This is a genomic window from Phascolarctobacterium sp., assembly GCF_045124115.1.
In the GTDB taxonomy this organism is placed as follows: domain Bacteria; phylum Bacillota; class Negativicutes; order Acidaminococcales; family Acidaminococcaceae; genus Phascolarctobacterium_A.
Genome location: NZ_JBGVLF010000014.1, coordinates 1 through 57671, shown reverse-complemented (window position 1 = coordinate 57671; position 57671 = coordinate 1). Strand labels below are relative to the sequence as shown.

53 protein-coding genes, 1 tRNA gene and 1 pseudogene (1 of these 55 running past the window's edge) are annotated in these 57671 nt (G+C 46.6%); 43 read left to right on the top strand and 12 right to left on the bottom strand.

Translation table 11 applies throughout. From position 1 onward, the window contains the following. The 8 genes from xerD to ACJMM4_RS01770 all read left to right on the top strand — a co-directional run. Nucleotides 1-367, top strand: partial view of a site-specific tyrosine recombinase XerD gene (gene xerD, locus ACJMM4_RS01805; protein ID WP_405382818.1) — the 3' portion only. The gene continues 527 nt to the left of window position 1, outside the view; the window shows 367 of its 894 coding nt (coding positions 528-894); its start codon lies beyond the left edge, outside the window; it ends in the stop codon at nucleotides 365-367. A gap of 30 nt (nucleotides 368-397) precedes the next feature. Continuing rightward, nucleotides 398-1663, top strand: a complete 1266-nt coding sequence (locus tag ACJMM4_RS01800) for a divergent polysaccharide deacetylase family protein (RefSeq protein ID WP_405382816.1) — start codon at nucleotides 398-400, stop codon at nucleotides 1661-1663. A 14-nt stretch (nucleotides 1664-1677) separates the two neighbouring features. Then, entirely contained in the window at nucleotides 1678-2919 is a 1242-nt protein-coding gene (locus ACJMM4_RS01795) for an aminotransferase class III-fold pyridoxal phosphate-dependent enzyme (protein WP_405382814.1), read from the top strand. 22 nt (nucleotides 2920-2941) lie between these two features. Further along, entirely contained in the window at nucleotides 2942-3376 is a 435-nt protein-coding gene (locus tag ACJMM4_RS01790; protein WP_405379536.1) for a type II toxin-antitoxin system RatA family toxin, read from the top strand. 54 nt (nucleotides 3377-3430) lie between these two features. Beyond that, the gene (gene htpX / locus ACJMM4_RS01785) at nucleotides 3431-4270 is read left to right on the top strand and encodes a zinc metalloprotease HtpX (RefSeq protein WP_405379535.1); all 840 of its coding nucleotides are present in this window, start codon (nucleotides 3431-3433) and stop codon (nucleotides 4268-4270) included. A 54-nt stretch (nucleotides 4271-4324) separates the two neighbouring features. Further along, nucleotides 4325-5389: a M42 family metallopeptidase gene (locus ACJMM4_RS01780; protein WP_405379585.1), complete on the top strand. Its 1065-nt coding sequence runs from the start codon at nucleotides 4325-4327 to the stop codon at nucleotides 5387-5389. 70 nt (nucleotides 5390-5459) lie between these two features. Further along, nucleotides 5460-5873, top strand: a complete 414-nt coding sequence (ndk, locus tag ACJMM4_RS01775) for a nucleoside-diphosphate kinase (RefSeq protein WP_405379584.1) — start codon at nucleotides 5460-5462, stop codon at nucleotides 5871-5873. A gap of 55 nt (nucleotides 5874-5928) precedes the next feature. Then, the gene (locus tag ACJMM4_RS01770; protein ID WP_405379534.1) at nucleotides 5929-6441 is read left to right on the top strand and encodes a cob(I)yrinic acid a,c-diamide adenosyltransferase; all 513 of its coding nucleotides are present in this window, start codon (nucleotides 5929-5931) and stop codon (nucleotides 6439-6441) included. Nucleotides 6442-6754: 313 nt separating this feature from the next. Here ACJMM4_RS01770 and ACJMM4_RS01765 read toward each other — a convergent pair whose 3' ends face one another. After that, entirely contained in the window at nucleotides 6755-7195 is a 441-nt protein-coding gene (locus ACJMM4_RS01765; protein ID WP_405379533.1) for a MerR family transcriptional regulator, read from the bottom strand. A gap of 128 nt (nucleotides 7196-7323) precedes the next feature. Between ACJMM4_RS01765 and ACJMM4_RS01760 the strand changes: the two genes are divergently transcribed. The 3 genes from ACJMM4_RS01760 to ACJMM4_RS01750 all read left to right on the top strand — a co-directional run bounded on the left by ACJMM4_RS01760 (nucleotide 7324) and on the right by ACJMM4_RS01750 (nucleotide 10198). Beyond that, nucleotides 7324-8052: a dihydrofolate reductase family protein gene (locus tag ACJMM4_RS01760; RefSeq protein WP_405379532.1), complete on the top strand. Its 729-nt coding sequence runs from the start codon at nucleotides 7324-7326 to the stop codon at nucleotides 8050-8052. A gap of 16 nt (nucleotides 8053-8068) precedes the next feature. Further along, nucleotides 8069-8935, top strand: a complete 867-nt coding sequence (locus tag ACJMM4_RS01755; protein ID WP_405379531.1) for an aldo/keto reductase — start codon at nucleotides 8069-8071, stop codon at nucleotides 8933-8935. 279 nt (nucleotides 8936-9214) lie between these two features. Then, on the top strand, nucleotides 9215-10198 hold the full coding sequence (locus ACJMM4_RS01750; protein ID WP_405379530.1) for a ComEC/Rec2 family competence protein: 984 nt from the start codon (nucleotides 9215-9217) through the stop codon (nucleotides 10196-10198). A 221-nt stretch (nucleotides 10199-10419) separates the two neighbouring features. Here ACJMM4_RS01750 and ACJMM4_RS01745 read toward each other — a convergent pair whose 3' ends face one another. Further along, a complete protein-coding gene (locus tag ACJMM4_RS01745; protein ID WP_405382812.1) occupies nucleotides 10420-11244 on the bottom strand; it encodes a transglycosylase domain-containing protein in 825 nt (274 codons plus the stop codon). A 183-nt stretch (nucleotides 11245-11427) separates the two neighbouring features. Between ACJMM4_RS01745 and ACJMM4_RS01740 the strand changes: the two genes are divergently transcribed. The 11 genes from ACJMM4_RS01740 to ACJMM4_RS01690 all read left to right on the top strand — a co-directional run bounded on the left by ACJMM4_RS01740 (nucleotide 11428) and on the right by ACJMM4_RS01690 (nucleotide 23550). Next, nucleotides 11428-12063 (top strand): hypothetical protein, encoded by a 636-nt coding sequence (locus ACJMM4_RS01740; RefSeq protein ID WP_405382810.1) that lies wholly within the window; start codon nucleotides 11428-11430, stop codon nucleotides 12061-12063. A 281-nt stretch (nucleotides 12064-12344) separates the two neighbouring features. Then, nucleotides 12345-13379: an N-acetyl-gamma-glutamyl-phosphate reductase gene (gene argC / locus ACJMM4_RS01735; RefSeq protein WP_405379527.1), complete on the top strand. Its 1035-nt coding sequence runs from the start codon at nucleotides 12345-12347 to the stop codon at nucleotides 13377-13379. A 21-nt stretch (nucleotides 13380-13400) separates the two neighbouring features. Continuing rightward, complete coding sequence (gene argJ, locus ACJMM4_RS01730; RefSeq protein ID WP_405379526.1) at nucleotides 13401-14606, top strand: bifunctional glutamate N-acetyltransferase/amino-acid acetyltransferase ArgJ; 1206 nt, start codon at nucleotides 13401-13403, stop codon at nucleotides 14604-14606. Nucleotides 14607-14712: 106 nt separating this feature from the next. After that, nucleotides 14713-15603, top strand: a complete 891-nt coding sequence (gene argB, locus ACJMM4_RS01725; RefSeq protein WP_405382808.1) for an acetylglutamate kinase — start codon at nucleotides 14713-14715, stop codon at nucleotides 15601-15603. A gap of 29 nt (nucleotides 15604-15632) precedes the next feature. Then, entirely contained in the window at nucleotides 15633-16823 is a 1191-nt protein-coding gene (locus tag ACJMM4_RS01720; protein WP_405379524.1) for an aspartate aminotransferase family protein, read from the top strand. A 20-nt stretch (nucleotides 16824-16843) separates the two neighbouring features. Next, nucleotides 16844-17785: an ornithine carbamoyltransferase gene (gene argF, locus ACJMM4_RS01715; RefSeq protein WP_405379523.1), complete on the top strand. Its 942-nt coding sequence runs from the start codon at nucleotides 16844-16846 to the stop codon at nucleotides 17783-17785. A gap of 123 nt (nucleotides 17786-17908) precedes the next feature. After that, nucleotides 17909-19129 carry an argininosuccinate synthase gene (locus tag ACJMM4_RS01710; protein ID WP_405379522.1) on the top strand — a complete coding sequence of 407 codons (1221 nt, stop codon included), beginning with the start codon at nucleotides 17909-17911 and terminating at the stop codon, nucleotides 19127-19129. Beyond that, entirely contained in the window at nucleotides 19129-20541 is a 1413-nt protein-coding gene (argH, locus tag ACJMM4_RS01705) for an argininosuccinate lyase (protein ID WP_405382806.1), read from the top strand. The genes ACJMM4_RS01710 and argH overlap by 1 nt, the downstream gene beginning before the upstream one ends. A gap of 167 nt (nucleotides 20542-20708) precedes the next feature. Then, entirely contained in the window at nucleotides 20709-21716 is a 1008-nt protein-coding gene (locus ACJMM4_RS01700; RefSeq protein WP_405382804.1) for an exo-alpha-sialidase, read from the top strand. A 29-nt stretch (nucleotides 21717-21745) separates the two neighbouring features. After that, nucleotides 21746-22714, top strand: coding sequence for a tripartite tricarboxylate transporter substrate binding protein (locus tag ACJMM4_RS01695; RefSeq protein ID WP_405379519.1), 969 nt, complete (start codon nucleotides 21746-21748; stop codon nucleotides 22712-22714). A gap of 161 nt (nucleotides 22715-22875) precedes the next feature. Beyond that, on the top strand, nucleotides 22876-23550 hold the full coding sequence (locus ACJMM4_RS01690) for a Crp/Fnr family transcriptional regulator (RefSeq protein WP_405379518.1): 675 nt from the start codon (nucleotides 22876-22878) through the stop codon (nucleotides 23548-23550). Between the two features lie 295 nt (nucleotides 23551-23845). Here the strand turns inward: ACJMM4_RS01690 and ACJMM4_RS01685 are convergent, their stop codons facing one another. Continuing rightward, nucleotides 23846-25408, bottom strand: coding sequence for a DUF4127 family protein (locus ACJMM4_RS01685; RefSeq protein WP_405382802.1), 1563 nt, complete (start codon nucleotides 25406-25408; stop codon nucleotides 23846-23848). A 500-nt stretch (nucleotides 25409-25908) separates the two neighbouring features. Between ACJMM4_RS01685 and thrS the strand changes: the two genes are divergently transcribed. Further along, nucleotides 25909-27699, top strand: a complete 1791-nt coding sequence (thrS, locus tag ACJMM4_RS01680) for a threonine--tRNA ligase (RefSeq protein ID WP_405379516.1) — start codon at nucleotides 25909-25911, stop codon at nucleotides 27697-27699. 274 nt (nucleotides 27700-27973) lie between these two features. Here the strand turns inward: thrS and ACJMM4_RS01675 are convergent. Next, nucleotides 27974-28050 (bottom strand) — tRNA-Pro (locus tag ACJMM4_RS01675). Between the two features lie 86 nt (nucleotides 28051-28136). Further along, nucleotides 28137-28472 (bottom strand): hypothetical protein, encoded by a 336-nt coding sequence (locus tag ACJMM4_RS01670; protein ID WP_405379515.1) that lies wholly within the window; start codon nucleotides 28470-28472, stop codon nucleotides 28137-28139. 162 nt (nucleotides 28473-28634) lie between these two features. Between ACJMM4_RS01670 and mscL the strand changes: the two genes are divergently transcribed. Continuing rightward, complete coding sequence (gene mscL / locus ACJMM4_RS01665; protein ID WP_405382800.1) at nucleotides 28635-29084, top strand: large conductance mechanosensitive channel protein MscL; 450 nt, start codon at nucleotides 28635-28637, stop codon at nucleotides 29082-29084. Nucleotides 29085-29427: 343 nt separating this feature from the next. On the opposite strand, the gene ACJMM4_RS01660 is transcribed toward mscL, so the two are convergent. Beyond that, nucleotides 29428-30099, bottom strand: coding sequence for a metal-dependent hydrolase (locus ACJMM4_RS01660; RefSeq protein ID WP_405379513.1), 672 nt, complete (start codon nucleotides 30097-30099; stop codon nucleotides 29428-29430). A 620-nt stretch (nucleotides 30100-30719) separates the two neighbouring features. Here ACJMM4_RS01660 and ACJMM4_RS01655 point away from each other — a divergent pair. The 11 genes from ACJMM4_RS01655 (at nucleotide 30720) to ACJMM4_RS01605 (ending at nucleotide 43967) form a co-directional block, all read left to right on the top strand. Continuing rightward, nucleotides 30720-34124, top strand: coding sequence for a DNA polymerase III subunit alpha (locus tag ACJMM4_RS01655; protein ID WP_405382798.1), 3405 nt, complete (start codon nucleotides 30720-30722; stop codon nucleotides 34122-34124). Between the two features lie 82 nt (nucleotides 34125-34206). Further along, nucleotides 34207-35001, top strand: coding sequence for an electron transfer flavoprotein subunit beta/FixA family protein (locus ACJMM4_RS01650; RefSeq protein ID WP_405381156.1), 795 nt, complete (start codon nucleotides 34207-34209; stop codon nucleotides 34999-35001). Between the two features lie 11 nt (nucleotides 35002-35012). Then, nucleotides 35013-36212: an FAD-binding protein gene (locus tag ACJMM4_RS01645; RefSeq protein WP_405382796.1), complete on the top strand. Its 1200-nt coding sequence runs from the start codon at nucleotides 35013-35015 to the stop codon at nucleotides 36210-36212. Nucleotides 36213-36291: 79 nt separating this feature from the next. Next, the gene (locus tag ACJMM4_RS01640) at nucleotides 36292-36486 is read left to right on the top strand and encodes a hypothetical protein (protein ID WP_405381152.1); all 195 of its coding nucleotides are present in this window, start codon (nucleotides 36292-36294) and stop codon (nucleotides 36484-36486) included. Between the two features lie 12 nt (nucleotides 36487-36498). Then, nucleotides 36499-38250, top strand: coding sequence for a pyruvate kinase (gene pyk / locus ACJMM4_RS01635; RefSeq protein ID WP_405382794.1), 1752 nt, complete (start codon nucleotides 36499-36501; stop codon nucleotides 38248-38250). A 4-nt stretch (nucleotides 38251-38254) separates the two neighbouring features. Then, entirely contained in the window at nucleotides 38255-39193 is a 939-nt protein-coding gene (locus tag ACJMM4_RS01630) for a hypothetical protein (protein WP_405382792.1), read from the top strand. A 134-nt stretch (nucleotides 39194-39327) separates the two neighbouring features. Beyond that, a complete protein-coding gene (rbsK, locus tag ACJMM4_RS01625) occupies nucleotides 39328-40209 on the top strand; it encodes a ribokinase (protein WP_405381146.1) in 882 nt (293 codons plus the stop codon). After that, on the top strand, nucleotides 40209-40607 hold the full coding sequence (gene rbsD / locus ACJMM4_RS01620) for a D-ribose pyranase (RefSeq protein WP_405381144.1): 399 nt from the start codon (nucleotides 40209-40211) through the stop codon (nucleotides 40605-40607). Before rbsK ends, rbsD begins: the two co-directional genes overlap by 1 nt. A 15-nt stretch (nucleotides 40608-40622) precedes the next feature. After that, on the top strand, nucleotides 40623-42104 hold the full coding sequence (locus tag ACJMM4_RS01615; protein WP_405381142.1) for a sugar ABC transporter ATP-binding protein: 1482 nt from the start codon (nucleotides 40623-40625) through the stop codon (nucleotides 42102-42104). 3 nt (nucleotides 42105-42107) lie between these two features. Further along, a complete protein-coding gene (locus ACJMM4_RS01610) occupies nucleotides 42108-43037 on the top strand; it encodes an ABC transporter permease (protein WP_405381140.1) in 930 nt (309 codons plus the stop codon). Between the two features lie 15 nt (nucleotides 43038-43052). Beyond that, on the top strand, nucleotides 43053-43967 hold the full coding sequence (locus tag ACJMM4_RS01605; protein WP_405381138.1) for a D-ribose ABC transporter substrate-binding protein: 915 nt from the start codon (nucleotides 43053-43055) through the stop codon (nucleotides 43965-43967). Between the two features lie 142 nt (nucleotides 43968-44109). On the opposite strand, the gene ACJMM4_RS01600 is transcribed toward ACJMM4_RS01605, so the two are convergent. Both ACJMM4_RS01600 and nadE read right to left on the bottom strand, forming a co-directional pair. Continuing rightward, on the bottom strand, nucleotides 44110-44952 hold the full coding sequence (locus ACJMM4_RS01600) for a hypothetical protein (RefSeq protein ID WP_405381136.1): 843 nt from the start codon (nucleotides 44950-44952) through the stop codon (nucleotides 44110-44112). A 440-nt stretch (nucleotides 44953-45392) separates the two neighbouring features. Continuing rightward, nucleotides 45393-47285, bottom strand: coding sequence for an NAD(+) synthase (nadE, locus tag ACJMM4_RS01595; RefSeq protein ID WP_405382790.1), 1893 nt, complete (start codon nucleotides 47283-47285; stop codon nucleotides 45393-45395). A gap of 328 nt (nucleotides 47286-47613) precedes the next feature. Between nadE and ACJMM4_RS01590 the strand changes: the two genes are divergently transcribed. From ACJMM4_RS01590 to ACJMM4_RS01555, 8 genes are all read left to right on the top strand, one after another. Further along, on the top strand, nucleotides 47614-48672 hold the full coding sequence (locus ACJMM4_RS01590; RefSeq protein ID WP_405382788.1) for a YhcG family protein: 1059 nt from the start codon (nucleotides 47614-47616) through the stop codon (nucleotides 48670-48672). A 65-nt stretch (nucleotides 48673-48737) separates the two neighbouring features. Next, a complete protein-coding gene (gene ybaK, locus ACJMM4_RS01585; RefSeq protein ID WP_405381118.1) occupies nucleotides 48738-49220 on the top strand; it encodes a Cys-tRNA(Pro) deacylase in 483 nt (160 codons plus the stop codon). 161 nt (nucleotides 49221-49381) lie between these two features. After that, on the top strand, nucleotides 49382-50872 hold the full coding sequence (thrC, locus tag ACJMM4_RS01580) for a threonine synthase (RefSeq protein ID WP_405382786.1): 1491 nt from the start codon (nucleotides 49382-49384) through the stop codon (nucleotides 50870-50872). A gap of 357 nt (nucleotides 50873-51229) precedes the next feature. Then, the gene (larB, locus tag ACJMM4_RS01575; RefSeq protein ID WP_405381114.1) at nucleotides 51230-51985 is read left to right on the top strand and encodes a nickel pincer cofactor biosynthesis protein LarB; all 756 of its coding nucleotides are present in this window, start codon (nucleotides 51230-51232) and stop codon (nucleotides 51983-51985) included. A 3-nt stretch (nucleotides 51986-51988) separates the two neighbouring features. Next, the gene (gene larE, locus ACJMM4_RS01570; RefSeq protein ID WP_405382784.1) at nucleotides 51989-52810 is read left to right on the top strand and encodes an ATP-dependent sacrificial sulfur transferase LarE; all 822 of its coding nucleotides are present in this window, start codon (nucleotides 51989-51991) and stop codon (nucleotides 52808-52810) included. After that, on the top strand, nucleotides 52807-54174 hold the full coding sequence (gene larC, locus ACJMM4_RS01565) for a nickel pincer cofactor biosynthesis protein LarC (protein WP_405382782.1): 1368 nt from the start codon (nucleotides 52807-52809) through the stop codon (nucleotides 54172-54174). The genes larE and larC overlap by 4 nt, the downstream gene beginning before the upstream one ends. Before the next feature lie 2 nt (nucleotides 54175-54176). Beyond that, entirely contained in the window at nucleotides 54177-55730 is a 1554-nt protein-coding gene (locus ACJMM4_RS01560; RefSeq protein ID WP_405382780.1) for a hypothetical protein, read from the top strand. Between the two features lie 14 nt (nucleotides 55731-55744). Continuing rightward, complete coding sequence (locus ACJMM4_RS01555) at nucleotides 55745-56158, top strand: hypothetical protein (protein ID WP_405381106.1); 414 nt, start codon at nucleotides 55745-55747, stop codon at nucleotides 56156-56158. A 67-nt stretch (nucleotides 56159-56225) separates the two neighbouring features. On the opposite strand, the gene ACJMM4_RS01550 is transcribed toward ACJMM4_RS01555, so the two are convergent. The 4 genes and pseudogenes from ACJMM4_RS01550 to ACJMM4_RS01535 all read right to left on the bottom strand — a co-directional run. Further along, complete coding sequence (locus ACJMM4_RS01550) at nucleotides 56226-56372, bottom strand: YvrJ family protein (protein WP_405379825.1); 147 nt, start codon at nucleotides 56370-56372, stop codon at nucleotides 56226-56228. 164 nt (nucleotides 56373-56536) lie between these two features. Beyond that, the gene (locus ACJMM4_RS01545) at nucleotides 56537-56755 is read right to left on the bottom strand and encodes a DUF2922 domain-containing protein (RefSeq protein ID WP_405379827.1); all 219 of its coding nucleotides are present in this window, start codon (nucleotides 56753-56755) and stop codon (nucleotides 56537-56539) included. 176 nt (nucleotides 56756-56931) lie between these two features. Continuing rightward, nucleotides 56932-57159, bottom strand: coding sequence for a DUF1659 domain-containing protein (locus ACJMM4_RS01540; protein WP_405381104.1), 228 nt, complete (start codon nucleotides 57157-57159; stop codon nucleotides 56932-56934). Nucleotides 57160-57337: 178 nt separating this feature from the next. Continuing rightward, a pseudogene (locus ACJMM4_RS01535) lies at nucleotides 57338-57671 on the bottom strand (hypothetical protein); the annotation flags it as partial.

The following is a 57671-nucleotide window of genomic DNA, read 5'->3' as shown; positions in this document are numbered from 1 at the left end:
GCTGCCTTTGGGTAGAACGGCACTGCGGTATTTGGAGCATTATCTGAATGTGGTACGTCCGCAGCTATTACATGGCAAGCCGGATTCTGCTAAGGAACTTTTTGTGACCGGTTGGGGTGGTGCTATGACGCGTCAACGTGTTAATGAAATTATTGATGCTTATGGCAAGTCTGCAGGCATTGCAAAAAAAATTACACCTCATATGCTGCGTCATTCCTTTGCTACCCATTTGCTTAATAATGGGACGGATTTGCGTGTGGTCCAGGAGCTTTTGGGGCACGCAGATATTTCTACAACCCAAATTTATACCCATTTGGATGTGGCGCGCTTGCGCGAAGTTTACGATAAAGCTCATCCTCGGGCGTGAGTTGCATTTTATGATGAATGAGGAGTTTGTATGGCAACACGAAGAAGAAGGAAAAAATCTTCAGGCAGTAAATATGCTGTCTTGGTTTTAATAGCAATTATTACTCTTTTGGCGGTGGCTTGCGGTATGTTTTATGCTAATGGCCGCAGTAAGAAGGACGTAGGGGACACCAAGGGGAGCACTCCTAAGGAAGTAAGTCTGTTGGATGAATCTATTGAGGCGCAACGCTTGGTGGATACCATCCTGTTGCAGAAGGATAATTGGCAGCTGATCGAAAACGACCACGGCAAGAAAAGCGTGGAAGTGGAAGAATCAGGAGCCAAGGTACAGATTAATCAACGTAATTTGGCAGTGGGCGTGCCTAATAGCACTAGCTTGACAGGTGCAGGCGCTTGGCTGCAGGAAAAAGTAGAAAAGGCCGGACTGGAATATATTTCCGGGGAAATGGGCAAATATAAAAAGTGGGATGCTTTTATTGCTAAGGTTGGCGTAAAGGTAAAAGCTGGCGATGGTAGCAAGGAATTTGTTACGGATACCATTACCTTCTTCCATAACGGCAATTTGAAAAAGGCAGATAAGGATGTAAAGGATTTGCCGGAAGAACCTGTGGCAGAGCCGGAGGTCAGGCAATACAAAGGCAAGATAGCAATCGTTATTGATGACTGCGGTGCAGATATGGCGTCCGTCCGTACCTTGTTGAATACAGGGCTGCCTTTTAGTTATGCAATTCTGCCGGACAAAGCGTTTAGCAGTGATGTGTTGGAAATGGTCAAAAGCAAGGGGCGCGTGCCCATGCTGCATCTGCCCATGGAGCCCTTGAGCAAGAGCGCTATGAGCGAAGGTTCCCGCACTGTTCTCGTGAGTCAAAGCGCAGCGCAAAAGCAGGCTATGGTGCGTAAGGCATTACAAGGACTGCCAGGTGTTGTAGGTGTCAATAATCATCAAGGTTCTCGTGCTACCGCAGATAAGGCGACCATGAAGGCGGTACTGCAGGTGCTGAAAAATGAGGGGTTATTCTTCGTAGATAGCAGAACCAATTCTGCATCTGTAGCTAGGGATATGGCCAAGGATATGGGCGTTAATACTGCACGCAATGATATTTTCCTCGATAACAGCACTAATGTGGAAGAAATTCGGCGTCAAATCTACAAAGCTTTTGCTTTGGCAGAGAAAAATGGCAGTGCTATTGCTATATGCCATGCCCGTACTAATACTGCCAAATGTTGGCAGCAGTACGCAGCAGAATTTAAGAAAACAGGCATTACCTTTGTTCCTGTAACAGATTTATTATACTAAGGGAGATTTTGCAGATGTACGTTGAAGAAACTATTAACAAATATGAAAAATACATCAATCCTGCTCAAGCAAAGTTATTCCGTTTCATGGGCTTGGACAGTGTAGAAGCGGAAGCTAGTGGCTGGATCATTAAGGACAGCAACGGTAAAGAGTTTATTGACTGCTTAGGCGGTTATGGTATGTTTGCTTTAGGCCATCGCCATCCTAAGGTTGTGGAGGCAGTGGAACAAGCACTGCACACTATGCCTATGTGCGGCAAGGTGCTGTTCAATCGGCAAATGGCAGATTTGGCAGAGGCTTTGGCAGACATTACTCCAGGTGCTTTGCAGTACAGTTTCTTCGTAAACAGTGGTACCGAGGCCGTAGAAGGCTGTCTCAAGGTAGCACGCTTAGCAACTAAGCGTACTAATTTTGTAGCTGCGAAGAACGCTTTCCATGGTAAAACCATGGGCAGCCTCACTGCTACCGGTCGTGATTTGTACCGCGATCCCTTTAAACCTTTGCTCAGCGGGTTTACCCATGTAGAATATGGTGATGCTGATGCTTTGGCTGCTGCTGTTGATGAAAACACTGCTGCCGTAATTTTGGAGCCCATTCAAGGCGAAGGCGGCATCATCGTGCCTCCTGCAGGCTACCTTGCTAAAGCAAAGGAAATCTGCCAAGCTAAGGGTGCACTGCTAATTGCAGACGAAGTGCAGACAGGTATGGGACGCACCGGCAAATGGTTTGGCGTTGACCACGAAGGCGTGGAGCCTGATTTGATGGCTTGCGCTAAAGCTTTGGGTGGTGGCGTAATGCCCATTGGCGCTATTATCGGTACTCCCGATGCTTGGAAGGGCTTGATTGAAGCTCCCTTCCTGCACACTTCTACTTTTGGCGGCAACCAATTGGCATGTGCAGCAGGTGTGGCTGCTATTAAAGTTATGAAGGAAGAAAACCTGCTGGAGCGTGGTAGCGAAGCAGGTGCTTACCTGAAGGCTGGCTTGGAAAAAATCGCTGCCGAATTCCCCAGCGTTATTACGGAAGTACGCGGTCGCGGCATGATGATTGGTATTGAGCTTACTAAGGAAGGCGCCGGTGGTATGCTTATGAGCTTAATGATTATGAAGAATATTATCGTTGCCTATACTTTGAACAATCCTAAGGTTATTCGTATGGAACCGCCTCTAATTATGCCCAAGGAAGTAATCGACCACGTATTGGAAGCATTCCGTGATGCAGTTGCGCAAACTGCGGATGTAATCGAAGATCTGTAATTGGAATAAAGGAGAATGTACCATGCCTTATGTAGAAAGTAAGATTAATATTAAAGGCCAAGGCCAAAAAATTTATGACATTATTAAAGATATGGCTGCTTACCCCAGCTTTATGAAAGATTTGGTAAGCGTGGAAATTTTGGAACGCGGCGACAACTATACTGTTTCCCACTGGGTAAGTAATGTAGATGGTCGGAAAATCGTATGGACTGAACGCGACACCTTCTATCCTGATGATTTGAAGATTACCTATGCTCAAACCGATGGCGATTTGAAAAAAATGGAAGGTCAGTGGATTATCCAACCTCAAGGCGAGGAGTGCGAAGTAAGCTTAGTAGTGGACTTTGAATTTGGTATTCCGATGATTGCAGGGTTGTTGAACCCCATTTTAAAGAAAAAAGTTCGTGAAAACAGTGAAAATATGTTGTCTGCCATAAAAGAGCAAATTGAAAAATAAGGTATCTCTTGATATAATTATAAGAGTTAGTTTTATTGAGGAGGATTTACTTTAATGAAGACAGCTTTGTTAATGGCTTTAATGACCATGCTGTTGATGGTTATCGGTGATTATTTCGGTGGCCTGCAAGGCATGACCATGATGCTTATTTTTGGTGTGGCTATGAACTTCTTCACCTATTGGAACAGTGACAAGATGGTTTTGGCACACTATAACGCTAAGCAAGTAGATAAACGTACTGCCCCTGAGCTTTACGGTATCGTGGAAGATTTGGCGAAGAAGGCGCAAATCCCCATGCCGAAAGTATATATCATTAACAGCCCTGTGCCTAATGCTTTTGCTACCGGTCGTAATCCGGAGCACGCTGCTGTTGCCGTAAACACTGCGTTGGCAGATATTTTGGATCGTGATGAGCTGGCAGGCGTACTTGCCCATGAATTAAGCCACGTTAAGCATCGCGATATCTTGATCAGCACCGTTGCTGCCTCTATGGCAGGTGCTATTTCCACCATTGCTCAATGGGGCATGTTCTTTGGCGGCGGTCGCGATGAAAACGGCGAAAGCCGTAATCCTATCGCTACTATTTTGGTGATGATTTTGGCGCCCATGGCTGCAGGCTTGATCCAAATGGCAGTTTCTCGTTCCCGCGAATTTATGGCGGATAAAAGCGGTGGCGAAATTTGCGGTAAGCCCGATGCTTTGGCAGATGCTTTACTGAAGATTGAAGCTTTTGCTAAACGCCGCGTTATGCCCGGTGCTACGGAAGCAACTGCCCATATGTTTATTATCAATCCCTTCTCCGGTGCTAATATGAAACAACTTTTCAGCACCCATCCGCCTACAGCGGAACGTGTACGTTTGCTCCGCGAGCAAGCTAAAGCAATGGGTAGATAATTATTGCAATAAGAGGAGATGATTCCCTTGAAAAAGAAAGAAAAGCTGGAAAAAATGGAATGGCTGCGCAGATTTTCTGAAACCTGCGGTGTATCCGGTTTTGAAGGCCGTATGAAAGAATTGATGAAAGAACGTCTGGCTAATTTTAAGGATGTATCCTATGATAAATTGGGTAGCGTTGTTTTCACTAAAAAAGCTGATGAGGCTGACGCACCTAAGATTATGTTGGCCAGCCACATGGATGAAATCGGTTTCTTGGTAAAATACATTACCAAAGAAGGTTTCCTGCGTTTCACCTGCTTAGGCGGTTGGTGGGAGCAAGTAATGCTCAGCCAACGTGTTATTGTGCATGGCTCCAAAGGCGATATCGTGGGCGTAATTGGCAGCAAGCCGCCTCACATCCTGCCTCCGGAAGAACGCACCAAAGTTGTGCAAAAGCGCGATATGTATATTGATATCGGTGCTACCAGCGCTGAAGATGCCCGTAAGCTGGGCGTATTTGAAGGCTGCCCCGTTACTCCTGACGTAAGGGTTGCAGCTATGGGCGATGGCAAAACCTTAGTTGGTAAAGCCTGGGATAACCGTATTGGCTGCGCAGTTATGGCCGATGTTATGGATAATGTCTTGGAAAGCGGCAGCCCCAACACTGTTTATGGCGTTGCTACCGTACAAGAGGAGGTTGGCCTCCGCGGTGCGCAAACCAGCGCTAACCTGCTGAATCCTGACATTGCTTTTGTTTTAGATACCTGCGTTGCCGGTGGTACTCCCGGCGTAGCAGATGATATTGCTCCTGCTGTAATTGGCAAAGGTATTGCTATTACCGTTTTTGACGCTAGCATGATTCCTAACACTGCTTTGCGTGATTTCGCTTTTGAAACTGCGAAAGAAATTGGTGTGCCTACCCAAATCAGCATTAGCGAAGGCGGCGGTACCGATGGCGGACGCATTCATCTGTCCGGCAGCGGTGTTCTGACCTTGACCTTCAGCGTACCCACCCGCTATATCCACAGCCATCAATCCGTAATCCACATGGACGACTATCTTGGTGCTGTAAAGCTGATTACCGCTATGGTACAAAAACTGGATAAGGCAAAATATATGGAACTGTTATCTAAATAGGGCTTCTTTAGAAGTTTCTATTATAGTATAAAATTATTTTATTAGATTTAAGGAGAGATTACCAATGGCAATTGAACAAACCCTCGTACTCGTAAAACCTGACGGAGTAAAGAAAAACCTGATCGGCGACATCATCGCTCGTTTCGAACACAAAGGCCTGCAAGTTGCAGCTCTGAAACTGGTTAAAGTTTCCGAAGCTCAAGCTAAATTCCACTATGCTGAACATGAAGGCAAACCCTTCTTCGGCGAACTGGTTGACTTCATCACCGGCGCTCCTCTGGTTTGCGCAGTAATCCGTGGCGAAAACGCTATTAAAGCTGTTCGTCAACTGAACGGCGCTACCAACCCGCTGGAAGCTGTTCCCGGCTCCATCCGTGGCGACTTCGCTCTGAGCATCGGCGAAAACATCGTTCATGGTTCCGATTCCCCGGAAGCTGCTGAACGCGAAATCAACAACTTCTTCTCCGCTGAAGAAATCTACTAATTTTTTAGTAAAACCACACTCTCACGTCCATCAATTTTTGAAAGGATGATGTAGAATGAAAAAAGCTGCTGTTTACACCCGTACCGGTGATAAAGGCACTACCGGTCTGTACACCGGTGAACGTGTTCCTAAACAATCCCTGCGTGTAGAAGCATACGGTACTGTGGATGAAATTACTTCCGCTTTGGGCCTGGCTCGTGCTAATGCTACTCGCGAAGACGTTAAGGAAACCATTTTCAACGTACAAAAACTGCTCATGTCCATTATGGCTGATGTTGCCAGCCTTAATCTGCCTGAGCCTTACATCAAGGAAGACCACGTAAAACTGTTTGAAAGCACCATTGACAAGTTCGATGCTATGCTGCAACCTTTGAACCACTTCATCATTCCCGGTGATACTGTGGCTTCTGCAGCTTTAGACATTGCCCGCACTACTACTCGTCGTGCAGAACGCTGCCTGCTGCGTTTGGCTGAAACTGAAGAAGTTAACCCCAACGTACTGGTATGCTTGAACCGTTTGTCTGATTTGTGCTTCATTTTAGGTCGTGTAGAATCCGAAGTAAAATAAGTCTCAGTTTGGACTACGCTAAAAATTAAGACGGCTGACCCGTTTGGGTCGGCCGTCTTTTATTAATGTGTCGGGAATGACATATTTCTTACTAGTGTAAGTCCAGTCACGGGTAGTTATAGCCACGTGCTATGTTTGAACAATGGCAAGCCTCAAAGTTTTAGGAATGAACACAGCTAGCCGACCAGGATTAGTCGACCCGCGGTAGCTTGTAAAGGATGAAATCCTAACAGTTTGCCGTATACGAGACTCATACGTATGGTGCAATGAGAGGTACGGAGAATTTAGGTTCTCTCATCTACTTTATTCCTGCTTATTCTTTATGTGCATTTTCATACGCTTCCCGTATGCCATCTGGCAAGCGGTCGGGAATCAACGCTCTTATTCTATCCTCATTGCCGTCCTGAATTGCATGTTCGTAGTACCAGCATTTGTATTTCAGCATATCCAGCGCTCGATTCAAGTGTGCGATTTCTGCTTCAACACTCTGCTTTTGCTGTTCAAGCAGCTCCTTGCGTTGAGTATAAGTAGCTACACCTTCCACACACCAATTCATAAAACGCTTGATGTCCTTGATTTCAAGTCCGGACTTTTTCAGGCACTCAATGACCCTGAGTGCTTCAATTTCTGTTTCGCTGAATTTACGAATTCCGGATTCCCGTACCATGCGGGGAAAAAGCCCCTGCTTATCGTAGTACCGAAGCGTAGAGATGGGCAAACCAAACATCTGCGATACTTGTCCTATTGTGTACATAAAAACCTCCTGAAAATTTTCAAAAAGCACTTGACCTAAAGTTAGGTTTACGTATTATGATGAGTATAGCAAAAAAGGAAAAACAATTCAAGATTAGTTTTTCAAAAACATCACTCGGAGGTATCACAATGAACAAACCATATATTGTCTGCCATATGTCTGTTTCTATTGACGGAAAAATCACAGGAGAATATGCAGATTCTTCCTTGACGGAAGGCGCATATAAAGATTACGAAATTATCAATCGCTTCTATGCTCCGCAAGCTTGGGTTAATGGGCGAATTACTGTCGATGAAAATTTCACTTTCTATAAAAAACCGAACCTGAAAGCACCTGCTGAACCGATCCTTTATACCGATTTTATCGCTGTACAAGACGCAGCGAACTATATCGTTGCGGTTGACCCGCATGGGAAATTAGGCTGGGAGAAAAACTATGTGGAGTATTCCGGTCGTCCTAAAGCTTTTGTGATAGAGGCGCTTACCCAAAAGGTATCAGAGGAATATCTGGCATTCTTAAGAGAAATGCAGATTTCCTATATTTTTGTCGGGAAAGATGAAGTTGACTGTAAGATTCTTGTTCAAAAGTTGAAAGAATTGTTCCATATCGAAACGCTGAAGGTATCAGGTGGAGGCATATTGAACTGGTCTTTCGCAGAGGCAGGGTTGATTGATGAAGTCAGTATTGTTATGGCACCTGTTGCTGATGGTAATTCCAATACTCCGACAATATTTGAAAGACTGGGCGCTCCGTTGAAGCAATGTGTTGGCTTTAAAGTAAAAAGTGCAGAAGTAACAGAAAACGGATGTGTATGGCTTCGCTTTGTTGCGGATACAAATGAAGATGACGATGAATAAGAACGGGGGAAACGTAATGTTAAATGAAACATATGTATTGAGCAACGGTGTTCATATTCCGAAACTCGGACTCGGAACTTGGTTTATTGCTAATGACAAGGTTGCAGATGCTGTAAAAAGCGCTGTAGCAATGGGTTATCGTCATATTGATACTGCACAAGCCTATGGCAATGAAGAAGGCATCGGCATCGGTATCAAAGAATGCGGTGTTCCAAGAGAGCAGCTTTTTATTACCAGTAAAGTTGCGGCAGAACACAAAACCTATGAAGCGGCTGCGAAGTCGATAGATGAAAGCCTTAGCAAAATGGGGCTTTCTTATTTGGATATGATGATTATTCATAGCCCACAGCCTTGGGTAGAAGTAAATCAGTCAGAAAACAGATATTTTGAGGAAAACCGTCAGGTCTGGAAAGTCCTTGAGGATGCGCTGCAAGCTGGAAAGGTTAGGGCGATTGGTGTATCAAATTTCTTACAACAGGACATTGACAGTCTTTTGGAAACAGCAACCGTAAACCCCATGCTAAATCAGGTGCTTTGCCACATTTCCAATACCCCTCTTTCGTTAATAGATTACTGTCAAAAACAGGGCATTGCAGTGGAAGCATATTCTCCGGTTGCACACGGAGAAGCTTTAAAAAATCCCCAAATTAAAGAGATTGCAGAAAAATATAGTGTGACGATTCCACAGCTTTGTATTCGATATGACATACAGCTCGGTACAATCGTGATTCCGAAAACTGCGAACCCGGAGCATATGCGTACAAATGCTGAATTAAATTTTGTTATCTCTGATGAGGATATGGAAATCTTGAAAGACATTCCTAAAATCAAGGATTATGGGGAATATAGTCATTTTCCTGTGTATGGTGGAAAAAAGAAATAAATCAAAACAACATTTGCTCTGAAAGATAAAAATTAAAAGAAAAATAGGAATGAAAACAGCGGGCCGACTAGCTTTAGTCGGCCCGCTAGCATACTGCCTTGGGTAGGTTGTAAAGTATAAACTGCTAACAATTCGCCGTCTACGAGACTCGTACGTACGGTGCAATGATAGGTACGAAGGACATTACGTTCTCCCGTCTACTCCATCGTTCGCAAAATATGTTATAATAGTAATAAAATATGGTAGTCTGGACTACGGAATCCTGCGGAGGCAGTATGTATGCGTAGAGTAAAACTTGTTTGTCAAATGCTGGTGGCTTTTTTAGTGGCCATGTTTGCGTACAATCTAATATATGAACCCCACCAAGAGCAGGTGCGGGCTGCCGTGCAGAGCAATCTGCCAAAAGTGCAGCAAATGGCAGGTCTGGAGGGTAAAAACAGCAATTCTGTGCCTGATGGCAAGCTGCGAATTACAGTTCTCGATGTAGGCCAGGGCGAATCCATACTGTTGCAGGATGGTAAGCGCAATGTGCTAGTAGATGTGGGTGACAACCACAAAGATGAATATGGTAAAGGCGGACGAGATGCCTACGTTGCTGCTTTAGAGCGTGCAGGCGTAACTACTAAAGACCGCATTCACACAGTCATCATTACCCACCACCACGGGGACCACCTGGGCAATATAAAATGGACTGCAGGCAAATATCGTGTCAATACTATGTACGATAATGGCTATGCCAATACTAAAAGTAACAATTCCCAATGGCTCAATACGGAACTGCGGGCAGGACATTATCATGGTCGTGCTTTAAAGGCAGGGGACAGAGTGGATTTGGGCAAAGGGTACTATCTGGAAGTGCTTTCTCCGGGATCTTTTATTCCCCAAAAGGCATTGAAAAATTTGAACAATACCAGTTTAGTGATGATGCTGCATTATGGTAATTTCAAAATGCTGCTGACAGGTGACGCGGAAGCTCCTGTGGAGGATGTGCTGCAGCAGCGTTACGGCGATGCTTTGAAAGCAGATGTGCTGAAGGCAGGTCATCATGGCAGCAAGACTTCTTCTATTTATAAATTTATTAGTAAAGTGCGTCCTAAGTATGCATTGATTAGCTGTGGCGATTTTAATATTTATCATCATCCTAGCAAGAATGTTGTTGGTAGTTTGCAGCATTTAGGTGCGAAGGTTTACACAACTTATGAGCATGGCAATTTAGTCGTTACTACGGACGGGAAGGACTTTAACGTTAAAACAGAGAGATAAATATACGGATATACAGAGCAACGCCTATATTTTGTGCTCACACGCGATTTCTTAACGCTTACTTCTTGCGGTATCACAACGAAGATTCGCGGCCAACCCTGTTCCCAAAACAAGGTACTGTCGGTTTTGCTTCACTTCGGTGATACTAAGCACTCGCAAGCTAAAATCGCAATGATTCGCACTAAAATATAGGCGTTGCTCATTCTTGTATACGTTGCTTTTTACATTACGCCGCCATTAGTTAGGTAAACGGGGGCGTTTTTTGCTTCTGCCAGTTGGGCTTGGTTAATCATGCCATATTTATGCATGGCGGCGAGGACTAGGAGCTGGCGCTTTTTACAGTCTTTAGGATTTTCTAAAGGGTTGAGGGCGCTGGGAGCGTAGGGCAGGGAGGCAATGACTGCTGCTTCTGCTAGGGTAAGGGCGGAAGGCGCTTTGCCGAAGTATTTGTTGCAGGCTGCTTTGATACCATTGGCACCGGCGCCGAAATAGGTGGTATTTAAATACAGCTCTAAAATTTCGTCCTTACTGTAGTTATCCTCTAACATTAGGGATAAAATAGCTTCCTCAATTTTGCGCTCCATACTTTGCTCGTGGGTGAGAAAAACATTTTTTACGAACTGCTGGGTAAGGGTGCTACCGCCTTGGACTACTTCGCCGGCACTAATGTTGACCAGCATAGCGCGAATAACGCCTTCGGCAGCAATGGCGCCATGGTTGTAGAAATCGTGATCCTCAATTGCTATTAGCGCTTTAGGGATGTCTTGGTTCATAGCTTTTAGCGGAGTCCAGTCAGGGTGTTGGCGGATGGGATCAATCACTTCGTCCATATTGAAAGCGATGTAGAATTTCTGCATGGGAGAAGGCCATTCTTCTCTAGGGGGTAAAAGGGCGGTAAAGATGGCCATAGCTGCAGATTTTTCATGTTTATTAATTTTTTGTTCCTGCTTTTGCTCAGGGCTTGTAGGCGTGGGTTTGTCATTCAAACTGTCATAGCCGACCATACCTGCAAAAATCAGTAGTGCCATTAGCAATGTTTTTATCATAAGCATACCTCGCTTGTATTTTCTTTTCTCTATTGTATCAAGAATAGCTTGTTTTGGCAAAGTAAAATGGTTGTTTAGCTAAACATGTTGTCAGGCTCATATATTATTGATATAATGAAAGAAAACAGTTAGTAGGTCCGCGGAGACTTACAAATATGATATTCTTTACGAGGATGGTGTAAAATGAGAAAGCTAGTATTATTTATTCTTACGATGTGCATGGTTTGCATAAGCGCTGTAGCCATGGCAGAAAAACCTTATAAACATCCCCAATATAATTTTACCAATGTGCGTCAAATTATTGTTACTGATATTGATAGTCGCGAGGGAAGAGTTACTAGAAAATTCTTTTCTGATGAAGCAGCAGAAGAAAAAATGATGGGTGCTATTTTTGATGCAGCAGGCCGCCAAAATCTGATTGTTGAGGATGCACGCAGTTATGGCAAACCCGATGCAGAAGGTGTTCCCAGACATTTTCCCACTAAGCTGGAAATGAAAGTAGTCATCAATAACTTTGGCTATTATAATGAAACTACTCCAGGCCATTATGAAACACGTTACAGAAACCAAACTGTTTATTATTATGATAATATGGGCGTGCGTCGCAGCAGAACCGAAAGCGTGCCTTATGAAGTTTGGATTGAACCGGAAACCTATAATGTGGCTAAGTTGAATGCTTCCTATAGCTTGTATGATATAGAAAGCGGGGAATTGGTTGCGTCCATGACCGCCAACCGCGATCGTAGCTACGAGTCCGATGCTACAGGTATGGCAAACCGTTCCGTTCGTGATTTCTTCCAAAAAGTTTTAAAAAAATAATATTTTATAATATGAAGAGGAACTGTTAGACGGTTCCTCTTTTTGTATGCTAAAACGTGGAGTGGGTTAACTGGTTATAGTTGTGAAACTATGATTACATCAGTTAAAAGTAACTGCTTTAGTGATTTAAAACAACGTGACAAACGAGGCGTAAAGTAGTACAATAAGTATAATAAAATGGTGAAGTGTTTCTTGCACTTTTTCTAGAAAAATTTCTAGAAAGACTTGAAACATTATGTATTATAGATGTATAATTATCAAATATATAAAGGAGGATGGATATGAAAGCAAGTGTTATCGGTGCTACCGGTTATGCGGGGGTGGAACTTCTACGTCTGTTAGACGGGCATCCTGAAGCGGAGATTGCCGCTATTACGTCCGAAAGCAGCACAGGCGAAGCCATTGCCGCTATGTATCCCCATTTGGCAGGCCGCATTGAAAAGAACCTGACTTCCATGCAGGATATTGAGGCTATTGCCGCAGACAGTGATGTTATTTTTATCGCCCTGCCCCACGGCCACGCCATGAAAATTGGCAAAAAATTGCGAGGCAGCAATACTAAGATTATTGATTTAGGCGGAGACTATAGATTTAAGGATTACCGTGTTTTTGAAGAATGGTATAAGGTGAAGCATGAAGATCCGGAAGCACAAGCTGTTTACGGTTTGACAGAGCTTTATCGTGACAAGGTGGCTGGTGCCAAATTGGTTGCTAACCCCGGCTGCTATACTACCTGCAGCATTTTGGCTATGGTGCCTCTCTTGAAGTACGATTTGATTGAACATCAAGGAATTATCGTTGATGCTAAAAGCGGTACTACGGGTGCAGGCCGCAGCTTGAAGGCAGGCAGCCTTTATTGCAGCGTTAATGAAAGCTTTAAAGCTTATGGTGTTGCTTCCCATCGCCATACTCCGGAAATCGAGCAGGTTTACAGCGAATTTGCCGGTGAGCCTGTCGTAATCCAATTTACACCGCACCTGTTGCCTGTGGACAGGGGCATTCTTGCTACCTGTTATGCACAGTTGAAGGAAGGCGTAACCGACGGGCAGATTGAAGAAGCTTACCAGGCTATGTATGGCAAAGAATTTTTCATCCGTCTGCGTGGCAAAGGCGGGTGTCCTGAGCTGAAGAATGTACGTGCATCCAACTATGTGGACTTAGGTTGGCAAACCGATAAACGTACAGGCCGCGTTATTGTTATGAATTGCATTGACAATTTGGTGAAGGGTGCTGCAGGTCAAGCTGTACAGAACATGAATGTCATGTTCGGCATAGACGAAACTGCGGGCTTACGTGCTCTGCCCATTGTTCCTTAATATCCTAGAGGGGGAATAATTATGAAGAAAATTGAAGGCTGGGTAACTGCTCCCCAAGGCTTCGTCGCTGCCGGTGTCAAAGCAGGCATCAAGGCTAGCGGCAACCATGACGTGGCAGTTATTTACAGCACTGCGCCTGCTGCTTGCGGCGCTGTATTTACCCAAAATAAAATGTGCGCTGCTCCCGTTTTGGTTAGCCGTGAAGTAAATACTCATGGCTACGCCCAAGCGATTGCTGTTAACAGCGGTTGCGCTAACGCCTGCACCGGTGAACAGGGCCTTGCAGACGCTAAAAAAATGCAGGCTCATACTGCCGAGCTGCTTGGCATTAAACCGGAAGAAGTATTTGTTTGCTCCACCGGTGTTATTGGTCAATTCCTGCCCATGGATAAGCTGCTGACAGGTATTGCGGATGCAGTTGATTCCTTGGACGAATGTGAAGGCGAAAGCTGCGCTATGGCAATCCAAACCACGGATACCTTTATTAAACGTGCTGCTTACGAAACTGAAATTGGCGGTAAAACCGTTAAGTTTGCAGGCATTGCTAAAGGTGCAGGCATGATTCATCCCAACATGGCTACCATGCTGACCTTTATTACTACTGACGCTGCCATTGCTCCCGATGTGTTGAAACGTGCTGTTAAAGCTGCTGCTGATAAATCTTTCAACATGGTTGTTGTTGACGGCGACACCAGCACTAACGACAGCATGATTGTTCTGGCTAACGGTTTGGCAGAAAATGAAATTATTCTGTCCGAGGAACATCCTGACTATCCTGCTTTCTTTGAAGCTTTGGTTGCTTGTGCTACGGATTTGGCGAAATTGATTGCCCATGACGGCGAAGGCGCAACCAAGTTCTTGGAAGTAAATGTAGTGGGTGCTGCTACTTGGGCAGATGCTAAAACTGCGGCAATGGCCATTGCCAAATCTCCGTTGGTTAAAACTGCTTTCTTTGGCGAAGACCCCAACTGGGGACGTATTGTTTGTGCTGCCGGTTACAGCGGTGCAGAGATGAACGCTGAAAAAGTTAACTTGGAAATCGGCGGTATTCGTTTGGTAGAAAACGGTATGAACTGCAATGTACCTGCAGAAAAATTGGCGCCTACCATGAGCCAGCATGATATTTCCATGACTATCGATCTGGCTGCAGGCGAGGAAAGCGCAACTGTGTGGACCTGTGACTTCAGCTATGAATATGTAAAAATCAATGGTGAATACCATACCTAAAATTTTGCTTAAAGAAAATTATGACTCTCTGCTACATCCCTATATTTTACTTTGATTTACAAAGCAGAGAGTTGGCAATTATAAAAATACAAGGGAGGATTTAGTTATGTTAATGACTGACAAACAAGTTGATACTTTGATGGAGGCTCTGCCGTATTTGAGCGATTTTAAAGACAAGACCATTGTAGTTAAATATGGTGGCAATGCTATGCTCAACGACGAACTGAAAAACAAAGTTCTGCAAGATATCGTTTTCCTGAAATGTGCAGGCATGCGCCCTGTTGTAGTACATGGCGGCGGCCCGGAAATTACCCGTGTGCTGATCCAAGCAGGCAAAAAGAGCGAATTCGTAAGCGGTCTGCGTGTAACTGATGCTGAATCCGTTGGCATTGCAGAAATGGCTTTGGTTGGCAAAATCAACACTGATTTGGTAGCACGTCTGAACACTTTGGGCGCTAAAGCTGTTGGCCTTAACGGCAAAGACGCAAAATTGATTCAAGCTAAAAAACATTTGGCTGACGTATATGAAAACGGTGAAGTTAACCTGGTTGATATTGGTTATGTTGGTAATGTTGAACACATCAACACCGAATTGATTGAATGCCTGCTGAACAATGGCTTTATCCCTGTTATCGCTCCTACCGGCGTAGGCGCTCAAGGCGAAACCTACAACATCAATGCCGACAGCGTAGCAGGCGAAATCGCAGGCGCTCTGAAAGCAGAAAAACTGCTGGTTCTCACAGACGTTCGCGGCATCTACTCCGACTATCGCGATGAAAGCAGCTTTATCTCCACTTTGACTTTTGAAAAAGCACAAGAACTGATTATCCGTGGCAATATTGACGGCGGTATGATTCCTAAAGTTCGTGCTTGCATCACTGCTCTGTCCGGTGGCGCTAAAAAGACCCACATTATCGACGGCCGTGCCGAACACACCATCTTGATGGAAATCTTCAGCGATAAAGGCGTTGGCACCGAAGTTGTCAAAGAACTGTAATTTTTGACATAACGGGAGTTGATTGCACAATGGATAAGAAAACTGTTATTGAACAGACTGAAAAATATTATCTGCCTGTTTTCGGTAGATACCAAATGGTTATGGATCATGGCCAGGGCTGCCGCGTGTACGACAACGAAGGTAATGAGTACATTGATGCCTTTGCCGGCATTGCTGTCAACTCCCTAGGCTATAATCATCCTGTACTGGTAAAGGCTATTGCTGACCAAGCTGCTAAGATTATGCATTGCTCCAACCTGTACTATACTGAAATCCAAGCTAAAGCCTTGCGCCTTGTTGCAGAAGCTACAGGCATGGATCGCATTTTCTTTGCTAACTGCGGTGCAGAAGCCAACGAAGGCGCTATGAAGTTGGCTCGTAAGTACGGTGTTAGCAAATCTCCTACTAAGTACAAAATTGTTTCCGCACAAGAATCTTTCCACGGCCGTACTTTCGATACTTTGGCTGCTACAGGCCATGATTACTATCATGTAGGCTATGGCCCTTTGAGTCCGGGCCACGTATTGGTAGATTATGCAGATATCGATGCTTTGGAAGCAGTTATGGACGAAGACGTTTGCGCTGTACTCTTGGAGCCCATCCAAGGTGAGGGCGGCGTCCATGTTCCTAGTGACGAGTATCTGCAAAAAGTACGCGCCCTGTGCGACAAATATGATGCTTTGCTGATTTTTGACGAAGTACAGACTGGTGTAGCCCGTACCGGCAAATGGTTCGGCTACATGCTCAGCGGTGTAAAGCCCGATGTGCTGACCTTCGCCAAAGGCATTGGCGGTGGCTTCCCTGTAGCAGGTTTTGCAGTGCCTGAGCGTTTGGCTCACGTATTCAAACCCGGCGATCATGGCGGCACGTTTGGTGGCAACCCCTTGGCTTGCGCAGCAGTATATGCAACATTGGCAACCATTAAGTCCGAAAACTTAGTCGATAAAGTTGCGGAAAAGGGCGCTTATTTTATCGGCGAGTTGCAAAAACTGCAGGCAAAATATCCTGCTATTGTGAAAGAAGTTCGCGGTAAAGGTTTAATCTTAGGCATGGAGCTGACCTGTGAAGGTCGTCCTGTTGTAGAGCATTGCTTGGCAGATAAAGTAATCGTTAACTGCACTGCCGGTACTGTTATCCGTATCGTACCGCCGCTGATTATCAATAAAGAAGAAATTGACATGGTAGTTGCCGCTCTGGATAGAGCTTTGGCTGCCCTGTGATGAAAATGAGGGAATAAGAAATGGGTTTAAGACATAAGGATTTAATTTCCATCCATGATTTAACAGTAGGTGAAGTTGCTACTATTCTTGATGTAGCTAAAAAACTGAAACGTAAACAAAAACAAGGCGAACCCCATCAATATTTGAAGGGCAAAACCTTGGCAATGCTGTTCTCCAAAGCTTCCACCCGTACCAGAACTTCTTTTGAAGTCGGTTTCTGGCAATTGGGCGGCCATCCTATTTATTTAAGCGATGCTGCTTCCCAGATTGGTCGTGGCGAGCCCATCCGTGACACTGCCCGCGTGCTGTCCCGTATGGTTGATGGTATCATGATCCGTACCTTCTCCCATGATTCTGTAATTGAGCTGGCTAAATATGCAAGCGTACCCGTTATCAACGGTCTGACCGACCTGCTGCATCCCTGCCAAGCTTTGACCGATATGTTCACCATCCAAGAACATATGGAAGTTTTAAAAGGTCGTAAGCTGGTGTATGTAGGCGATGGCAACAACATGGCTCACTCCTTGATGTTTGCTTGCGCTAAAGTTGGCATGAACATGGTTTGCGCTAGCCCTAAAGGCTACCAACCCAATCCGGAAGTGCTGCGTGAAGCCCAAGAAGACGCTGTTCAAACCGGCTGCACCATTACTGTAGAGGAAGATTTGTTCAAGGCTGCTAAAGGTGCAGACGTACTCTACACCGACGTATGGACCAGCATGGGCGAAGAAGCAGAACGCGATATTCGTTTCAAAGCTCTGCATAATTATCAAATCAACCAAGCATTGGTGGAGACTGCCCGTCCCGAGTGCATCGTACTCCACTGCCTGCCTGCCCACCGCGGTGAAGAAATCACCGAGGAGGTATTGGAAGGACCTCACTCCGTAGTTTTTGATCAGGCTGAAAACCGTCTCCATGTGCAAAAGGCTATTATGGCATTGCTCATGAGCGAAGAAGTTCTGTAAAAAATTTTGTATACATAATCATAAACTATTGGATTATACATTGAAAAGTGTTATAATACAAGAAGTTTGCAAGATTATTCAATTGAATAGGAAAATTATTCAATTATTAGGAGGCTTTTGATAATGAAAAAAGAAGATATCAAGAAAGTAGTTCTCGCTTATTCCGGCGGTCTGGATACATCCGTAATCATCCCCTGGCTGAAAGAGCACTATAATAACTGCGAAGTTATTGCCGCTTGTGCAGACTTAGGTCAAGGTGATGAACTGAACCCGGTTCATGATAAAGCTATCAAAACCGGTGCTAGCAAATGCTACATCCTGGACCTGAAAGAAGAATTCATTAGCGACTATGTATGGCCCACTGTTAAAGCCGGTGCTGTATATGAAAAGAAATACCTGCTGGGTACCTCCTTCGCACGTCCTTTGATTGCGAAAAAATTAGTTGAAATTGCTGAAGCTGAAGGCGCTGACGCTATTGCTCACGGTGCAACAGGTAAAGGCAACGACCAAGTTCGTTTCGAACTGTCCGTTAAAGCTCTGAATCCTGACCTGGCAATCATCGCTCCTTGGCGTGAATGGGAACTGCGTTCTCGTGACCAAGAAATCGACTACGCTGCAGCACACAACATTCCTATTCCTGTATCCCATGACCATGACTATTCCATGGACCGCAACATGTGGCATCTGTCCCATGAAGGTTCCGACTTGGAAGATCCTTGGAATGCACCTAAAGATGAACTGTTCATCGTAACCAATATCCCTGAAAAAGCTCCGGACAAACCGGAATATGTAGAACTGGAATATGTTGAAGGTGTTCCTGTTTCTGTAAACGGTGAAAAGCTGAGCCCGGCTAAACTGGTTGAAAAGCTGAACGAAATCGGTATCCGCAATGCTGTTGGTATTACCGATATGGTTGAAGACCGTCTGGTTGGTATGAAATCCCGTGGTGTTTATGAAAACCCCGCAGGCGCAATCATCTACTTCGGCCACAATGATCTGGAAAACCTGTGCTTGGATCGTGCAACCCAATCCTTCAAACAACAAGTTTCCATCCGCTACTCTGAACTGGTATATGATGGCATGTGGTTCAGCCCCCTGCGTGAGGCTCTGGACGGCTTCGTAAACGAAACCCAAAAAACTGTTACCGGTACTGTTCGCATGAAACTGTACAAAGGCAACATCTACAGCGCAGGCGTAAAATCCCCGTACTCCCTGTACAGCAAAGAGTATGTAACCTTCGGCGAAGACGAAGTTTACAACCAAGCTGATGCAACCGGTTTCATCAACCTGTTCGGCTTGCCGCTGCAAGTTCGTGCTATGATGAAGAAAGGCACCTTGAAATAATGGCTAAGCTTTGGGGCGGTCGTTTTAGTAAGAATACTAATGAATTAGTGGACGCATTTAATGCGTCCATTGATTTTGATAAGCGTCTTTATCACGAGGATATTCGCGGTAGCATTGCCCATGCGCGTATGCTGGCGAAATGCGGTATCATTCCGGCAGAAGACGGGGAGAAAATCATTGCCGGATTGAAGACCATCCTTGCGGATATTGAAGCAGGTAACTTCTCTTTTGAAGTTGCATTAGAAGATATCCATATGAACGTGGAAGCACGTCTGACCGAGCGTATCGGCAGTGCAGGTGCTCGCTTGCACACTGCCCGCAGCCGTAACGACCAGGTTGCGCTGGATATGCATATGTATATGAAACGCGAAGTTGCGGAAATTGCAGAGCTGCTCTTGCGCTTTGAAGAAGCGCTGCTGACTGTAGCCAAAAAGCATGACAAAACTCTCATGCCGGGCTATACTCATCTGCAACGTGCGCAGCCCATTACTTTCTGCCACCATCTGTTAGCATATTTCAATATGCTGCAGCGCGACTTCCGCCGTCTGCTGGGCGTATGGGAAGGCGCGGACATGATGCCCTTGGGTGCTGGCGCAATTGCAGGCACTACTTTCCCCATTGACCGTTTTATGGTTGCTGAGGAATTGAACTTTGGCAAGGTTTATGCCAATAGCATGGACGCAGTCAGCGACCGTGACTATGTTATTGAATTCCTATCCTTTGCTGCTACCCTCATGATGCACATGAGCCGTCTTAGCGAAGAAATCTGCCTATGGAGCAGCACGGAGTTTGGCTTTGTGGAGCTGGATGATGCTTTTGCAACAGGTTCCTCCATGATGCCGCAAAAGAAAAACCCGGATATTTCCGAATTAGTTCGTGGCAAGACCGGTCGTGTCTATGGTCATCTGATGGCTATGCTGACCACTGCCAAAGGTTTGCCCTTGACCTACAACAAGGATTTGCAAGAGGACAAGGAAGGGTTCTTCGACGCTATTGACACCATTAAATTTACTTTGGCAGTTTATCGGGATATGATTCTGACCATGACTGTCAATGTGGACAAAATGGCGCAAGCAGTTGCTCATGACTTCTCCAATGCTACTGACTTGGCAGACTACTTGGTACGTAAAGGCCTGCCTTTCCGCCAAGCACATGAAGTCGTTGGCAAATGTGTTGCTTATGCTATTAGTCAAAACAAGTTCCTGCCTGAAATTCCCATTGGGGAATACAAGCAGTTCTCCGATTTGTTTGAAGAGGATTTGCTGGTAGCTCTCGACCCTGCTAACTGTGTAGAAGCACGTCGCTCCTATGGTGGTCCTGCTTTCTCTGAAAACGAAAAGCAATTGGCTATGGGTGACGAAATTTTGGCAGTACAGCAAGCGAAATTGGCAGAGCTGCAAGCTAAGCTTTAATTTTTGAAAAATATACGAGACCGGAAACAGAGTCCATCTGTAGCCGGTCTCGTTTTTTGTGCATTTCTTCAAAAAGTATTCACATAAATGTTTACGCTTTTTGTTATATATGGTACAATAAATATGTTATTAGAATTGGAATTTTATGAATTCTTGAGGATGTAGTTATGCAAAAAGACTTGCTGATGAATAAATTGCCAACGGCTTTCTGTCACGCTTCCACCGTATGCGTACTTCGTGATGGTGGGGTGCTGTGCTGCTGGTTTGGCGGTACCCATGAAGGAGAGGCTGATGTTGCCATTTATGGCAGCCGTTACAGCCACGGACGGTGGAGTGAACCTGCCAAGCTGGCGGACGGAGCAGAGGCCAACTGGAACCCTGTGCTTTTCTACCGCAATGACGGCGTGCTGCAATTGTTCTACAAGGAGGGACAGCAGATTGCTTCTTGGCGAACCTTGGTCATGCTTTCTGATGATGACGGTAGAACTTGGTCCACACCTGCGGAATTGGTACAAGGGGATGCTAGCGGTGGACGTGGCCCTGTGCGCAACAAACCTGTGCGCTTGGCTAGCGGTCGCGTGCTGGCGGGGGCTTCTACGGAACATGGCATTTGGCAGGCTTTTGCGGACATTAGCGATGATGACGGCGTAACTTGGCGCAAGTCCGCACCTGTAGTTATTGCAGGCTTGGAATATGCGGCAGGGGAACGGACAGCAGATAGCGATATTGCAGTGAGCCAGCAGTCTTTCTACGGCAGGGGCGTCATCCAGCCCAGCCTGTGGCAAAGTGCTGATAAAAGCGTGCACATGCTCTTGCGCTCCAGCGAGGGGCATGTTTATCGCAGCGACAGTAAGGACGAGGGCGTAACTTGGTGTGCTGCCTATCCCTTGGAAATGCCCAACAACAACAGCGGTCTGGATTTGGTGCGTACAGATGACGGTGCTATTTATCTAGTGTGCAATCCTGTAGCTGCCAATTGGGGTATGCGTTCTCCCTTGACTTTGTTCAAATCTACGGACGAAGGCGCAACTTGGCAAAAGCTGTTGGACTTGGAGACGGAGCCCGGGGAATTTTCTTATCCTGCGATTATTGCTCATGACGGTGTAATTTACATCACCTATACCCACAATAGGCAGAATATTGCCTGTGTGCGGATTCCCATTGTTAATATATAATTTATATATTATAAAAGGAGGCAATTTTAATGAAAAAGATTTTAGTAGTCCTCATGGCTATGCTGGCCATGGCTGTTATGCTGACCGGTTGCGGTGGCGACAGCAAAAAAGCAGCTTATCCTGCTGACGGTGATATTTCCGTAATCATTCCGAAAGCTCCCGGTGGCGGTACCGACACCTCTGCTCGTGGCGTAATCCAATTTATGGAAAAAGAGCTGAAAGGCAGCAAGTTCGTTCCTGTTAACAAACCCGATGGCGGCGGTGTTACCGGCATGGTAGAAACTGCTAATGCTAAAGCTGATGGCCATACCTTGGGCATGGTAACTGTTGAATTGGCAATGTTCCCCCACCAAGGCAAATGCAAAAACACTTATAAAGATTACGCAGCCATCTGCGCACCTATCGCAGCTCCTGCAGCTTTAATCGTTCCTAAAGAAGCTCCTTACAACTCTGTTGACGAGTTCGTTGCTTATGCTAAAGCTAACCCCGGCAAAGTTAAAATGGGTAACTCCGGTGTAGGCGCTATTTGGCACATTGCTGCACTGTCCTTTGAAGAAAAATTCGGCGTACAATTCAAACACGTTCCTTATCCGAAAGGATCTGCAGATATCGCTGCAGCACTGGCTGGCAAGCACATTGATGCAACTTTGGCTGATCCTTCAGTATTCAAGAGCCAAGTTGACGCTGGCAACCTGAAGATTTTGGCTATCATGGCTGCAAGCCGTAGCGAAATCTATCCTAACGTTCCTACCTTTAAAGAACTTGGTCACAATATGACTGTTCGCGCATGGGCTGCTCTGGTTGCTCCTAAAAACACTCCGAAAGAAAAATTGGATGTACTGCGCGCAGCTGCTAAAAAGGTTTGCGAATCCAAAGAATTCAAAGATTATTTCATGAAACAAGGTATCGATCCTACTTGCATCATTGGTGAAGAAGCTGATAAGATGATGGCTGAAGACCATGCAATGTACGAAAAATTCCTGAAAAAAGCAAAATAAGCTGACTTTCCTAGACCCGGTCGTAAGATCGGGTCTATTTTTCTGTTGCATACGCAACAAACTTACAAAACTACTTAAAAAACTTACAAAACTTTACTTAACCCCATAATTTTGCCATAATTAAATTAGAAAGATTAGTTAGGCAAAAGGTGGTGGACGTTATGCCGACCAAAATGTATGAACCGCGTTACGAAGAAATCTCTCTTTTTGCAGGTTTGGACAGAAATGAGATTAACGAAATTCTGCAGTTGTTCCGAGGGAGCATAAAGTATTATCCTAAAAATGACTATATTTATTTAGCAGGCGATTGTGTGGAAAATCTGTGCGTTGTCTTGGAAGGCTCCGTACAAATGCTCAAAGAGGATGCTTGGGGCGAAAAATCCATTATCGCTAATTTAGAAGAAGGGGCAGTTTTTGCGGAAAACTTTCTAGGTAAATTGGGCGACCGCAGTAGCGTTAGTTATTTTGCTGCCAGCAACACGCGTATTTTAATGCTACCAATAGGTCGTGATTATTACGACAGTTTGGGAAATTGTTATGCAGTACAAAAGCTGCTGTGCAATATTGTAGGCGCTTTGGCGGATAATAATACGCGCTTGTTAGAGAAAAATGAGATTTTGTGCCAAAAAACCTTGCGTAGTAAGATTATGGCGTATTTGGAACAGGAAGCACGATATAGTGGCAGCAACCATTTTACTATTCCCTTCAATAGAACTGATTTAGCAAATTATCTTGATGCGGATAGAAGCGCGTTGACTAGGGAATTGGGCAGAATGCGTGACGAAGGTATAATTGCTTTTGAAAAGAATACCTTTACCATTGCTCACGCTTCGTAGCGCTATGGTCGTCGCAGTAGTAGTGGTTGTCGATTAAGTTAGCTCTGATAAACAAAAAGAGGCTGGGACATATATAGCCATGTTACCATATTCCGACTCACGTGCGATTTTTTAACGCTCATTTCGTGCAGAATCACAACGAAGATTCGCGGCCAATCTTGTTCGCAAAACAATTTGCTGTTCGGTTCGCTTCACTTCGGTGATTCTAAGCACTTATGAGCGAAAATCGCAATGATTCGTCTAGGAATATGGTAACTATGACTGGTTTTGTCCCAGCCTCTTTTTTAGTGCGCATTTATTCAATTTTTACATCGATTTCAAAAAGACGGTTCCACGGCAGGTCAATCTCAAATTGACAGTCTTTAGTTACAGCATATCTTTTTGCTAAGCGCTTAGCCTCTGTGTTAACGTATCTGGTAACGTCTTTAGCTGTGCGACCTAAATCATATTTCAAGTCTTCACGGTTGTGCTTAACCATTTCGTTAGAGATGCTGCTGCGGATATTGCTTTGATAGAACCAATCATCTATAAGACGTTGTTGGAGCAGTTTGCTCCTGCTATCTTCATCCATGTAGGCAGCCATAATGCCTTGGGCGATGGCGTAGCCAATGGCGTTATCGGCAGTGTTCCAACCATTGTAGGCTTGCAGGTTTTCGAGGATGCCTTCTTTGGCTAAAAACGCCATAAACCCGTTGTCGCCACCGTTGGAGTAGCTAATGTCGGCAAGGGAAATATCCCTACCTGCGTCAAGCTGTGCCTTTATCGTCTTGGTAAAGCTGCGGTTGGCTGGGGAGGCGAAGTATTGGTTGTCGTCGGCAGTAGAGTCTTTGCTGACGCCGTCAGTGGGGGCGTTGATGGCAAGGATAAGGTCAGCTTGGGCAGCGGTTTTGGCCTCTACTGCACCTGCAGCAAGGATTTGCTGGGGGACGGAGTCCTGCAGACGGGAATCGCTGTACTGGGGAAGAACGGCAGCACCGGGACCGGGACTGTACAGGGTATAAATGGCAGCAGTATTATTAGTTATTTCGTTGAAAGCACGGACGAGAAGCAGCAAACCCAATTGGTCCACACCGTCGATGATTTGGAAAGTGTGGGCAGGAGTGCCGAAGGTGTCTAAACTAAGGTGGCGTGCTTCCATGTGAGTTGCGGACAGGGGAGCGTTGTCGTCCTTGCCTACAGCAAGATAATGAAAACGTCCGTTAAGTGCCATACGGGTCAGCTTGGTATTTACTTTAAAATTCTTTTCCCTGCGTTCTAGCCAATCCTGCAGGTCTGCAGCAGGCAGCCTATCCGTAAGCATTTGCAGTTGGATTTCTTCGGCAGAAGTCAAACGGCGTTGATCTTTTTTGTCCATCAATTGAGTGTAGGCAAAAATATCAGGACCGATTTTGCTGTAGTAGGGAGGTTCTACGCGTCCTTTGCTAGCACGGGGGGTACGCATAATGGTGGAAAAAGTGAACAGATTAATGGGCAGTTTCTTCTTCAGTTCTCCCAGTCGTTGCAGTCTGTTACTCAATTCCGCCTCAGTATAGTGATGGGTACGGCTGGCTACCAGACCGCCGTAGAGCAGGCTGTCCGTACTGATGACAGCAGCATCTGCTTTGGGAGCTTTGTGCTCTAACCAGTCCAGCAGTTCTTCCGGTTTGCCGTTGCGGTCCACACTGCTGATGTATTTTTCCGGGGGCTGGATAATGGTGCAGCCTGCGGCTGTCATGGTTTGCTCTGCATAGGCAGCACATACAGGACGATTATCCAAAGGAATATAGATAATTGTAGGTGCCTTGGCGTAGGCGTTAGGCATAATAAAAATAGAAGCAAGGCACAAGGCTGTTTGCTTCAGTAAATTATAAATATTCATAACAAACTCCTCAAAAAAAAGAAATCCGCATAACTTGTGGTTACGCGGCTTCCTTCAATATTAATTCATACAGAGGAGAGCCGACGTTCCCAAGCCAGCTATCTCTTGCCATTATTATAAGCGTTTGCTTTGTCTTTGTCAAATTTTATTAACTTTAGCGGACTTGACAAGAACTGTCAGTGTGCTATAATAGGCTGTAGTTGAAATATTGTAACAGTAATGCGAAGGACTTGCCCTTGGGCTACTCCCTACAGAAAGTGCTGCCATGGCTGAGAGCAGCAGGGTAATACAGTGGGCGCACCGCCTTCAAACTGACTGCGGAAAGCATTTGCAAGTATGCCAGTCCGTACTACCGGCGTTAACGGTACCGAGTGGGTTTGTGTCATTACATAGACCAATGAGGGTGGAACCGCGGATAACTCCGTCCCTTTTTTGTGAGGGATTGGGGTTTATTTTTTGCCCGTCCTTCGCAGTTGACTATATGATTGGAGGAAAGAAACATGTCTGAAGAAAACAAATTTACCTTTGAAAACGAAGAATATCGCCGTACCTATTGGCACACCTGCTCCCACGTATTGGCGCAAGCTATGAAACGCCTGCACCCCGATGTAAAGCTGGCCATCGGTCCTTCCATCGAAAATGGTTTCTACTATGATTTCGATACTCCGGCTCCCTTCACTCCCGAAGATTTGGCAGATCTGGAAGCAGAAATGCGCAAAATCTGCAAAGAAAAGCTGAAATTGGAACGCTTTGAACTGCCTCGTGCTGAAGCAATCAAATTCATGGAAGAAAAAGAAGAGCCCTATAAGGTTGAATTGATTAACGACCTGCCGGAAGATGCAGTAATCAGCTTCTACAAACAAGGCGACTTTACCGATTTGTGCGCAGGTCCCCATTTGGATTCTACCGGCCGCATTAAAGGCAACGCTATTAAACTGACCTCTGCTACCGGTGCTTACTGGCGTGGCGATTCCAAACGCAAAATGCTGCAACGTATTTACGGTGTAGCTTTCCCCAAGAAAGAAGAACTGGATGCATATCTGGCACAACAAGCAGAAGCTTTGAAACGTGACCATAACAAACTAGGTCGCGAATTGGAATACTTCACTACCGTTGATTATATTGGTCAAGGCCTGCCCATTATGCTGCCCAAAGGTGCACGTGTAATCCAACTGCTGCAACGTTGGATTGAAGACACCGAGCAAAAACGCGGCTATCTGCTGACTAAGACTCCGTTGATGGCAAAACGCGACCTGTACCGTATTTCCGGTCACTGGGATCACTATCTGGATGGCATGTTCGTATTGGGCGATCCTCATGACGAAACTAAAGAATGCTTCGCTCTGCGTCCTATGACCTGCCCCTTCCAATACCAAGTATTCCTGAACCGCCAACGTTCCTATCGTGAACTGCCTATGCGTTTGGGTGAAACTTCCACCTTGTTCCGTAACGAGGACAGCGGCGAAATGCACGGCTTGATCCGCGTTCGCCAATTCACCATTTCTGAAGGCCATCTGATCATCCGTCCGGACCAATTGGAAGAAGAATTCCGTGGTTGCTTTGAACTGGCAAACTACTGCATGGAAACTTTGGGCTTGAAGGAAGACTGCTCCTTCCGCTTCTCCCAATGGGATCCTAACAACACCGATAAATATGAAGGCACTCCGGAACAATGGGAGCATGCACAAGGCGTTATGAAGAACATTCTGGACGATTTGGGCATTGATTACAAAGTTGGTATTGACGAAGCTGCTTTTTATGGTCCTAAACTGGACATCCAAATCAAGAACGTATTTGGCAAGGAAGATACTTTGATCACCATCCAAATTGATATGCTCTTGGCAGAAAAATTTGGTATGTACTATGTTGATGAAAACGGCGAAAAACAACTGCCCTACATCATCCACCGTACTTCCATGGGCTGCTATGAACGTACCTTGGCTCTGCTGATTGAAAAATATGCAGGTGCAATGCCTTGCTGGATTGCTCCGGAACAAGTTCGTTTCCTGCCCGTAACCGACCGCGCTGCTGATTATTGCTACGATTTGGCTCGCAAGCTGGAAGAAGGCGGCTATCGTGTAACTGTTGACGCACGTAGCGAAAAGATTGGCAAGAAGATTCGCGAAGCACAATTGGAAAAGATTCCGTATATGTTGGTTGTTGGCGACCGCGATATGGAAAACGGTACTGTTTCCCCGCGTCATCGCGCTAAAGGCGACCTGGGCGCTATGAGCTTTGACGATTTTGCAGCTATCCTGAAGGAAGCAGTAGATACTAAATCTAAAGAATAATAAAATACAATTTTTAAGACTTCGACTGTCATAATGATGGTCGAAGTCTTAATTTTTTCTCGCTTGCTGGATGCAGGTAAGCTACTAACGGCTGATGTTAAGAAAATCGAGAAAAGAGGCACTTTCAATTTGATTAGCATTAGGATTTTCCTAGTAGATTTTTAAACAAAAAGACAGGACGCACGAATCTTGTAAAAAAATTTGCAACCTGTCTTTTTACTTTGTTGGGAAAATAAAAAAGAACCGCACAGCATGCGGTTCTGATTTTTTAAATTGGTCGGGGCGGCGAGATTCGAACTCACGGCCTCTTGTACCCGAAACAAGCGCGCTACCAAACTGCGCCACGCCCCGACTTAGGTTGTTTGCTGAGCACATCAGCAACGAATAATATTATAAAGCAAAACTGTAGCCTTGTCAACTACTTTTTGCTTTATTTTTTAGCCTTGGGTAACTACGCGAATGCTGGTTACTTCAAAAGCTTCTGCAATAGCAGGCAGAATTTCGCGTTCGATGTTGGTGCGGTGCAGTTCGCTTTCTGCTACCAGCATGATGCGGGTGTCAGCATAGTTAATGTTGTGCACTTTGCTTACCAAGCGCTTAAAGGTTTCTTCGCCAATGATTTCTTTCAGCTTTTGCAGGCGGGCAAAAACTTCTGGTTTTTCTTTTTGCATACGTTCTTCCAGAGGGGAGAAGGGGATGGTTACAACGCGGGCGTCTCGAGCCAGGACGTAATTTTCCTCGCCCTCGCCAGGTACTACTAAATCTTCACGCATTTTTTTATTCCTCCAAACTTTTAATATAAGTGAACTCGCTTTGTGCAAGATTTGTTCCCTAATATTATATGTCAGGAATAGTTTTCAGTCAAGCAGCAGGAATTTTTGCTTGTGGGTAGAATAGTAGAATAAGTGTGAAAAAGATACATGGGAGGTAGTTTTATGTCCTTTAAGGAAGATTTTAAAAAGTTTGCTATGCGCGGCAATGTTATAGATATGGCTGTTGGCGTTATCGTTGGCGGCGCGTTCGGCAAAATTGTAGGTTCTTTGGTTAATGATGTGATTATGCCGCCCTTGGGCATGATTGTAGGCAAGATGGATTTCACTAATCTATTTATTGCTCTTAACGGTAAGGAGTACGCTACTTTGGAGGCTGCCAAGAAGGCAGGTGCGCCTGTACTTGCTTACGGCAGCTTTGTTAATACGGTGCTGAACTTTTTGATTTTGGCGTTTGTTGTCTTTATGATGATTCGCCAAATTAATAAGCTGACACCTCCGCCTGCGCCGAAACCGGAACCGCGTCTTTGCCCTTATTGCAAATCTGAGATTGCTGATGACGCAACCCGTTGTCCGCACTGCACTTCCATTCTGGAAGATGTAAAAGAAGCATAGGAGAATACAAAAAAAGGCTGTGACATCAGTCATTACTATCATATTCCCAGACGAATCATTAGCGATTTTAGCTTATTTCTAACCCCTCAGACACCCACACCACAAAGTGGTATGGGTGCCAACTCCCCTAACAGGGGAGCCAAGACACTTTGGCTTTGCTGCTGAATGGTTACTAAATATTCTAAGTAACCTAAAGAAAAATATTAAAGTGCCTAGTTCCCCCTGTCTAGGGGGATGCCATCTATGCGTAGCAGGATGGCAGAGGGTTATGTAAGCTCAAAAATCGCGAGTGAGGCGGGGATATGATAAATGACAATATATGTCACAGCCTTCGTTTTTTTATTTATTCTATATCAATAACTTCGCCGGGTTTAACGATTAGAACTTTGCTTGCAGTTTTGCTTTCCACATCAGCTTTGAAGGCATTCACATCTTGAGTGATGGGTGGCCAAGTGTTGTAGTGGATGGGAATAACGTTTTTGGCTTGCAGGAATTCGCAGGCAATAGCTGCATCGTGGGGGTCCATGGTGAAGTTACCACCGATGGGGAGCACTGCATAGTCGAAGGGATCCAGCTTAGGCAAAAGCTGCATATCGCTAAAGAGGGCGGTGTCGCCTGCAAAATACAATTTGGTGCCGTAGAAATCAACGACAAAGCCGCACGCATGGCCGCCGGGTACGCCTGCGCCATGGAAGGCAAGGGTTACACGTACTTTGCCGAAGGGGAATTTATAAGTGCCGCCTAAGTGCATGCCGTGTGCTTTACAGCCTGCTGCTTCCGCCATGCCGGCGATTTCTGCTGTGGAAATAATGGTTGCGCCACAGTTTTTAGCAATTTCAAAAGCGCTGCCCAGATGGTCGAAATGACCGTGGCTGATGAAGATATAATCAACTTTAATATCATTAGGAGTTAAGCCTTCAGGATTACCGTCCAGGAAGGGGTCGAAGATAATGGCAGAATCATTTTTTGCTACAACGAAGCAAGCATGGTTGATATAATGGAATTTTGCTGTCATAAAAATAACCTCCTTTGCAGTTCGCCCTTCGCGTTAGTAGCGAAAAGCACCTGTACTTACACTACTATTATACTAGATTTTCGTCTGCTTGTGAATGAACTTTCTGTGACGTGGGCAAGGTATAGATTAGGATAAACAAATATTTGACAACTGGCTTGGAGATGCTATATAATAAAAGCAAGAAGACAACCGCCCACTGGGTGGGTTGCCGAGTTTTATAAGATAAGAAAAACTACCCGGACTCGGTCAAAGTATAGGGTAGTTTTTCTATGTTCGGCATTACTTTTTTACAGAAATGAATGTGAGTAATGCTATGAGGAAAATGCCAAAGGACATTAAGTCCTGAAAGGTATAAATCTCCATAGACATCACCTCCGTTCGTTATGAACTTCGGCAATGACCACCCTGTAACACGGTTGTCACGAATATTATAGCATGTTAAGTGAACGAAAGCAAACGTTAATGCGAATAACGGAGAAAATGTTCTCGTAAAATTATTCATGTCCTACGCTGGGTGCAGTAATGTATGGCACGGCGTGGGCTTTTCTTATTTTTGCAGGAGTCTAGAAAAAGTTGTATAATATTTCTATGTGAAATTTGCATTGGAGGCAGGTTGATTTATGAATAAACGCTTTACTCATTTGCACGTCCATACGGAATACAGCCTGCTGGACGGTGCATCAAAGATATCGGAACTTGTTGCCTATGCCAAAGAGTTAGGCATGGACAGTTTGGCGATTACGGACCACGGTGTTATGTACGGCGTGGTGGATTTTTATCAAGAGTGTACCAAGCAGGGCATCAAGCCAATCATTGGCTGCGAAGTCTATCTCTGCAACGGTTCTCATTTTGAAAAGAGTCAACGCGGTATGTACCATTTGATTCTTTTGGCGGAGAATGATACAGGCTATCACAACTTGATGAAGATTGTTAGTGCTGGACAGGTCGAGGGCTTCTACTACAAGCCTAGGGTGGACAAGGACGTACTGCGCGCTTACAGTGAAGGCATCATCTGCCTCAGTGCCTGTGTGGCAGGCGAACTGCCCGTACTGGTACTGCAGGAAAATATGGAAGGTGCACGCCGCTGTGTGCAGGAATATATTGACATTTTCGGCAAGGACAATTACTTTTTGGAGATTCAAGACCATGACTTGCCGGAGGAACGCCGTGTGGCTGCAGGGCTCAAGCAGCTTGCCCAAGAGTTTGGCGTGGGTTTGGTGGCAACCAACGACTTGCATTATGTCCGCAGGGAGGACGCAGTGGCGCAGGATGTGCTGTTGTGCATCCAAACTACCAGCACGGTAGATCAACCGGACCGAATGCGCTTTAATAACGACAGCTATTATTTGAAAAGCTATGACGAAATGGCGGAGCGCTTTGGGGATTGTCCGGAGGCTCTAGAAAACACAGCGAAGATTGCTGACCGTTGCAATGTACAGTTGGAGTTCGGTCATTTGCTTTTGCCGGAATTCCCTGTGCCGGAAGGCTTTGACGCCTGCACTTACTTACGCCATTTGTGCGAGGAAGCCTTGCCCAAGCGTTACGAAGTAGTGGACGAGCAAGTGCGCCAGCGCTTGGAGTACGAACTGAAGATTATTCACGATATGGGCTATGATTGTTATTTCCTTATTGTTTGGGATTTTATCAATTACTGTAGGGAGCACGATATCCCTGTGGGTCCCGGTCGTGGCAGTGCAGCAGGCAGCGTGGTAGCTTACCTGTTGCGTATTACTAATATTGAGCCTTTGCGCTATCATTTGCTTTTTGAACGCTTTTTGAATCCTGAACGTGTCAGCATGCCTGATATTGATACGGATTTCTGTTATGAAAAGCGTAACCAGGTGTTGGAATACGTGTTGCACCGCTACGGCAAGGAACGTGTAGCGCAGATTATTACTTTCGGTACCTTGCAGGCACGAGCTGCGGTGCGTGATGTGGGCAAAGCTTTGGGCATGAGTTATGCTTCCGTGGATGAAGTTGCCAAAATGATTCCTAGGGAGCTGGGCATTACCTTGGACAAAGCGTTGGTGGGCTGCAAGGATTTGAAACAGGCTTACGAAGTTCGTCCCGAAGTAAAGAAACTCATCGATTTGGCGCGCAGTGTAGAGGGCATGCCCCGTAATGCAGGCACTCACGCTGCAGGCGTTATTATCGCACCCCATGATTTGAAAAATTACGTGCCCCTGCAGCTTGGCGCTGAAGGCGGCATTATTACCCAATATGATAAAGACAAGGTAGAGGGCTTGGGCCTCTTGAAAATGGACTTTTTGGGGCTGCGTACCTTGACCGTTATTGGCGACTGTATTCGCTTTATCAAAGAAACCACCGGAGAAGTGGTGGACATTGACAATATTCCTTTAGACGATCCTGCTACCTGCGCTATGCTGCGCCGTGGCGATACTGCCTGCGTTTTCCAACTGGAGTCCGCAGGTATTACCAAGCTGCTGGTGGACTTGGAGCCGGAAAGCTTTGAGGATTTGATTCCTTTGGTAGCTCTGTACCGCCCCGGTCCTTTGGGAACGGGTATGGCGGAAGACTTTATCGCAGGGCGTCACGGCCAGAGGACGGCAGAAGTGCTACATCCTTTAATGGAGCCTATTTTGGAGGATACCTACGGCGTTATCCTGTACCAAGAACAGGTAATGCAGATTACTTCTGCTCTTGCAGGCTTCAGCCTTGGTCAAGCGGACATTATGCGCCGCGCCATGGGCAAAAAGAAAGCTTCCGTACTGGCATCCATGCGTCAAGACTTTGTAGACGGCGCCAAACGGGAACACGATATTCCCGAGGCGCTGAGCGGGCGTGTCTTTGATTTGCTGCAGCATTTTGCAGGCTACGGCTTTAATAAATCCCACTCCGTTGCCTATGCTTTGGTAGCGTACCAGACGGCGTACTTAAAAGCCCACTGGTTACCCCAGTTTATGGCAGCCTTTTTAAACAGTGTGATTACTGATGCGGATAAATTGAGCTGGTATATTGCTGTGTGCCGTAATTACGGTATTTCCATCCTGCCTCCGGACGTAAACGAAAGCGGTCTGCACTTTACGGTACACGCCAATAAGTCCATCCGTTTTGGGTTAGCAGGCATTCGCGGTGTGGGCGATACAGCGGTCAACGAGATTATTGCAGCCCGCGCTGATGGACCTTTTACGGGTATTGAAGATTTTTGCAACCGCGTAAGCATGCGCATCGTCAACAAGCGGGTAGTGGAGAACTTGATCCGCTGCGGTGCCATGAACTCCTTTGGCTATAAGCGCTCCCAACTGCTGGCGGTGTTGGACCAAGCTGCGGACCAAGGCGCTGCGGTGCAGAAAGACCGCGCCAGTGGTCAGCTTGGCTTGTTTGACGATAACGAAGATATAAGCTATAGTAATGTGCGGATTCCCCAGCTGGACGAAATGCCCAAGCAGATTATCCTGCAAAACGAGAAGGAGCTTTTGGGCTTCTACGTAACGGATCACCCTCTGAGCGAATATAAAGAAGTGTTGAAACGCTATATGCCCTTATACCAATTCGTTGGCGATACTTCCTTCACTGATGGACAGCAGGTAAAGGTGGCAGGTATTATTTCTTCCTGCACCATCAAAACAACTAAAAAGGGCGACACTATGGCGCTCTTGACTTTGGAAGACTTAACAGGTCGCTTTAACGTTATTGTCTTTGCTAAAACCTATCATCGATTCTTGAAAGAGGTTTATCAAGACAACGTGGTTGCCATTGAGGGACGCTTTAGTGTGGATGAGCGGGAAAGCAAGATTGTGGCCATGGTTATCAGCAAGCTTTCTACTGCCGCACCCAAAGCAGTATACCTTAAAATCGAGCCCTATTTAGAAAATCCTTTGGTGCAAAGGGAACTGATGCAGGCTTTCCAAAGCTTTAAAGGTAATGATGTGGTTTATTTAAAATTGATGGGCTCCCGCAAGCTGATTAAGACCACGGACAACTTTTGGGTGGATAGCAGTGCCCCCGGTTTCAAGGATGCTATGGAAAAAATCTTGGGAAAAGGGTGCATTATTGAGAAATAGAGAGAATAGACTTGCAAGTCTATACGAAAAAATGGTAAAATAAGAGCATGAATATGTTCATAACATTGCAAGGAGGATGCAAATGAATATTATAGTATGTATTAAACAAACGCCTGATACGGCAACCGTAAAATTCAACCCCGAAACCCGCACTCTGCTGCGTGAGGGCGTAGAAAACATTATGAACCCCTTTGACCGTCAGGCTTTGGAAACCGCACTGTGCTTGAAGGATAAGGAAGGCGCTAAAGTAACTGTTGTTACCATGGGCCTGCCCCAAGCTGCTGACGTGCTGAAAGAAGCAATCGCTATGGGTGCAGATGATGCTGCCCTGATTACTGACCGTGCGCTGGCAGGTTCCGATACTTTGGCAACCAGCGTAGCTTTGGCTGCCGCTATTAAACATTTGGGCGAATTTGATTTGGTACTCTGCGGCAAGCAAGCTGTAGACGGCGACACTGCCCAAGTTGGTCCGGAAATCGCTGAACATTTGGGCATTCCCCAAATCACCGGCGCTCTGAGCCTGCAATATGTTGACGGCAAATTCGTAGCAGAACGCGAAAATGAAAGCTGCTCTATGACTTTGGCTGCTGCAGCTCCCCTGCTGGTTACCATTACCAAGGCTGAAAAAGAACCTCGCTTTGCTAGCATTAAAGGCAAAATGAAAGCTCGTAAGGCTAAGATCCCCACATTGACTGTTGCTGACTTGGGCTTGGACGAAGCAACTGTTGGTCTGTCCGGTTCTCCGACCAAAGTTAGAAAAGCATTCTCTCCCATGCCGCCGGAAATCCACAGCGAAATCATCGCTGAAGAAGATGCGGATGTAGCAGTAGATATGCTGATGGAAAAGCTTGTACAAGCGCAAATTATTTCTCGCTGAGGTGAATGTAGATGGCAATGAAAGTAGATAGAGAACAATGTATTGGCTGTGAGTCCTGCATGGCAGTTTGCCCCGTAGGCGCGATCAGCATGGTAGACGGCAAGGCTATGATTGACAGCGAAACCTGTATTTCTTGTGGCGCTTGCGTAGGCGAATGCCCGGTGGAAGCAATTGCTCCCGAAGGCGGCGCTGCTGAAAAGAAAGAAGTAGCTAATTCCCAAGGTGCAGACCTGTGGGTAATCGCTGAGCTGGAAAACGGCGAGCCCATGAACGTAACTTACGAACTGCTGGGCGCAACCACCGAACTGGCTGCTAAAGCCGGCGAAAAATGCTGCGCAGTTCTGATTGCTGCAGAAGCAGGCGATATTCCGCAAAAATTGATCGCTGCAGGCGCAGAAAAAGTTTATGTTGTTGCTGACGCTAAATATGCTGATTACAACACCGAATTATATACCGATGCAGTTTGCCAACTGGTAGAAACCTACAAACCTTCCGCTTTGGTTCTGGGTGCTACCGCTGACGGCCGCGACCTGGCTCCCCGTGTTGCAGCACGTCTGCACACCGGCCTGTGCGCTGACTGCACCGCTATCGATATGACCGAAGACAAACTGGTTGCTTGGACCCGTCCTGCACTGGGCGGCAACATCTACGCTACCATCGTTTGCGACGAACACCGTCCGCAAATGGGCACCGTTCGTCCGAAAGTTTTCAAAGCTTTGGCTGCAGATCCTTCCCGTACCGGCGAAGTTATTACCTTCACTCCGGCAGCAGGCGCTGAATCCAAAGTTGAGCTGTTGAAGAAATCCGCTCTCAGCGGTGGCAATACCATCAAAATCGAGGACGCAGAAGTTATCGTTTCCGGCGGCCGCGGCATGGGCAGCCAAGACAAATTCGCTATGCTGGAAGAACTGGCAGCCCTGTTTGAAAATGGTGCTGTAGCAGGCTCTCGTGCAGTTGTTGACGAAGGCTGGCTTACCCATTCCCAACAAGTTGGTCAATCCGGCAAAACCGTTGCTCCTCACATTTACTTCGCCTGCGGTATCAGCGGTGCTATCCAGCACTTGGCAGGCATGAAGGATTCCGATATTATTATCGCTATTAACAAAGATGCTAGCGCGCCCATCTTCTCCGTAGCTCATTATGGCATCGTTGGCGATGTTAACGTCATCCTGCCGAAACTGATCGCTAAGATCAAAGCTTACAAAGAATAAAATACGTATCATTGGGAGAGGTTGGGACAAGTAGCTTTTGTCCTAGCCTCTTTCTTGCTACTTGAAGGAGTATGTAACTATGTGGAAGGTACTCTACATCGCCACCACCGATGCGCAATGCCAGAAAATCCGCACCTTGCTGGAACAGAACGGTTTTCTGGTGCAGGTAAAAAGTGCTGGCGGTAAGCATAATAAAGCCTATGAAATCTGTGTGCCCGTATCCGAGGCGGAAGATGCCTACGAGGTACTGTGCGAGAACAAGTTTCAGTGCTAGGGGGTCGATTGAATGAAGAAAACTAAAATTATTTGCACCATGGGTCCCAGTACGGATAATGTAGCTTTGCTGGAAAAAATGATGTTGGCAGGTATGGACCTGGCTCGTTTCAACTTTTCCCACGGCAACCATGAGGACCATGGCAAACGCTTGGCTTTAGTGCGTGAAGCTGCCAATAGCGCAGGCAAAGTCATTGCTACCATCGCTGATACTAAAGGACCGGAAATGCGTTTAGGTCTTTTTGCCGGCGGTAAAGTTGTTTTGAACGAAGGTGACGAGTTCACCTTGACTACGGAAGAATACATGGGCGATGCTCACAAGGCCCATGTTAACTATGCAGGTCTCCCGGAAGAATTGAACGTAGGCAGCAGCATCCTCTTAGCTGACGGCTTGCTTTCCCTGCGCGTTACTGCCATTGACGGCTGTGAAATCCACACTGTGGTTGTCAATGGTGGCGAAGTAAGCAATCGTAAGCGTGTTGCCTGCCCCGGTGTAGAATTAAAGCTGCCCTTCCTGTCCGAGCAGGATAAGTCCGACATTCTTTTTGCTGCTGAAAATGAGATGGACTACGTAGCAGCTTCCTTTGTGCAAAAGGCGGATGACGTTATTGCTATTCGCAAAGTATTGGAAGAAAATGGCTACAGCATGGGCATTATCTCTAAAATTGAAAACGCTGCCGGCGTAGAGCATATTGATGAGATTATTGAAGCTTCCGATGGCATTATGGTTGCCCGCGGCGATTTGGGCGTAGAAATTCCTACGGAAGATGTACCTTTGGTACAAAAAGACATCATTGCCCGCTGCAATAAAGCAGGCAAGCCTGTTATTACTGCTACCCAGATGTTGGAAAGCATGGTTAACAGCTACCGTGCTACCCGCGCTGAAGCCAGCGACGTTGCCAACTCTATTTTTGACGGCAGTGATGTAATTATGCTCAGTGGCGAGACTGCATCCGGCAAATATCCTTTGGAAGCAGTAGAGACCATGGCGAAGATTGCCGTACGCACGGAGAAATCCTTGGATTATGTGGATATTTTCCGCAAGAAGGGTATCAGTGAGCGCATTCATTCCACTGACGCTATCAGCCATGCTACAGCGCAGATTGCTCAGGAAATCAAAGCGGATGCTGTTTTGACCATTACGGAATCCGGCTTTACTGCTAGGATGATTGCTAAATATAAACCTAATTCCAAGGTTGTGGCTGTGTCCCGTCTGCCTAAGAGCGTGCGGGCAATGCAGCTGTATTGGGGCGTGGAACCTTTGCTGGGACCCTACAGCGCCAATACTGACGAAATGATTGAAATGTCTTTGCAATGTGCGCTGCGTAACGGCGCCATCAGCTACGGTGCTTCCGTAGTTATTACAGCCGGTGTGCCCATCGGTACTCCGGGTAGTACGAATTTAATCAAGGTGGTAACAGTGGGAAATAAATTAATCAGCGGTACCGGTATCGGCAAACGCTCCGTAACCGGCAAGCTGTGCGTATGCAGCACCGCAGCAGACTTTAGCTCTAAATTACAAAAAGGCGATATTTTGGTAGTGGACGTCCTCAACGACGAATACGTACCTGCTGCCAGCAGTAAAGCAGCTGCGATTATTGCGGAAGAAGGCGGCCTGACCAGTTCTACCGCTATTGTGGGCATTACTTGCGGCCTGCCCGTTATTGTAGGCGCAGCTAAAGCCTCTACTGTGCTGCCTGACGGTGCTTTGGCAACCCTCGACCCCGTAGCAGGCGTTGTTTACGAAGGCGATATTAACCTGTAAGCTTATGGATAAGTCATTAGCTTTAGATGTCTGCCTTGCTCTCCGCCAAGGTAGGGAGGAGGACGCAAGGCAGGGCTTTGGGCAGATTATGGCAGTGGCGGATGCACCGTTGTGGTTAGCGCTAGCGGAAGACGTGCTGCTAGGAGCGCTGCGCTGCCGCAGACAGGATTTGTTCGCTCAATGGTACGCGGAAGCGGGGAAGCATTTTTGCCGGCTTATGGCTCAGGGCGACCTAGCGGAAGCAGGGCGCCAATGGCTTTTGGCAGTGGCTTTTGCCGTCTGTGACAGGCGGGAGGTAGAGCCGCAGCTTTTGCGCAAGCCTGCTTGCGCTTGGCTGCGGAAGTACGGTGCTACGTCTAGTGCAGATAACTTTTGGAGCGAATGGTTGAATCTGGCGGCGCGGATGGCAAGGCGCGGTTGGCGCAGCCAAACTACATTGCTTTTAGAAATCGTCCTGTGGGGTGCAGTACGCCACAATGACATCAAGTTTTGGCAGAATATTTTGGGACAGCTAGGACTGCATTTTACAGTGTACGCCCGTTGGGACGGTTTCCCTAACGCTTGCGCTGCCTACCCCGAACTGCAGCTGCTCTACCTATTGCTGGTACGGCGCGCAGGGAAGGCAGGCGTAGCCCCTGCACTGCAGGTTGCTTATCTGCAGTTGGCATTGCGCAGTATTCGTGATATGGTGGCCAATGTTTCCCGCAGTACTATGGTGGACGATATGGACATCTTCCGCCAATGGTATCAATACCTGTGGCAAATGGCAGGAGAGGACAAGCAGAGAAAGGGACGGTTACGCCTGCTGTGGCAGCTTGCCATCCGTTATTGGCAGGGCACCCGTCCCAAAACCAGTCGCAAGCAGGTACGTTATCTGCAGGATTTGCTGGAGCCCAGCGCTATTACTACAGCCTACGAAAAATTGCTGCAAAGCGTGATTTAGACAAGAGTTTTGTAAAATTTGTAAAATTTACGGGAATTTTTTGTTGTGTTGTGGTATAATATCCCGATGGATATTGTTTAGTATAGCTTTAATATGTGTTAAGGTAAGATAATTTACGTTTTGAGGTAGAAATTATGGCTAAAATCGTAGTAATCGGCAGCTGTAATATTGATATTACAGTGGAATGCGATCGCTGGGCCAAACCCGGTGAGACCATTTTTGGCAACCGTCTGACTGTTTCTCCCGGTGGCAAAGGCGCTAACCAAGCGGTAGCAGCTGCACGTTTAGGGGCAGATGTAACCATGGTAGGCTGCATCGGCGATGATGTATACGGCCAACTGGTGCTGAAAGCTTTAAAGGAGAATAATGTTAACTCCGATTATGTAAAGGTGCTGCCCGGTGAAAACAGCGGTACTGCCCATATTACTGTTGCGGAGGATGACAATAGCATTATTGTAATCAAGGCTGCCAATGATTTGGTGAGCCCTGCTTTGATTGACGAAGCGTGGGAGGCTATCAGCCAAGCGGACATGGTGCTTCTGCAGCACGAAATCCCTGCGGCTACCAATGCCTACGTTATTGAAAAATGCTTTGCTGCAGGTGTCAAAGTTATGCTTAACCCTGCGCCTGTTGCCCCCGTGCCTGCAGAGCTGTTGGAAAAGGTTACCTACCTGACTCCCAACGAGCATGAAGCTGCCATCCTTTTTGACGGCCAAGGCAAGGCGGATATTTTAGGCCGCAACCAAGGCAAAGTAATCATGACCTTGGGCAGCAAGGGCGTAGCCTATGCGGAAAAGGGCCAAGTTTACAATGTGCCCGGGTTCAAGGTACAGCCTGTGGATACAACCGGTGCCGGAGATACCTTTAACGGTGCTTTTGCTGTAGCCCGCGCCAATGGCAAGTCCATGTACGATAGCATCAGCTTTGCTAACGCTGCTGCTGCGCTTTCTGTGCAGAAGCTGGGTGCCCAAGGCGGTATGCCTTATCTTAATGAAGTAGAGGAGATGCTGAAATAATGCAAAAGGGTGGAATGTTGAACAGCGCTATTGCTAAGGTTCTGGCTGATTTAGGTCATACCGATACCATCGTTATCGGTGATTGCGGTCTGCCCGTACCTCAAGGCGTGCAAAAGATAGATTTGGCTTTGAAGCCCGGTACACCTTCCTTTATGGAAGTTGTGGCTGAAGTTGCTAAGAACATGGTTATTGAAAAAGTAGAAATCGCCAGCGAAATGGAAGAACGCAATCCTGCTGTGTTTGCAGCTATGAAGGAGCTGTTCCCCACGGAGCAATGGATTATGGATGTGGATCACGAAGCTTTTAAAGAAGCTACTAAAAAAGCGAAATGCGTTATCCGCACCGGCGAAATCACTCCCTATGCCAATGTCATCCTGCATAGTAACGTATTCTTCTAATAAGGTGGGATACCTATGGAGATAGAATTAAGAAATATTCATAAAGCCTTTGGTACGAACCAAGTATTAAAAGGCGTCAATTTAAAATTGAAGAGCGGTGAAGTCCATGCCCTGATGGGCGAAAACGGTGCCGGCAAATCCACCCTTATGAACATCTTGACCGGTATTCATAAGCAGGATGAAGGCCAGATTTTCGTGGACGGCAAGGAAGTAAGCTTTAAAAATCCTTTGGAAGCAGAAGCTCATGGTATTGCCTTCATCCACCAAGAGCTGAATATTTGGCCTAACCTGAGCATTTTGGAGAACCTGTTTATGATGCACAGCGTGTCCAATAGCTTTGGTGTGCTGGATTTTAAGGAAATGCGCCGTATTGCGGAAGAAAAGTGCAAAGAGATTGAGATTGATTTGCCTTTGGATGCGGAAGCAGGGGAATGTTCCGTGGGGCAACAGCAGATGACGGAAATCGTGCGTAACCTTTTGGTAGATGCCAAAGTGGTAATTATGGACGAACCTACTGCTGCTTTGACGGAAAGAGAAACGGAAAAGCTGTTTGAAGTAATGCGTTCCTTGAAAAAGAGGGGCGTAGCCATGGTCTATATTTCCCACCGTATGGAAGAAGTGTTCAATAACTGCGATACCATTACCGTTATGCGTGATGGTGTTTCCGTTGCAACCAAGCCTGTAGGGGAATATTCCTTGGGCGATATTGTTCACGATATGGTTGGCCGTTCCATTACGGAGTTCTACCCGCCCCGCCGCAACAAGCCCGGTGAAGTGGTGTTGGAGGTTAAAAACTTCCACCAAAGTGGTCTTTTCCACAATATCAACTTTAATCTGCGCAAAGGCGAGATTTTAGGCGTAGCTGGCTTGATGGGTGCAGGCCGTACGGAAATCATGCGTGCTATCTTCGGCGTGGACGGCTGTGAAAGTGGCGAACTTGTGCTGAAGGGCAAGCCTTTGGTTATTAAAAAGCCGGAAGATGCCATTAACGCAGGCATTGGCTTTGTTACGGAGAACCGTAAGAGCGAAGGTTTGATTTTGGAGTTTTCCATTATGCGCAATATTGCTCTGCCCAGTGTGGATAGTTTTGCGAAGAAGACTGTGATCAACTTCCGTGATTTGACTGCTTTTGCCAGCGAAATGGCGACTAAGCTGGGGGTAAAGGCTGCAGACCTTGATTTGGAAGCAGGCGCCCTGTCCGGCGGCAACCAGCAAAAAGTCGTTATTGCTAAATGGGTGGGCATGAAGCCCGACATCATTATTATGGACGAACCTACCCGCGGCATTGACGTAGGCGCGAAACGCGATATCTACGAGCTGATGAACGAACTTACTGCTGAAGGCGTTTCTATTATTATGGTTTCCTCCGAGCTGCCCGAAGTTTTGGGCATGAGCGACCGTATCATGGTTATCCATGAAGGACGCATTGCCGGAGAACTGCTTCACGACGAAGCGGATCAGGAAAAAATCATGTCACTGGCAACGGGAGGGCAATAAAAAATGAATGTAAAAGCAATGTTGAAAAAATCCGGTTCCGTTATCGGACTGGTGGCGCTGTTTGCAGTAATCTCCTGCTTGAACAGCAGCTTTATCGACCCCAGCAACTTGAAGAACCTGCTGCGTCAGGTTTCCATCAACGCGCTGATTTCTTTCGGTATGACTTTCGTCATCCTCACCGGCGGCATCGACTTGTCCGTTGGCAGTATTTTGGCTTTGTCCAGCGTAGTTATGGGCAGCTTTATTAAAAGCGGTATGGACCCTGTTCTGGGCATTGTGCTGGCGTGCCTTTTAGGCGCTATTTTAGGCTCCGTTAACGGTCTGGTTATTACCTACGGCAAGGTAGCGCCTTTTATCGCTACTTTGGCGACCATGACCATTTTCCGCGGCCTGACTTTGGTTTATACCAACGGCAACCCCATCAGCAGCTTGACTGAAGACGAATTGTTCCACACCTTCGGCCAAGGCTATTTCTTCGGTTTGCCTGTGCCTGCGGTAATGATGCTGATTATGTTCGGCGTCCTTTATTTCATCCTGCATAAGACTACTTTAGGCCGCAAAACCTACGCTGTAGGTGGCAACGAAAAGGTTTCCTATATTGCAGGTATCAAAATCGAACGCATTAAGATTTTTGCTTATACCGTTACCGGTTTTCTGTGCGGTATGGCAGGTGCTATCCTCACCAGCCGTCTGAACAGTGCTCAGCCCACTGCAGGCACCGGTTATGAGCTTGATGCTATCGCTGCCGTTGTTTTGGGCGGCACCAGCCTTAGCGGCGGTAAAGGCCGTATTGTGGGCACCATCATCGGTGCTTTGATTATCGGCACTCTGAACAATGGCTTGAACATTTTGAATGTATCCAGCTTCTATCAACAAGTTGTCAAAGGTATTGTAATTTTACTGGCAGTCCTCATGGACCGCAAAAAAGCTTAGGAGGAATTTTCACAAATGAAAAAAATCTTATTGGTATTAATCGCCATCGTAGCTATGGCTATGGTGATTGTTGGCTGCAGCAGCGGTGACAAGAAGGCTGCTCCGAAAGCTGACGGCAAAAAAATTGTTGTTGGCTTCTCCGTTTCTACCCAAAACAACCCTTTCTTCGTAGACTTGGCTAAAGGCGTTAACGCTAAAGCTAAAGATTTGGGCGTAACCGTTAAAGTTGTTGACGCTCAAAACGACCCTGCAAAACAAGCTAATGACGTAGCTGACCTGCTGCAACAAAACATCAGCGTTCTGCTGGTTAACCCTGTTGACTCCGCTGCTATCTCTACTTCCGTAAAAGCTGCTAACAAGGCTAACATTCCTGTAGTATGCTTGGACCGTAGCGCTGACCAAGGCACCGTTGCTTCCCTGGTTGCTTCCGATAACGTAAAAGGCGGCGAAATGGCTGCTGAATACATTATCAAAAAACTGGGTGAAAAAGTAAAAGTTGCTGAACTGGAAGGTATTCCGGGTGCATCCGCTACTCGTGAACGCGGTCAAGGCTTCCACAAAATCGCTGACGCTAAACTGACCGTTGTTGCAAAACAATCCGCAGACTTTGACCGTTCCAAAGGTTTGACTGTAGCAGAAAACATGCTGCAAGCTAACCCCGGTATCCAAGCTATTTTCGCACAAAACGACGAAATGGCACTGGGCGCTATTGAAGCTGCTAAATCTGCCAACAAGAAAATTTTCATCGTTGGTTTCGACGGCACTGCTGACGGCGTAAAAGCTGTTGAAAACGGCACCATGAGCGCAACCATCGCTCAACAACCTGAAATTATGGGTCAACAAGGTCTGGAAGTAGCTGTAAAAGCTGCTAAAGGCGAAAAGGTTGAAGCAAAGGTTTCTGCTCCTTTGAAACTCATCGAAAAGAAATAATCTAAACAAATAACAGGAAAAACTACACAAATTGACAACTTGTGAGAACAGACTTTAGGTCGGGATGGCAGCATCCCGACCTTTTTGTATGCAAAAAGCCCCCGCCATTAGGCGGGGGCGTAGGGAATAGTTATCTTTTAGATTAGACAGCTATAGCCTTTACTTGTTCGAGGGTGAGTTCGGTCGCTTTAGCGATTTCTTCATCACTGAGAACTTTCATTGCTTTTAGATTTTTAGCGGTGCTTAAAGCCTTTTGCAGCATGCCTTCAGCTCTACCTTTACGTTCAGCTATTTCTATAATTCCAGCCATAGTTTCATCCTCCTTCTTTATATCGTCATAAGTTGTGATGTTAGCAGAACTGCTAGCGTTTACTACTGACATAAAATTGTTTTTATTGCGTTGTGACATTAATTCATTGGCTAGTTTTAAAAGTTGTCGAACATCTTCTTTATCCGCATTTTTAGTTAAGACTCGGAGAGGACTATGATTGAGTTTTTCCAATTCCTTGGTAACAATCATTTGCATAGGAAAAGGTATGTTACCGTCGATGTAGTAGATGCCATGGTACGCCAATTTAACAGAAACACCATTTTTAGGTAGAAGTTTGAACAACAACTTGGGGTGAGTCTCTTGAATTAGAGAAATGGTGATTTGCGATGCGGGGCGTTCATCCACCTCTGTTCCGAGACTTTTGTATAAACAAGCGTAAGCAATAGCTTTATAGAAGTCATCTATGCTGATATAGTCTCCTGGACCTTTATATTCACAGATGTTGTTTTTGCGGAAAAGTTTACCGATATCATTTTTTATCGTTCTGTTGTTCATCTTCTTAATGATGAACAAATCAATATTCAATGGCTTTTTGCTTAGTGGTAGTTCCTGTATAAATTCCAAAATATCCGCGTCATGTCGCAACTCTAATTCTGCTGCGCTACAAAATGGCGGATGCCACTGAATTTTTTCTTCGTTACGTTGCTTTTTCAAATAGCATCAATCCTTTCGTGAAAATTGAGGATGATACTATTTGCTGTATGCAGTTAAATGTAGGCAGTGTAATAGTACCATCCGTTAGAGATGGTAAAGAAATTGTTATTCCTATTACTGTGGCGCTTGGGAAAAAGCTTTAATCATCGCGTGTTTGCTGACGAACCACCCAACTGCTATCATAATGTTTTGACAGCGCCGGCTCCTACATATTTAGCTTTTTCTAAAACAGTGTGTTCAATATAAGTACTAAATACTTATATGTCATACTGCTCCTTATCTATATTATATCACAAATGGTGAATTTACAAAGGAAAGGTAGAAAATTTTATTGTTTAGTATGCCTAATAATGGGGTAAAGTAACGTTCATTTCGCTTTCTTTGCGCACGAAAAAGCCCCCGCCATTAGGCGGGGGCGTAGGGACGATATAGACCAAGTTTTACTTTAGCAGTTCTTCCTTTAGTTGGTAATATTCTCTAGAGAAGTAGGGGGTGAGCTGGGCTTCACGGTGATCGTAGCCAAAGGCACGCTTGGTGAGGGACAGCACCGGCGGTGCTTGGATGCGTTTGGCAACGGCAAAACCTGCGAAGAGCTTCCACCAGCGCTCCAAGTCAGTAATGAGAGCTTGGGCAGTGGGGCATGCTTCCTCTAAAGCAGCTTGGCTGCAACCAAGTTCATCTGCTAAGGTACCTGCTTTGTACCAACGCAAAATGTCGGCAGGGGTGGTCTTGTGCCAATTTTCGATAAAGGCACGGAGCAGGTAGTCATGGTAGGTGTAAATCAAGGGGTCGCCGCCCTTGCCTACGGTCTGGGTATCGGATAGTTCCGCACTGGGGCGGATGGTGAAGATTTCTTCGGGAATAACTTCTCTTTGAAAAACAGTATCGTTGAGATAATGGCCTAAAGCGTAGACCTGATGCTTCCACAAATCGCCGATCATAGCTAAAGCACCGGCAATGTCGCCGTAGAAGGTGGCGTAGCCCACTGCTAGTTCCGCCTTGTTGGAGTTGCAGCTGAAGGCACCGCCGAAGGCGGCAGAGGCAGAGGCGATTAAGCGGGCACCGCGGTCGCGGGCCTGAATATTTTCTTTGACCAAGCCGTTGAGCTCTAGATGAAATGCTGCGCCCGTGCCCAGACAGGTAATGGGCGTAGTTTCCAGCTGTGCTACCGTCATTTGGTAGCTGTCCGTAATGGGCAGCACGGCGTAGTTAGCGCCTAAAGCTTGCGCCAAACGGTAGGCGAGATTGCGGGTGGTATCGGAGTTGTATTGGGAGGGCAGGTTGACCAAAAGCAGGTTTTCCGCTCCTAAAATATCAGCATACATAGCTGCTGTAACAGCGCTGTCGATGCCGCCGGAAAGGCCTACCGTCATCTTTTTGATGCCACATTGCTGCAAAAATTTACTGGTGCCGTATTTCAGCGCCATGTAGACGGAACGGGGTTCTTGAGGCAGCGTAGCAGGGGGACAGGTGGGGATGATGGTGCTGGCATCTGTGTCCCAGGTGAGAGGCAGCAAAGTATCGGCGTACATTTCGGCAGAAGTAACAAGGGTGCCGTCGCCATTATAGGCAGAGGTACAGCCATCATAGGTAAAGATGTTCTTGCCATTGTTTTGGATGCCTACGTTGTTGCAGTAGATTAAGGGAATGCCTGCTTCCTTAGCTTGGGCGCTAAAAAGGCGGTTACGCTTTTTATTCTTGCCCAAAGTGTAGGGGGAGCAGGACAGGTTGCAGAGGATTTGGGCACCGTTCTGCGCCAAAGTCTGGGGAACATTTAAATGGTAGTTTTCCGTCCAGCCATCTTCGCAGAGCATAAGGCCGATACGGACTGTTTCGCCTGCAATGGTCAGCTCCAAAGGCTGGAGTGCTGTTTCTACAGAGGCGTGTTCCTCCGCACACAGCTTATGCAGGCTATAGAAGTGGCGGCAGTCGTCGAATTCGCGGTAGTTGGGCAGGGAGTTTTTAATAATAAAATTGCGTCCTTGGTAGCCTCCCAGCAGTTTGCCGTTTTGGCAGGCGAAAGCAGCGTTGTACTTGCGCACACGTCCGTCTTCGTTGAGCTTGCCGGGTTCTACGGCGACACTGCCGAACATTACGCATAAATCCTGACTGGCGCTAACGATTTGCTGCGCATAATATTCACAGTCATCTAAAAATGTTTGCTGTTCCCATAAATCGCCAATGAGATAGCCTGGCAGGCACATTTCCGGCAGCAGCAGGATGTGGGCGCCTTGTGCGCGGGCTTCGTCCATGGCTTGCAATATTTTGTTGTAGTTTACATCGGGACGGCCGGGAGTAACTTCCATTTGGCCGCAGATGATTTTAACCTTCAAATTCTATCACTTCCAAAGAAAAAATAGCACATTTTATATAAAGTTATTATATCAAAGAACGTGGAATTTCTCTAGCTTATAAGGACGGAATTTTTTGTATAGTAATGTTCAGTACAAAATTTAATACAGAAGGAAGTGCATCTATATAACAGGTCTGTTTATGGAAATCTTTTAGGCAGATTACAATTAGTATATTGAGTCTCTTTGATTAAGTACAGGTGTTTTGCCCTATCCCCAGAAATGTGGTAAAATGAAAAGACGAACATTTAAATATTACTTAAATGTAAATTCAAAAGATATTAATGACTATATAAATGGGTGGATGGCTATGGAACAAGTTAGAAAGGAATTTTTGCAACAAATTTCAGAAATGTTGGTTAATGCACGAAAAAATGTTAAGACTGCAGTTAATCTGACAATGGTTTATGCGTATTTTGAAATTGGTAAGAGAATTGTTGAAGAAGAGCAAAGTGGCAAAAACCGTGCTGAATATGGACAACGGCTTTTAGTAAGCCTTTCTGCGCATCTAACTAAAACATTTGGTAAAGGTTTTTCTGTTGGCAATTTAAAGAATATACGACAATTTTACAAAGTGTATGCAAAAGACCAGATTGGCGAAACAGCATTTAGCCAATTCAATAATCATCCTACTGTTAGTACCGGTAGAAAATTTTATTTAAGTTGGTCCCATTACTTAAAATTAATGAGAATTTCTAATGTTGATGAACGACATTTTTATGAGATTGAATCTGCAAAGAACGATTGGAGCTTAACGGAATTAAAGAGACAGTATAACAGCTCACTTTATGAACGTTTAGCGCTTAGCACAAACAAAGAAAAAATTGCACAGTTAGCGTTGCAGGGACAAGTTGTAGAAGCGCCAATGGATATGGTAAAAGATCCTTACATTCTTGAATTTATCGGATTAAAAGAACTACCGGAATATTCAGAAACGGAATTAGAGACAAGAATAATTGACCATTTACAGCAATTCTTATTAGAGCTGGGAACTGGATTTGCTTTTATTGGCAGACAGGTTCGTTTTACTTTTGACGAGGAACATTTTAGGGTAGATTTAGTCTTTTATAATCGTCTTCTTCGCTGTTTTGTGTTATTTGATCTGAAAATTGGTGAATTAAAACATCAAGACATAGGGCAAATGCAAAAGTATGTAAATTATTATGATCGAAAAGTTAAGCTTCCAGATGAAAATAAGACTGTTGGTATTATTTTGTGTAAAGATAAAAATCAAGCTGTAGTAGAAATGACGTTACCTGAAGATAATAGCCAAATTTTTGCGAGCAAATATGAAACAGTGCTTCCAAGCAAAGAATCATTACAAAATCTTTTGAAAGCCCAAGTTGATGATAATGGTGACAAGGAATGAATTTGGTAAATTAAATGTTAATCCGTTCTGTTTATAATTTCTCTAGTATGGGAGGCAGATTTCCTATGAAGCATAACAAAAAAACCAATGCAGCCCGCATTTTGGACGAGCTGCAGATTACTTATAAACTTGTAGAATATCCTGTGGACGAAGAGCATCTGGACGCTGTCCATGTGGCAGCGGAAGTGGGCATGCCTGCAGCCCAAGTGTTTAAAACCTTATGCGTACGCGGTGACAAGAACGGCGTTATGTTTGCCGTTATCCCCGGGGATGGGGAGTTGGACTTAAAGGCTCTTGCCAAGGTTAGCGGCAACAAGCGGGCGGAGCTGGTGCACCTGAAGGAAGTACTGCCCCTTACCGGTTACATCCGCGGCGGCTGCTCACCTTTGGGCGCTAAAAAGAACTATCCTGTGTACATGGACGAAACCTGCGATTTATGGGATGAGATTGCCATTAGTGCAGGTCAGCGGGGCATGCAGATTATCGCTGCTCCCGCAGATTTACAAAAAGCTACCAAAGCAGTGGTCGCACCCTTGATTTTTGATTAATAATGCTTGTGACGACGGGGCAAATATGATATTATAATTTTGTACCTATTTCCTTTGGCTCAGGCTAGGGAAAAGTCTTGATTTAGAAAGATAAACTATTCTCCTGCTCTTTTGGGAGTGCCGCTGTGGCGGCAGTGGGAGCTCGTAAAGGTGGTTAGATTATGTTATACGTTTCTACTCGCGGTAAAACCGATTTAGTATCTGCTGCCCATGCCATTACCCGTGGCTTGGCAAATGACGGTGGTTTGTTTGTGCCCCAAAATATTCCTCAGCTGCGTATGGCTGATATTAAAGCTATGGGCAATAAGCCTTATACGGAGCGTGCGATTGATGTGCTGCTCCAGTTTTTGACTGACTTTAGCGAGGACGAGCTGCGCGAATGCGTAACTGCTGCCTACAGTGCTGACAAATTTGGCGAAAATCCTGTGCCTTTGGTGCAGGTCAACGATAATACAGGCGTGTTGGAGCTGTGGCATGGTCCTACCTCCGCTTTTAAAGATATGGCGCTGCAGCTGCTGCCCCATCTTTTGACACGTTCCATGAAGAAAACAGGCGAAGTGAACAAAGTAGTCATCCTTGTAGCTACTTCCGGCGACACGGGCAAGGCTGCACTGGAAGGCTTTGCTGATGTGGAAGGCACCCAGATTATAGTCTTCTACCCTTGCGAAGGTGTCAGCGATATCCAAAAGCGCCAGATGATTACCCAACAGGGCAAGAACGTCAAGGTTTTCGGTATCGAAGGCAATTTCGACGATGCTCAACGTGGTGTAAAGGAAATCTTTGGCAATACTGATTTAAGCAGCGAGCTGTGCAAGAAAGGCTTTAGCTTCTCCTCCGCCAACTCTATTAACTGGGGACGCTTGGTGCCGCAGATTGTGTACTACTTCAGCGCCTATGTGGATGCTGTTAAAGCAGGCAAGATTCAAGCGGGGGATTCCATTAACTTTGTAGTTCCCACCGGTAACTTTGGCGATATTCTGGCAGGCTACTACGCTAAGCTGATGGGCCTGCCTGTAGAGCGTTTGCTGTGCGCTTCCAACAGTAATAATGTATTGACCGACTTTATTAACACCGGTACTTATGACAAGCGCCGTGAATTCTTTAAGACGATTTCTCCTTCCATGGATATTTTGGTATCCAGTAATTTGGAGCGTTTGCTGTACAATGTTACGGATTGTGATGCAGTGGAAGTTGCGGACTATATGAAACGTCTGAATACGGAAGGCTTCTACCAGGTTGACAGCGATGTGCTGAAACGTATCCAACGTGAGTTCTTCGGCGCTTGGGTGGACGAGCTGGAAACTAAGGAAGCTATTGGCCGCATTTACAGCGATTATAAGTATTTGATGGATACCCATACAGCGGTAGCATGGCGTGCTTTGGAAAAATATCGTTTCCTGACCAGTGACGATACCTACACTGTGGTACTTTCCACTGCCAGTCCCTACAAGTTTAGCGACAGTGTGCTGGAAGCGTTGGATGACAGCCAAAACGTGTCCAAGGATCCCTTTGCTAATCTGCAGGAGCTCAATGCTAAGACAGGTGTAGAAATTCCGCCGCGGATGTTGGCGCTGGAGGATCTGCCTGTGCTTCACGAGGAGATTATTCCTGCCAACGAAATGGAACTGGCTGTAGTTAAAAATTTGTTATAAGTAGAAGAGTTTAAGGCTGGGACAAGTATAGTCATGTTCTCATATCCCGACTCACGTGCGATTTCTTAACGCTCATTTATAACCCCTCAGACACCCATACCACTGAAGTGGCATGGGTGCCAGCTCCCCTAGCAGGGGAGCCAAGACACTTTAGGTTTATTTCCGCTTGTCTACTAGATATTCTAAGTACACTTATGGGAAATATGCTACAGTGCCTTGTTCCCCCTGTTGAGGGGGATGTCATCGATGCGTAGCGAGATGACAGGGGGTTACAAGAGCTAAAATCGCAATGATTCGTCTAGGGATATGAGAACGATGACTTGGTAGTCCCAGCCTCTAATTATAAGGGAGTTTGAAGTGGACGTTAAGAGTGTTTTGGAGCAGGTGCAAAGGGGCGCCATGAGTGTGGCGGATGCCCAGCGTTATTTTGACCGCAAAGCTTTTGAAGATATGGGCTACGCCAAAATCGATACCTATCGGGAAATACGCAGTGGCTTCCCCGAAGTGGTGTACTGCGCAGGTAAGCCGGACGCGTACCTGCAGGCTATCTACCAAAAGATAGCGGCAGAGCAGGGGGAAGTTTTTGGCACCCGTGCGACAGAGGCGCAGTACGAACTGGTGCGGCAGGTGCTGCCTGCGGTTGTTTACGACCCGGTGGCGCGGACGCTGAAGGTGGAGCGTGCTGCTAAAAAGCGCATCGGCTGCATTGCGGTGTGTACTGCAGGTACGGCGGACATCCCTGTGGCGGAGGAAGCTGCGCAGACGGCGGAGTTTTTCGGCAGCCATGTGGAGCGTATCTACGACGTGGGCGTAAGCGGTCTGCACCGTTTGTTGGCGCGGACGGAGCTTTTGCAGCAGGCTAACTGCGTAGTGGCGGTGGCAGGCATGGAGGGCGCTTTGGCCAGCGTTATTGGCGGACTGGTGCGTAACCCTGTAATTGCTGTGCCCACCAGCGTGGGCTACGGCGCTAGCTTCCACGGTGTCAGCGCTCTTTTGACCATGATCAACTCCTGTGCTAACTGCGTTTCCGTAGTGAATATTGATAACGGTTACGGCGCAGGCTATATTGCCACCCAGATCAATCGTCTGGCAGTGGGCGGAAGGCAGGAATAGGCTATGGTGATGCTGTATAATTCCCAAGCGGAAGCAAAATATGAGGCGTTGTTAGACAATCTGCGTGCTTTGGGGCGTGTGATGGTTGCCTTTAGCGGCGGCGTAGATTCCACTCTTTTGGCGTATGCTGCCAAGGAAGCGCTGGGTGAGGATGCTATGGCTGTTACTGCCATCAGTGCCTTGGTACCGGAACGTGATGTGGAGGAAGCAGCAGCCTTCTGCAAGACGCAGGGCTTACGCCAGCTGTACTATATTTTCGATCCATTGCAGATTAAAGGCTTTGCAGCAAATCGCAAGGACCGCTGCTACACCTGTAAAAAGACGCTCTTTAGCCATTTCCTCGATATGGCGCGGGCGCAGGCTGCTGTGCTGTGCGAAGGCTCCAATCTGGATGATCTGGGTGACTACCGCCCTGGTCTCAAGGCACTGCAGGAATTGGCAGTGCACAGTCCCTTGAAGGATGCAGGCTTGACCAAGGAAGAAATCCGCTACCTTTCTAAAAGCAGGGGCTTAGCCACCTGGAGCAAGCCTTCCTTTGCCTGTTTGGCATCGCGCTTTGCCTACGGGGAGCAGATTACCGCAGCTAAACTGGAGGCTGTGGCGCAGGCGGAGCAGTTTTTGTTCGAGGCAGGCTTTACCCAGTTCAGAGTGCGGGTCCATGGTAATTTGGCGCGGATAGAAGTGCTGCCGGAAGAAATGGCGCGCCTTGTGGCGGAGCCCTTGCGGACAGATGTTGCAAAGGTTTTACAAAATAGCGGGTTTACTTATGTTACTATAGATTTACAAGGCTACAGAACAGGTAGCATGAACGAGGTATTGAAATGAAGTCTCTTTATTTAGAATGTAATGCGGGCATTAGTGGTGATATGCTGGTAGCAGCTTTGCTGGATGTGGGCGCTGACCGTAAGGCGCTGGAGCAAGCTTTAAGCACCATTCCTGCCCACGGCTTTACTTATAAAATCAGCCGCGTAAGCAAAGCAGGCGTGGATTGCTGCGATTTTGATGTGGTGCTGGATGCGGAGCACGAAAACCATGACCACGATATGGCGTTCCTCCATGGGGAAGGCGAGCATCATCATGGCCATGACGAGCTTCGTCACGATACGTTTCCTGTACAGGAGCATGAGCACACTCACGCCCATCATCACGAGCATACCCATGCAGAACATGAGCACCACCATGAACATCATCATGATGAGCACGTGCCCCACGAGCATCACCACCACCATGAGCACCGTGGCCTGCCGGAGATTATCAATATTATTCAGCAGGTGCAGATGACGGAGCGTGCCCGTGCTACAGCGCTGCGTATTTTCGACATTGTAGCGGAGGCAGAGTCCAAAGCCCACGCTGTGCCCAAGGAGCAGGTCCACTTCCACGAAGTAGGCGCCATTGACTCCATTGTGGATATTGTGGCTATTGCTGTTTGCTTAGACAGTTTAGGGGTGGAGGAGGTCATCGTCCCTGTGTTGTGCGAAGGCCAGGGCACCATCCGCTGCCAACATGGCATCTTACCCGTACCTGTGCCGGCAACGGCTAACATTATGCGTGACTATAAGCTGAAGGTACGCATTCTGCCGGTGGAAGGGGAGTTCGTTACACCTACGGGTGCAGCGGCAGTGGCGGCCATTAAAACCAGCGACGTGCTGCCTGCGGACTTTACCATTGCGGCAGTGGGCTTGGGCGCAGGCAAGCGTACTTATGAACGCCCCAGCATTTTGCGCGCGTTGCTTATTGAGCATGAGGCTCCGTGCAGCGCTACTAAAGTGTGCAAGCTGGAAGCTAATATTGACGACTGCAGCGGTGAAGTTTTGGGCTACGCTATGGAGCGGCTTTTGGCGGCAGGGGCGCTGGATGTACAAATCCTGCCTGCCTATATGAAGAAGCAGCGCCCAGCATGGCAGTTGCAGGTACTGTGCCAAGTGGAGGCACGGGAAGCTATGGAAAAAATTATCTTCGCGGAAACCACTACCATTGGCATCCGCCATTGCCTTATGGAGCGTACGGTGCTGCCCAGACGTGCAGGCGTAGTGGAGACGGTCTACGGCCCTGTGGCGGTAAAGACTGTGGTCACTCCTGTAGGGGAGCGCACCTACGTGGAGTATGACAGCGCTGCTGCCGTAGCTGCAGCGAAAAATGTGCCTTTGCAGGCTGTGTATGCGGCAGCGGAAGGAATAGTGAAGGAATAGATATGGATAACGTTTTTGATTATGTAGCTGATTTTTATGAGCAGGACCCGGAATGGAACAGCGTGCTACGCCAGAATTATGTGGATAACTATCTGCGCACCAAATCCTGGCAGGGTGCTGATAATGATCGGCTGATGCAAATATGGGAGCACATTACTATGCTCTGCATCTTCTTGGGCAATTCTGAGAACTTTTTGGGGGATATGCGCAGGGAGGACTTTATTGACTGCGTAGGCTGGTGCGGACGTAACGTGTCGGATTTTCCCTTGGATGCTGATCATGTAGCAGATTTTTTGGATACTATGGCTGATTTGTACAGCCATCTGCAAAAGAAGAAGGTTATTACTAAAAATAATGCGCCTGCAGAGGCTAAAGCCAAGCTAATCGTGGACGGCAAGCTGCAGCTTTTGGATAGTACAGGGCATTTTCAGTCCCAAGTGGACCGCTACAATTTGTACTCCACCCCTGATCTGCCTGCCAAAGTTTTTTTGAACATTGGCGAAAGGCTCAACGATTTGATGCAATCCTTGCAGACCTATTTTAGCCACAGCCGTTTCCGCAGGGATGTGGAGCGCGCCAACTTCCTTTACGGCGGCGTGCTGCTCAGCGGTGCGGCAGAGGAAAAACCGGGGACACCGGAATATCTCCAGTGCTTTTGGGATTATTTCCTGTTCGACTACCACATGATTGAAAATGACAAGATTCCCCTGCAGCATTTCTACGATGAATTCTGCGCAGGGGGCTTTACCCGCGACGGCAAGGTGAGCCGCGATGTGCTCTTGGAGCTGCTAAAGGCGGAGTTGGTGCTGTTTTCCGTGGAAGGACGCACGGAGGACGGCTTGTACAGCTGCATCAACGTGTTTACAGGGCAGGACTATATGCTGATGCTGCCCATAGGCGATGATGTGGACACCAAGAATATGTACTTTATGGGGCATATTTTCTATAATAACAGCATGGTGATGAACTGCCTGCGGGGCACGGTGCTGCTGCCTGCTGCCTACAAGCGTTTTATGAAGGTGATGAAGGACTGCAAAGCCTACGTGGCCCTGCGTAACGGTGGCAAGCTGTCTTGGAAGGAGTTTATTGCCCGCTATCCCATCTTCCTGCGCCATGTTTCTTTACTTTACGCAGCCTTTGTGCGGGTGGATAATTTTGATTACGAAACTAATCTGCCGCCGGAGCAGCTGCTGCCACAACCGATACGCCAGGATGAGATTACCCATTGCATTGCGGAGATGATGAGGCCTTTTGCTTTTTCTGCCCATGATATTTTCTTGGCGCAGACCATGTGGGCGGATTTCGTCCATTGGAGCGGCAAAAATGTGGAAAATATCCTGCGTCGGGAAATTTGGGCTGCAGGGATTATCGATGCGTTTATTTGGGCCAATGGCGTGTATAATTACGATTCTGCCCAAATCTCCACCATGTGCTGGGGCGTTCCTCCCCAAGCTTTCCACAGAACCAGCGGGGAGATCAAGAAGGCTTTGAGCATGATCAAGCACGATCCTCGTTATATTAATGAGGAAGGTTTGCTGATTTTGTTGTTGTCATAACAAAGGAGATAGCTATGAAATGTGATTTTTGCGGACGCGAAGTGGAGCAAGGGACTACGGAGTGTCCTTATTGCCACTACCGTTTTAAGATTGATGCCCAAGTGCTGACGCCTGACGAACGGGATACTTTTGACGGTGTGACTATTGAAGAAGATGGCAGTACTGTGGATACTAAGGACGTAGCTGCTGGAGAGGGCTATGGCAGTGGCGCCGGCTATGGTGAGCGCGGCAGCTATGGTGACGACCAAGGCTACGGCAACGTGCCTCCGGGAATCAAGGTGCATACCTTTGGTTGCGGCAGTGGTATTTTAATGACGCTGCTTATCTTGTGCGTGATTGTGAGCTTGATTTTCTTCCTGATGCCTGCGTTCATCGTCTTCGCTGCCATTGGCGCGGCAGTGGTGTTCCTGCTGAGGCTGTTTATGTAGGGCTTACGCTAACATATAAAATTAAAGGCTTACGTAGATTGTTACGTCTACGTAAGCCTTTCGTTTTTTATGCTGCAGCAAGCACTCTGGTCAATGCTTCAATGTTGGCGCTGAGCTTGTCAATCTTGTTTTCCATGCGGATGAGCAAGTAGGCGCTCACTAGCATGGGGAAGCCGTAATCGGCAGCTGCTGCCAAAAATTGGTCAAGTTCCATATGAACCTCCTTGGATAGCGAACCCCTCTCAGTCAACTTCACTGCTACGCAGTTCGTTGACAGCTCTCCCCAGGGAGAGCCAAGATACTAAAGCGAACGCCGAAAAACTTGGCTCGCCCTCTGGGAGAGCTGGCGCGGAGCGCCTGAGAGGGGAATTTACAAGATTACAGCAACACGGTTACATCACTGGTGCGGATGCGTGCTTCGTAAGCTTCTTTGATTTCACCGGCGGCTTCGGTGCCTTTGAACACTGCTTTTTCCACGATAGTGTCCATTGCAGCTTTTGCATCGTCATAGGTTACATCTTCGCGGGGGTTGCTCACGGAAATGGTCTTCTTAGAGCCTTCCTCAGTTTTAAATACTAATTCCAAAGTCTTATCCATAGTTAAAATCTCCCTTCAATGTTATATAAAGCTTGGCTCCCTTTCAAGGGAGCTGGCAGCAAGCTACGAAGTAGCGCAGCTGACTGAGGGTTTTGTTTAGCGTTAGAAAACCCCCAGCTTCGTCACTACGTTCCTCAGCAGCCCCCTTAAAAGGGGGCCGAGAAATAAAGACGTGCTTACGCTTGTTCTACCAAATCAACTTTTTCGCTCAACGCGATGCCTTGGACGGTGTTAGCCATGAGATTACCCAACGCAGTACCAACTGCAAAACAGTCTTCAGCAGTAGCTTCCGCCTTGATGCCGCTGTAGGTGCGGGCTTTAGTTTTGATGCTGCCATTGGTATTTACACCATCCTCCACGTTGATTACTAAAGATTTTTTGTTCATTTGCTCTTGAATTGCCATAAGTAAAATCTCCTTTCAAAATTTTTTGATTGCCCCTCTCAGTCAACTTCACTGCTACGCAGTTCGTTGACAGCTCTCCCCAGGGAGAGCCAAGATACTAAAGTGAACGCCGAAATACTTGGCTCGCCCTCTGGGAGAGCTGGCGCGGAGCGCCTGAGAGGGGAATTGCCATTCATTCTTACGCGAACAGCGCTTCCGCAAGTTCTGCCTTTTGTTGGGGAACCTGCAAGGTGTTCTGCAAAAAGAACTGGCGGTAGTAGCGGGCACGGCTGCGGAGCATTTCTCCACCGGGGCGCAAGGTTTTCGTTTCCGGCATACCGCTGAGCCAGGAAAGGTCCCAGCGACAGTCGGGGTCATTGCTGTTGGGACCGTAGCCATCGGCTACAGCCACTTCGTAGTGAGTGCGCACATGCTCGAAGTCGATGGGCAGTTCCAAAGCGATGCACAGGATAGCGATGACTACAGCCATTTGGTTTATCTGCAGTTCCGTTGGCGGGTCTGCAGCGTAGATG

Excerpts from the sequence above, each read along its gene's own strand:
- ACJMM4_RS01800 (WP_405382816.1), top strand. The coding sequence starts at position 398 with ATGGCAACACGAAGAAGAAGGAAAAAATCTTCAGGCAGTAAATATGCT.
- ACJMM4_RS01795 (WP_405382814.1), top strand. The coding sequence starts at position 1,678 with ATGTACGTTGAAGAAACTATTAACAAATATGAAAAATACATCAATCCT.
- ACJMM4_RS01790 (WP_405379536.1), top strand. The coding sequence starts at position 2,942 with ATGCCTTATGTAGAAAGTAAGATTAATATTAAAGGCCAAGGCCAAAAA.
- htpX (WP_405379535.1), top strand. The coding sequence starts at position 3,431 with ATGAAGACAGCTTTGTTAATGGCTTTAATGACCATGCTGTTGATGGTT.
- ACJMM4_RS01780 (WP_405379585.1), top strand. The coding sequence starts at position 4,325 with ATGGAATGGCTGCGCAGATTTTCTGAAACCTGCGGTGTATCCGGTTTT.
- ACJMM4_RS01770 (WP_405379534.1), top strand. The coding sequence starts at position 5,929 with ATGAAAAAAGCTGCTGTTTACACCCGTACCGGTGATAAAGGCACTACC.
- ACJMM4_RS01765 (WP_405379533.1), bottom strand. The coding sequence starts at position 7,195 with ATGTACACAATAGGACAAGTATCGCAGATGTTTGGTTTGCCCATCTCT.
- ACJMM4_RS01760 (WP_405379532.1), top strand. The coding sequence starts at position 7,324 with ATGAACAAACCATATATTGTCTGCCATATGTCTGTTTCTATTGACGGA.
- ACJMM4_RS01755 (WP_405379531.1), top strand. The coding sequence starts at position 8,069 with ATGTTAAATGAAACATATGTATTGAGCAACGGTGTTCATATTCCGAAA.
- ACJMM4_RS01750 (WP_405379530.1), top strand. The coding sequence starts at position 9,215 with ATGCGTAGAGTAAAACTTGTTTGTCAAATGCTGGTGGCTTTTTTAGTG.
- ACJMM4_RS01745 (WP_405382812.1), bottom strand. The coding sequence starts at position 11,244 with ATGATAAAAACATTGCTAATGGCACTACTGATTTTTGCAGGTATGGTC.
- ACJMM4_RS01740 (WP_405382810.1), top strand. The coding sequence starts at position 11,428 with ATGAGAAAGCTAGTATTATTTATTCTTACGATGTGCATGGTTTGCATA.
- argC (WP_405379527.1), top strand. The coding sequence starts at position 12,345 with ATGAAAGCAAGTGTTATCGGTGCTACCGGTTATGCGGGGGTGGAACTT.
- argJ (WP_405379526.1), top strand. The coding sequence starts at position 13,401 with ATGAAGAAAATTGAAGGCTGGGTAACTGCTCCCCAAGGCTTCGTCGCT.
- argB (WP_405382808.1), top strand. The coding sequence starts at position 14,713 with ATGTTAATGACTGACAAACAAGTTGATACTTTGATGGAGGCTCTGCCG.
- ACJMM4_RS01720 (WP_405379524.1), top strand. The coding sequence starts at position 15,633 with ATGGATAAGAAAACTGTTATTGAACAGACTGAAAAATATTATCTGCCT.
- argF (WP_405379523.1), top strand. The coding sequence starts at position 16,844 with ATGGGTTTAAGACATAAGGATTTAATTTCCATCCATGATTTAACAGTA.
- ACJMM4_RS01710 (WP_405379522.1), top strand. The coding sequence starts at position 17,909 with ATGAAAAAAGAAGATATCAAGAAAGTAGTTCTCGCTTATTCCGGCGGT.
- argH (WP_405382806.1), top strand. The coding sequence starts at position 19,129 with ATGGCTAAGCTTTGGGGCGGTCGTTTTAGTAAGAATACTAATGAATTA.
- ACJMM4_RS01700 (WP_405382804.1), top strand. The coding sequence starts at position 20,709 with ATGCAAAAAGACTTGCTGATGAATAAATTGCCAACGGCTTTCTGTCAC.
- ACJMM4_RS01695 (WP_405379519.1), top strand. The coding sequence starts at position 21,746 with ATGAAAAAGATTTTAGTAGTCCTCATGGCTATGCTGGCCATGGCTGTT.
- ACJMM4_RS01690 (WP_405379518.1), top strand. The coding sequence starts at position 22,876 with ATGCCGACCAAAATGTATGAACCGCGTTACGAAGAAATCTCTCTTTTT.
- ACJMM4_RS01685 (WP_405382802.1), bottom strand. The coding sequence starts at position 25,408 with ATGAATATTTATAATTTACTGAAGCAAACAGCCTTGTGCCTTGCTTCT.
- thrS (WP_405379516.1), top strand. The coding sequence starts at position 25,909 with ATGTCTGAAGAAAACAAATTTACCTTTGAAAACGAAGAATATCGCCGT.
- ACJMM4_RS01670 (WP_405379515.1), bottom strand. The coding sequence starts at position 28,472 with ATGCGTGAAGATTTAGTAGTACCTGGCGAGGGCGAGGAAAATTACGTC.
- mscL (WP_405382800.1), top strand. The coding sequence starts at position 28,635 with ATGTCCTTTAAGGAAGATTTTAAAAAGTTTGCTATGCGCGGCAATGTT.
- ACJMM4_RS01660 (WP_405379513.1), bottom strand. The coding sequence starts at position 30,099 with ATGACAGCAAAATTCCATTATATCAACCATGCTTGCTTCGTTGTAGCA.
- ACJMM4_RS01655 (WP_405382798.1), top strand. The coding sequence starts at position 30,720 with ATGAATAAACGCTTTACTCATTTGCACGTCCATACGGAATACAGCCTG.
- ACJMM4_RS01650 (WP_405381156.1), top strand. The coding sequence starts at position 34,207 with ATGAATATTATAGTATGTATTAAACAAACGCCTGATACGGCAACCGTA.
- ACJMM4_RS01645 (WP_405382796.1), top strand. The coding sequence starts at position 35,013 with ATGGCAATGAAAGTAGATAGAGAACAATGTATTGGCTGTGAGTCCTGC.
- ACJMM4_RS01640 (WP_405381152.1), top strand. The coding sequence starts at position 36,292 with ATGTGGAAGGTACTCTACATCGCCACCACCGATGCGCAATGCCAGAAA.
- pyk (WP_405382794.1), top strand. The coding sequence starts at position 36,499 with ATGAAGAAAACTAAAATTATTTGCACCATGGGTCCCAGTACGGATAAT.
- ACJMM4_RS01630 (WP_405382792.1), top strand. The coding sequence starts at position 38,255 with ATGGATAAGTCATTAGCTTTAGATGTCTGCCTTGCTCTCCGCCAAGGT.
- rbsK (WP_405381146.1), top strand. The coding sequence starts at position 39,328 with ATGGCTAAAATCGTAGTAATCGGCAGCTGTAATATTGATATTACAGTG.
- rbsD (WP_405381144.1), top strand. The coding sequence starts at position 40,209 with ATGCAAAAGGGTGGAATGTTGAACAGCGCTATTGCTAAGGTTCTGGCT.
- ACJMM4_RS01615 (WP_405381142.1), top strand. The coding sequence starts at position 40,623 with ATGGAGATAGAATTAAGAAATATTCATAAAGCCTTTGGTACGAACCAA.
- ACJMM4_RS01610 (WP_405381140.1), top strand. The coding sequence starts at position 42,108 with ATGAATGTAAAAGCAATGTTGAAAAAATCCGGTTCCGTTATCGGACTG.
- ACJMM4_RS01605 (WP_405381138.1), top strand. The coding sequence starts at position 43,053 with ATGAAAAAAATCTTATTGGTATTAATCGCCATCGTAGCTATGGCTATG.
- ACJMM4_RS01590 (WP_405382788.1), top strand. The coding sequence starts at position 47,614 with ATGGAACAAGTTAGAAAGGAATTTTTGCAACAAATTTCAGAAATGTTG.
- ybaK (WP_405381118.1), top strand. The coding sequence starts at position 48,738 with ATGAAGCATAACAAAAAAACCAATGCAGCCCGCATTTTGGACGAGCTG.
- thrC (WP_405382786.1), top strand. The coding sequence starts at position 49,382 with ATGTTATACGTTTCTACTCGCGGTAAAACCGATTTAGTATCTGCTGCC.
- larE (WP_405382784.1), top strand. The coding sequence starts at position 51,989 with ATGGTGATGCTGTATAATTCCCAAGCGGAAGCAAAATATGAGGCGTTG.
- larC (WP_405382782.1), top strand. The coding sequence starts at position 52,807 with ATGAAGTCTCTTTATTTAGAATGTAATGCGGGCATTAGTGGTGATATG.
- ACJMM4_RS01560 (WP_405382780.1), top strand. The coding sequence starts at position 54,177 with ATGGATAACGTTTTTGATTATGTAGCTGATTTTTATGAGCAGGACCCG.
- ACJMM4_RS01555 (WP_405381106.1), top strand. The coding sequence starts at position 55,745 with ATGAAATGTGATTTTTGCGGACGCGAAGTGGAGCAAGGGACTACGGAG.
- ACJMM4_RS01550 (WP_405379825.1), bottom strand. The coding sequence starts at position 56,372 with ATGGAACTTGACCAATTTTTGGCAGCAGCTGCCGATTACGGCTTCCCC.
- ACJMM4_RS01545 (WP_405379827.1), bottom strand. The coding sequence starts at position 56,755 with ATGGATAAGACTTTGGAATTAGTATTTAAAACTGAGGAAGGCTCTAAG.
- ACJMM4_RS01540 (WP_405381104.1), bottom strand. The coding sequence starts at position 57,159 with ATGGCAATTCAAGAGCAAATGAACAAAAAATCTTTAGTAATCAACGTG.